The organism is Pseudomonas sp. GW821-FHT07E12, from assembly GCF_058986605.1.
This window is the reverse complement of sequence record NZ_JBYSVX010000024.1, coordinates 1-57,671: the sequence shown is the minus strand read 5'-3', so window position 1 is coordinate 57,671 and position 57,671 is coordinate 1. Positions and strand designations below refer to the sequence as shown.

Genomic DNA, 57,671 nt, shown 5'->3' with positions numbered 1-57,671 from the left:
GCTTTCCACCTTCGGTCGCTGGTGTGCCTTGAGCGTGTCTTCGATCGCCAGATCGTGCAGGCCGAATTCAGCCTGCAGCAGGCGCAGCACGTCTTCACCCGGCTCGTACAGGCCGACCCAGACGAAACCGTCCTTGTCTTGTTCGAGTTCCTCGCTGATGCGATCGAGACCGACATCGCGGCGCCGGCCCTGGCTGTCGTAGTAGGCGCAGGTGACGACGCAGGCGGGATGGTCGAGGTGGGGCTTTTGCTGATCTGTCATGGCCGGCATCGTGCGTCAGCGCGCCAGCGTCGGCAAGTCGCGGCTTTCCGTAGGAGCGGCTTCAGCCGCGATGGGGCTTTACCGGGAAGTCCCCATCGCGGCTGAAGCCGCTCCTACGGAGATTTGTGCGGACGGCTTAGGGCGAAGGCCAATGCGGCATGGATCGGCAGCAGCAGCATGATCCACTGCAGGTCGAACTGCGGCGGCAACGACAGCCAATGGATGATCAGCGCGAGCACGCTGGCCACGACCATCAGCCACGCCGTCACATCGAACCAGCGGCCGGGCGGTCGCTTCCGCAACAGCCCGAACGCGCCGACGATCAGCAGCAGGCACAGTGGATTGAGCAGCAGCAGGTTGCGGTTGGCCCAGGCCGACTGGTGCGCGGTGAAACCCCACAGATAGATCAGCAGGCCGCCGGCGATCGTGCACAGCAGCCAGAACGGGATCGCCAGCGCCGCCAGCAGGCGCGGACGCCGCGCGAGCGCCATCACCCCGGCCGCAACGATCAGACCGACCAGCAGCCACGGCCACCAGCGGCGTGCCTGCTCGGGCGGTTCCGGCGCGATCCGGTGCGGCAGCAGGTGTTGCGTGGACAGTACCAATGGCCGGCCTTCGCTGTTGTGCACTTCGGCCAGGCTGTCGGCCAGCCGCATGGGCACGAACGCTTCCTCCCAGCGCGACAACGGTTTGTCGGCATACGGCCCGAGCCCGAGGTCGAAGCCGATCCACATCCACGGGGCCGGCGAAGCCAGTCGCACCGCCTCGCTGCGGTAGGTGTTGCCACGCGAGCGCCCGGCCAGCTGTGACTTCAACGCACCGCCCATCGCCTGGTCCAGGCTGTCGCGCACCATCGTGGCGCAGTTGGCGGTGAAGTAGTCGTAGCGGTAGCGCGCGTTTTCCGGTTGGGCACGCACGGCCAGCGAGTCGGCCAACGCGATCGCCTGCTGCGGTGGCAGATCCAGCCATTGGATGCTGACGCCGCGGCCGCCGTCGCGGTACTGCTGCATGTCATCGTCCAGCGGCAATGCAACCAGGTAGTACATCATCTCGCCGTCGACGAAGCGGCCGACGAAATCCGGCTCGCTGGGGTCGAAGTAGCCGAAGTTGTACGAGGTGGCCTGGCCGCTGATCGGATCGACCACGACGATGGCGTCGTGACCGAAGCGCTCGAAGAACACCTCGCCCGGCTGCATCGTCGCCACGCCGATGCGCGGCACGGCCTGCGCGAACGCCCAGGCCGGCACCAGGCAGGCCAACAGTGCGAGCAGGCGCAGCACTGCGATGGGAAACGTGCGGATCAAGCCTCGTCCTGCGGTTCGGGCGGCAGCACGGTGACGTGGAAGGCATGCACGCGGCGCGCGTCGGCCTTGGCCACGCGGAACGCGAAACGTCCCAATGTCAGTTCCTCGCCGGTCTCGGGCAGGTGGCCGATCGCGTCGGTCACCAGACCGCCGACGGTGTCGTAGTCGTCGTCCGGGAAATCCGCGCCGAAGCGTTCGTTGAAATCCTCGATCGGCGTCAGCGCATCCACCACGTACTGCCCGTCGGACTGCACCGCGATCAACGCGCTGTCGTCCTCGGCCTCGTCGTGCTCGTCGTCGATCTCGCCGACGATCTGCTCCAGCACGTCCTCGATGGTGACCAGACCGGCCACGCCGCCGTACTCATCCACCACGATCGCCATGTGGTTGCGCGAGAGGCGGAATTCCTTGAGCAGGACGTTGAGCTTCTTCGACTCCGGGATCAGCACCGCCGGGCGCAGCAGTTCGCGCACGTTGGCCGGGCCGTTGTCGGCGACCACACCGCGCAACAGGTCCTTGGCGAGCAGGATGCCGAGCACCTCGTCCTTGTTCTCGCCATGCACCGGGAAGCGCGAGTGGCCGGATTCGACCACGTCCTTCATCAGCTCGATGAAGCGTGACTCGACCGGCAGCGAGACCATCTGCGAGCGCGGCACCATCACATCGGCGACGGTCAGCTCGGAAACCGAGATCGCGCCTTCCATCATGCGTAGCGTGTCGGCAGCGATCAGGCCGTCGGCCTGGGCCGTGCGGAGCAGGGCGATCAGCTCGTCGCGGGTATGCGGCTCGCCCGAGAAGGCCGCGCTGAGGCGTTCCAGCCAGCTGCGGCGTCTTTCCAGGGGTTCGGGCGAGGAGGTACTACTGTCGTCTTCGGACATCTATGTGGGGAACGGAACCCGGCAGGCCAGGCGTTGGGCCAAGTCTAGCAGGAGCCGGGATTGGGGATTGGGGATTCGCAGGAGCCCACCTTCCGAAGGCAGTGGACCGATTTTGTGGGAGGGGCTTCAGCCCCGACAGAGAACCGGTAAAGCCCGTCGGGACTGAAGTCCCTCCCACAACAGCAGCCTCTCCGAGTCGGGCTCTTACGAATCCCCAATCCCCAATCCCGTTCTTTCAGGGCTGATCAAGGTCATAGGTACAGCCCGCCAGCGTCTTGCCCGGATGGCTGTGCACATCCGACACGCTCAGGATCACCGACTCGACCATCTTCTCGCCGGTGGCCGGGGTGACGATGTCGCGGCTGGCGACCTCGCGGCCGGCCATGAACTTCTCGGGGGTATCCACGCCGGTTTCCAGTTGCAGCTGTTTGGCCAGCGTGCGCGGATCGGGGCTGTCGAGCAGCGCCATGATCGTGCCGCCGGAGATCGTGATGTGGTTGCTGGAGGCACCGAACACGCTGATCGGTGCCGGCAGTTGGAACTCGGTCATGAACTGGTTGGTGCGCGGCAGTGTCTGCCAGCCGAGCGCCTTGACCGCGGCCGGGTCGTTCAGCAGCGGCACGATCGCATGCGCATAGGCGCCGATGTCCTGCCGGCATTCGATCAACGCGGGCAGGTCGGGCGTCGCGGGAGGCTCCGCGGCCGTTCCTTCGCCGACGATGAAGACCAGACCGAGGGTGATCGGAAGCAACAGACGGATCAAGGCAGGAATCTCTTGGGCGGATGGGCCGCGTCACGTTAGCGGTGGTGCGGACGGTGCGCCAGAGGGGGACACCACGCAGTGGGGAGTCCGCATGCTGTTGTGGGAGGGACTTTAGTCCCGACGGCCGCTACCGACAAAGCGTCGCGACTGTTGGCCCGAGGCCACCTGGAGTCCCTCCCACAGTCCAAACCGTGGCTCAACGCTCGCCGGCATAGGGATCGGAGACGCCCAGTTCGGCCAGGATCTCGCGTTCGAGCTGTTCCATCGCCTCGGCTTCCTTGTCGTCCTCGTGGTCCCAGCCGAGCAGGTGCAGGGTGCCGTGCACGGTGAGATGGGCGTAGTGCGCGGTGAGCGTCTTGCCCTGTTCGTGGGCTTCGCGCACCACCACCGGTGCGCAGATCACCAGATCGCCCAGCAGCGGGAACTTCATGCCCTTGAGCAAGCCCTCCGGAATCTCGGCCGGGAAGCTCAGCACGTTGGTGGCGTAATCCTTGCCACGGTAGTGATGGTTGAGCGCCTGGCCTTCCTTGCTGTCGACCAGGCGGATTGCCAGGTCGGCCTCACGGATGCGGCCCTTGAGCGCGGCCGCCACCCATTTGCGGAAGCTCACCGCCGCCGGCAATCCCGCGCGCGGCAGGGCGTAGCTGACGGCGACATCGAGACGTACTGGTCCGCGGGTCATGGCGAGGCTCCGGTCTGCGAATCCTGGTGATCGCGGCGGTCGTAGGCGCTGACGATGCGCGCGACCAGCGGGTGGCGTACCACGTCGCGCGATTCGAAGAAGGTGAAGCTGACGCCTTCCACATCGCGCAACACATCGACCGCATCGCGCAGGCCGGACTTGACGTGCTTGGGCAGGTCGATCTGGGTCAGGTCGCCGGTGACCGCCGCGGTCGAGCCGAAGCCCAGGCGGGTCAGGAACATCTTCATCTGCTCGATGGTGGTGTTCTGGGCTTCGTCCAGGATCACGTAGGCGTCGTTGAGCGTGCGGCCGCGCATGTAGGCCAGCGGCGCGATCTCGATGACGTTCTTCTCCAGCAGCTTGACCACCTTTTCCACGCCGAGCATTTCGTACAGCGCGTCGTAGAGCGGGCGCAGGTAGGGATCGACCTTCTGGCTCAGGTCGCCGGGCAGGAAGCCGAGCTTCTCGCCGGCTTCCACCGCCGGGCGCACCAGGATCAGCCGCTGCACCCGCGATTCGTTCAGCGCTTCGACCGCACTGGCGACGGCGAGGAAGGTCTTGCCGGTACCGGCCGGGCCGACGCCGAAGTTGATGTCGTGGGTGGCCATCTGGTGCAGGTACTTGGCCTGGTTGGCGCCGCGCCCACGGATGGTGCCGCGCTTGACCTTGATCGCCACGTCCTGCGGTGCGTATTCGCGCTGGGTCACGTGCTCGACATTGGCCTCGTTCAGGCGCAGATGGATCGCATGGCTGTCGAAGGTGGTGCCGGCAGCCTCGTCGTAGAGCGCGCGCAGCAGCTTTTCGGCGGCGACCGTTTCCACTTCCGGGCCGGTGATGCGGAACACGTTGCCGCGATTGGCGATTTCCACGCCGAGTTTGAGTTCGATCTGGCGCAGGTGCTCGTCGAACGGGCCGGCCAGGTTGGCCAGGCGCTCGGTATCGGCGGGATCGAGGGTGAAGTCGCGTTGCGCGGATGTACTCATCGGGTCGGACGCCGTCGCAAGGCGCGGCATCGAGATAAAGAAAGGAATGAAAAGGGTAGCGCGCATGCGATGCAGCGAACAGCTGGTGCGCCGGCTGCGCTTCGTCACCGGGTTTTAATTAAATGATGAGTTAAATATGGGCATGCCCAGGCGCAAGCCACCTTCCGACCCCGGTCGCCGCGAGGCTGCAGCCGGCGTTCGCCCCCGCCGTGGCCGCGGTCGTCCAGCCACGGCCACGGCGCAGGACCAGCGCGGGCGCCTGCTCGATGCCGCGCTGGCATGCTTCGTCGAGCGCGGCATCGCCGCCACATCGTTGCGCGACATCGCACAGCGGGCCGGTGTCACCCCGGCGCTGCTGCACTACTACTACGGCGACAAGGCGCAGTTGGTGGACGCGCTGGTGGAGACGTTCCTGTTGCCGGCGCTGGCTTCGCTGCGTGGGCGGCTGGATGCGGTCGGCGAAGACATCCGCGCGACCGTGCTGGCGCTGGTCGATGGCATGGTCGAGCTGGTGCGCATCCATCCGTGGTGGCCGCAGCTGTGGGTACGCGAGGTGCTCTGCGAGGGCGGTGCATTGCGCGACCTGCTGGTCAGCCGGGTGGCTCCGCAGGTCGCGCGGGTGGTGGCTGCGCGCTTCGCCGCCGCGCAGCGTCGCGGCGAACTCAACCCAAATCTGGACCCGCGCCTGCTGATGGCGTCATTGATCGGGCTGACGCTGTTTCCCGCGGCCGGTGCGCCGATCTGGCGCGCGATCTTCGAGGCCGACGAGCTGGGCATGGACGAGGTGCGGCGGCATGCGCTGGCACTGCTGGAAAGCGGTCTTTCACCTGCACGATGACGAGGAGATCCGCATGCTGACGAAGTTCCGATACCTGCTCGCCGCCATGGCATTCGGGTTAGCCATGACCGTCATGCTGACAGGTTGCAAGCGCGCGCAGCCGCAGGTGCTGGGCACGCTGGAATGGGACCGGATCACGCTGCCCGCGCCGGCGGCCGAGCGCATCGTCGCGATCGACGTGCTGGAGGGGCAGCAGGTGGCGGCGGGTACGCGCGTGCTGCAGCTTGAGGTGGATCGCACCCGCTCCCAACTGCAGGCATTGCAGGCGCAGGCCACCCAGAGCGCTCAAGCGTTGCGTGAGCTGGAAGTCGGCCCACGCCAGGAGCAGATCGCCCAGGCGCGGGCACAACTGGATGCCGCCAACGCCCAGGCGCGCGATGCCAGTGCGTACTACGCGCGGCTCGCACCGTTGGGTCAGCGCAAACTGGTCGCGGCAGCCGACGTGGATCGGGCCCGCGCCTCCGCGGAGGATGCGCAGGCACAGGTGCGCAATGCGCAGCAGGCGTTGCTGGAACTGCAGAATGGCAGCCGCATCGAGGACATCGCGCAGGGGCAGGCCGCATTGGAAGCCGCACGCGCCCAGGCACAGGTACAGGCGGTGAACCTGGACAAGCTCGATCTGATGACGCCGCGTGCCGGCCGCATCGACAGCCTGCCGTACAAGCTGGGCGATCAGGCGCCGGTCGGCAGCGCGCTGGCGATCATCCTGGTCGGGGATGCGCCGTATGCGCGGCTGTACGTGCCGGAGACGCTGCGCGCGGATGTGCATGTCGGCGACCGGGTCGAGGTGCGTGTGGACGGACGCGACATCACGCTGACCGGGCAGGTGCGCAAGGTGCGCAGCGAACCGGTATTCACGCCGTACTACGCGTTGGTCGGTGCCGATGCGGCGCGACTGAGCTACATCGCCGAAGTCACGCTCGGGCACGACGCCGCCGATCTGCCGGCCGGCATGCCGGTGCAGGCAACCTTCCACGGGGCCGTGCGGCCATGAGCGAGACGGGCGAGGGCGATGCGATCGTCGCGCAGGGTCTGACCAAGCGTTTCGATGCGCTGGTGGCGGTGGACCACGTCGAGCTGCGCGTGCCGCGGCGCGCGGTGTACGGCTTCCTCGGGCCGAACGGCTCGGGCAAGTCCACCACGATCCGCATGCTGTGCGGGCTGCTGACGCCGAGCGAAGGCCAGATCGATGTGCTCGGTCTGCGCATCCCCGAGCAGGCCGAACAACTGCTTTCCCGCATTGGCTACATGACCCAGAAGTTCTCGCTGTTCGACGACCTGACGGTGCGCGAGAACCTGGAGTTCATGGCCGCGGTGCAGAGCCTGCCGCGCCCGCGTGCCCGTAGCCGCATCGACACGTTGATCGAGCAATACCATTTCGGCGATCGCCAGAAGCAGCTTGCCGGCACGCTCAGCGGTGGCCAGAAGCAGCGCCTGGCATTGGCCGCCGCGGTGATCCACGAGCCGGAACTGCTGTTCCTCGACGAGCCGACCAGTGCGGTCGATCCCGAATCGCGGCGCGACTTCTGGGAAAAACTCTTTGACCTCGCCGATGCCGGCGCCACCTTGCTGGTGTCCACGCACTACATGGACGAGGCCGAGCGCTGCCATCGCCTGGCGATCCTGGATCGCGGTGTGCTGGTGGCCGATGGTGCGCCGGGCGAGCTGGCGGCGGCGCTGCGTGGTCGCAGCTACGTGGTCGAAGCTGCCGAGCCACGGCATGTGCAGCAGGTGTTGCATGGCGCCGCAGGCATCGTCAGCGTTGCGCAGATCGGCAACATGCTGCGTGTGCTGCTGGAGCCGGAGCATGCGCAGGATGCCATCGCACGATTGCTGGAACAGGCCGGGCTCCAGGCCAAGGTCGAAGCGGTCGAGCCCAATCTCGAGGATGTGTTCGTCTCGGCCACGCATGCACGTCCGCCGCGCGCGGAGGCGGCATGAAGCTGCGCCGGCTGCTGGCGGTGATGCAGAAGGAGATACGGCAGCTGCGCCGCGACCGGGTCACGCTGGCGATGATCCTCGGCATTCCGGTGATGCAACTGCTGCTGTTCGGTTACGCGATCAATACCAACCTGCGCGACCTGCGCGCCGGTATCGCCGATCAGGCCAACAGCACCGGCTCGCGCGAGCTGGTGATGGACGCGATCGCCAGCACCGTGGTGCGGCCTGCATTGGTCGCCGATACGCCGCAGCAACTGATGGAGGCGATGCGCCGCGGCGAGATCAGCCTCGGGCTGGTGGTGCCGCCGGACTTCGAACGGCGCCGCCAGGAGGGCCGGGCGGTGATGCAGGTGCTGGTGGATGGCAGCGACAACGCGGTGCAGAGCGCGGCGATACAGCTGGCGCAGATGCCGGTCGCCGGTTACGCCGGAACCGCCACCAGCGAGGAATCGCCGATCAGCGTGGTGGCGTTCTACAACCCGCAGCGGCGCTCGCAGGTCAACATAGTGCCGGGCCTGATCGGCGTGATCCTGACCATGACGATGGTGCTGTTCACCGCGGTCTCGCTGGTGCGCGAACGCGAGCGCGGCAACATGGAGCTGTTGATCGCCACGCCGCTGAGCAGCGGTGAGCTGATGGTGGGCAAGATCCTGCCGTACATGGTGATCGGCCTGTTCCAGGCCAGTGTGATCCTGGCGTTGGGCATGTGGCTGTTCCGCGTGCCGTTGGCCGGTTCGCTGCTGCAGATCTATGTCGCGTCGGTTCTGCTGATCGTCGCCAACCTGGCGTTGGGCCTGCTGATCTCCAGTCGCGCCAACTCTCAGTTCCAGGCGATGCAGATGGCTTTTTTCGTGTTCCTGCCTTCGATCCTGCTGTCGGGTTTCATGTTCCCGTTCTCGGGCATGCCGCAGCCGGCGCAGTGGCTGGCCGAGGTGCTGCCGCTGACCCATTTCCTGCGCCTGATCCGCGGTGTGATGCTGCGCGGGGCTTCGCTCTGGGAGCTGTGGCCGGACGTGCTGGCGCTGCTGGCCTTCATAGCGGTGATGATGACGCTGGCGATCGCACGCTTCCGCAAACGGTTGGATTGAGCGATTTCTCCACAGGTGCTGTGGAGTCGTGTTTCAGCAACCTGTGGATAACGATGGGCAGCCCTTGTCACGCAAGGTGCGTGGCCGGAATGGTGAAAAAATCACCGCTGTATGCAGCGACTGTCCACAGAGGATGTGGATCGAATACCGAAAAGCCTGTGGGTAACCGTGCGCAGCGCCCATGGCACAAGGCGTTGCGATGGCCTGGCGAAATAATCACCAGGCCATCGGATGGCTCAGGCTGTGTCGGCGTCTTCGCCCAGGTGCACGCGCCCGCGCAGCGAGTTGCTCAGTGCTTCGGTGATCAGCACGTCGACGAACTGCCCGACCAGACGCGGATGGCCGGGGAAGTTCACCGATCGCATGTTCTCGGTCTTGCCGGTCAGCTCGTTCGGGTTCTTCTTCGACGGCCCCTCGACCAGCACCATCTGCACCGTGCCGAGCATCCGTTGCGAGATCCCGGCCGAATGCGCGTTGATGTGCTTCTGCAGGCGCTCCAGGCGCGCGTGCTTGATCGCCTCGGGCGTGTCGTCCTCAAGATCGGCGGCCGGTGTGCCGGGGCGACGCGAATAGATGAAGGAGAAGCTCTGGTCGAAGCCGACATCCTCGATCAGCTTCATGGTCTTGTCGAAGTCGGCGTCGCTTTCGCCGGGGAAGCCGACGATGAAGTCCGAACTGATCGAGATGTCCGGCCGCACCGCGCGCAGCTTGCGGATCTTCGACTTGAACTCCAGCGCGGTGTAGCCGCGCTTCATCGCGCTGAGGATGCGGTCGCTGCCGGCCTGCACCGGCAGGTGCAGGTAGTTGGCCAGCTGTGGCACGTCGCGGTAAGCGTCCACGAGAGAGTCGGAGAACTCCAGCGGGTGCGAGGTGGTGAAGCGGATCCGGCCGATGCCCTCGATCTGCGCGATGGTGCGGATCAGCAGGCCCAGGTCGGCGATTTCGCCATCGCCCATCGGCCCGCGATAGGCGTTGACGTTCTGCCCGAGCAGGTTGATCTCGCGCACGCCCTGCGCGGCCAGTTGCGCGACCTCGACCAGCACGTCCTCGAACGGCCGGCTGACCTCGGTACCACGGGTGTAGGGCACCACGCAGAACGAGCAGTACTTCGAACAGCCTTCCATGATCGAGACGAACGCGCTCGGGCCATCGGCGCGAGGCTCGGGCAGACGGTCGAACTTCTCGATCTCCGGGAAGCTGATGTCCACCTGCGGCTTGTTCTGCTCGCGGCGGGCACGGATCAGCTCGGGCAGGCGGTGCAGCGTCTGCGGGCCGAACACCAGGTCCACGTACGGCGCACGCTTGACGATGGCTTCGCCTTCCTGCGAAGCGACGCAGCCGCCGACACCGATGATCACCTCGCGGCCGTTCTTCTTGAGTGCCTTCCAGCGGCCGAGCTGGCTGAACACCTTCTCCTGTGCCTTCTCGCGGATCGAGCAGGTGTTGACCAGCACGACGTCGGCTTCTTCCGGGTTGTCGGTCAGCTCCAGGCCCTCGGCCTGGGCGAGCACGTCGGCCATCTTGGCCGAGTCGTACTCGTTCATCTGGCACCCGTGGGTCTTGATGTAGAGCTTGCCGCGCACACCGCCAGCGATGGTCGGGCGCTGCCCCGGCAGGGGCACGAGTACGGGCGAATCCACGGCGACGGCCGTGGCGGAGATTTCAGGGGCGGGCGTCCCGGGCATGGCGCTTATTCCAGACGGGTGGCGGGCAGGGCGACCACCAGGGCGGCCGCGGCGAACCCGCTATTGTAGCGACAACAAATCCTTTGCGCGCCAAATGCTTGGCAATGCCCGGGGAAGCTGGGACACTCCGCGCCATGAAGGGGATGTTGGGGATACTGGGGCTGTTCATCGCCACGCTGTCGGCTGCGCCGGCCAGCGCCGGCACCCTGTACAAGTGCATCGGCAATGACGGTGTTCCCAGCTACGGCAGCAAGCGCGTCGACGGCGCTGCCTGCAGCGTGGTCGGCAACTTCACGCCGGACCGTCGCGCACCCGCCCGACAGGCGGTCGCCAAGCCCAAGCCTGCCTCAACCCAGGCCGTTGCCGAGCCGCCAGTCGCTTCAGTGAAGCCGATGGCGGCGCCGGTCGCCGCTTCGGTAGCTTCCACGTCGGTGGCGCCGACCCCGGCACCGGCAACGTCGCACGGATTGCCGCGCAAGCGGGTCAGCGGCCAGCTCTATTCCTACATGAAGGACGGGGTGCGCCACTACACCAGCGCCAGGCCGGCCCAGACCGCGAGCATCGAGGGGCTGCGCACGATCCACTACAGCTTCATCGAGACCTGCTACGCCTGCGCGGTCAATCCGGGCGTGAACTTCGGCAGCGTCCGGCTCAACACTGCCGCCTATCAGGGCGAGATCGCTGCGGCGGCGCGCGAGTTCGGGGTCGAAGAGGCGATCGTGCGGGCGATCATCCATGCCGAATCGGCCTACAACCCGCTGGCGCTGAGCCGGGCCGGCGCGCAGGGGCTGATGCAGCTGATGCCGGGCACGGCGCGACGTTTCGGCGTGGCCGATTCCTACGATGCCAGCCAGAACATCCGCGGCGGCGTGCAGTACCTGTCGTGGCTGCTCAAGCGCTTCAACGGCAACCTGACCCTGGCTGCGGCCGGATACAACGCCGGCGAGGGCGCGGTGGACAAGTACGGTGGCGTGCCGCCCTATGCCGAGACCCAGCGCTATGTGCAGCGCGTCGGCGTGCTGGCCGATCGCTACCGCGGCACGCTCGCGTCGGTCCAGTAGGGCGGAACTCGCTCCACTGGAGCTTTCCTCCGCAGGCCCCAGCGGAGCGAGCTCCGCTCCACGGTCTTATCGTGCAGTGCAACGCAGCCGGCGCGCCACGGCTCCGGTGGGGACGTGGTTGCGGTCCGGCCGGATTCTTTCGCGATCGTCCTCTGCCGCATTGTTTGTCTATTAAGGCTTCCGCTACACTCGGCGAGGATTCATTGCGGCGCGACCCCCCGCGAGCCGCTGGCAGCCTCAAGCTACCTAATACAAATCGGAGAGCCGGATGGCCAACGATGGGGTTCACGAGCCCGCTAACACGGGACGTCGTCGGTTTTTGACCGCGACAACCGCAGTGGTCGGCGCGGTGGGTGCAGGATTTCTGGCAGTACCTTTCATCAAGTCGTGGAATCCGAGTGCGCGTGCCAAGTTGGCCGGCGTGCCGGTGACCGCCGACATCAGTGCCTTGCAGGAAGGCCAGCGCATGATCCTCGAATGGCGCGGTCAGCCCATCTGGATCGTCAAGCGCTCCAAGGCCATGCTCGATGCGCTGCCGTCGCTGGACGGACGGTTGAAGGACCCCGAGTCCAAGGACAAGGACCAGCAGCCTGATTACGTGTTGAAGAACCCCGAGTACCGCTCGATCAAGCCGGAGGTCTCGGTGCTGGTCGGGTTGTGCACGCACCTGGGCTGTTCGCCGGACATGGTCGCCGAGATCCGCCCGGAGCCCTACGACCCGCAGTGGAAGGGCGGCTACTTCTGCCCCTGCCACAAGTCGCGCTTTGACATGTCCGGTCGCGTCTTCGATGGCGTACCGGCGCCGATCAACCTGAAGGTGCCCCCACACCACTACCAGGACGACAACACGATCGTGATCGGTGTGGATCCGTCCGGAAACAGCACGGGGGCTGCCTGAGCATGGCCAACATCCTTGTCCGCACCGCCAACGGCGTCTTCGACTGGGTCAATGCGCGCGCGCCGGGGCTGATGCCGGTCTACCGCAAGCACGTCAGCGAGTACTACGCGCCGAAGAACTTCAACTTCTGGTACTACTTCGGTTCGCTGGCGCTGGTGGTATTGGTCAACCAGATCGTCACCGGCATCTTCCTGACGATGCACTACAAGACCGACGCCACCGAGGCATTCGCGTCGATCGAGTACATCATGCGGGACGTGGAGTGGGGCTGGCTGATCCGCTACATGCACTCCACCGGCGCCTCGCTGTTCTTCATCGTGGTCTACCTGCACATGTTCCGCGGGTTGATCTACGGCAGCTACCAGAAGCCGCGCGAGCTGGTGTGGATCCTCGGCATGCTGATCTACCTGGTGCTGATGGCCGAAGCCTTCATGGGCTACGTGCTGCCCTGGGGGCAGATGTCGTTCTGGGGCGCCAAGGTGATCATCTCGCTGTTCGGCGCGATCCCGGTCATAGGCACCGGCCTGACCGAGTGGATCATGGGCGACTACCTGCCCTCGGATGCCACCCTCAACCGCTTCTTCGCCCTGCACGTGATCGCGCTGCCGCTGGTGCTGTTGCTGCTGGTGGTGCTGCATCTGGGCGCGCTGCATGAGGTCGGTTCCAACAACCCGGACGGCGTGGAGATCAAGAAAGGGCCGAAGGGCAATCGCTGGGACCCGAACAAGCCGGCCGATGGCATCCCGTTCCACCCGTACTACACGGTCAAGGATCTGGTCGGCGTCGGGTTCCTGCTGATCATCGCCGCCTTCATCATCTTCTTCGTGCCGGGTTTCGGCGGGCTGTTCCTGGAGCACGACAACTTCACCGAGGCCAACCGGCTGGTGACGCCCGAGCACATCAAACCGGTGTGGTACTACACGCCGTACTACGCGATGTTGCGGGTGGTGCCGAACAAGCTGGGCGGCGTGATGGTGATGTTCTCGGCGATCGCGATCCTGTTCCTGGTGCCTTGGCTGGACAAGGCCAAGGTCAAGTCGATCCGCTATCGCGGCTGGATTTCCAAGGTCGCGCTGGGCGTGCTGGCGGTTTGCTTCGTGTGGCTGGGCGTGATCGGTTCCGGCCCGGGCACCGACATCCATGAGACCTACGTCGGTCGCGTGCTGACTTTCCTGTATTTCGCCTTCTTCATCACCATGCCGGTGTGGACCCGGCTGGACAAGACCAAGCCGGTGCCTGAGCGGGTGACGACTCATGACTGACAAGCCGGGAATCGGGAATCGGGCATCGGGCATCGGAAACGACCGGTCCCGGCGTCTGTTGCGCCGTGCAATGGGGATCGTGGTCGGCTTGCTGATCCCGTTCGCCGCTGCGGCCGCCGAGGGCGGCGCGTTGCAGCAGGCCGGCAACGACCTGGGCGATCGTGCTTCGCTGCAGCGGGGTGCGCAGTCGTTCATGAACTACTGCTCCGGCTGCCACTCGCTGAAGTACCTGCGCTACTCGCGCTTGGCCTCGGACCTCGGGCTGAGCGAGGAAGAGGTGATGAACAGCCTCAACTTCACCGGCGGCAAGATCGGCGATCACATCGAGAACGCGATGCCGCACGATGCCTCGGCCAAGTGGTTCGGCAAGGCTCCGCCGGACCTGAGTCTGATTGCGCGGGTGCGTGGCACCGACTGGATCTACACCTACCTGAAGTCGTTCTACCTGGATTCCTCGCGGCCGCTGGGCTGGAACAACACGCTGTTCGCCAATGCTTCGATGCCCAACCCGCTGTGGGAGCTGCAGGGCCTGCAGCAGCCCGAATACGGGGCGGCCGACAAGACCACCGGCGACAAGCCGGTGGTGGCACTCAAACTGGCGCAGCCGGGGCGACAGAACCTGGTCGAGTTCGACCAGACCGTACGTGATATCAGCAATTTCCTGGAATACGCCGGCGAGCCGGCCGCGCTCAAGCGCCAGAGCATGGGCGTGTGGGTGATCCTGTTCCTGGCGCTGTTGACCTTCCTGGCCTATCTGGTCAAGAAGGAATACTGGAAGGATGTGCATTGAGCCGGCCATTGATTGGCCGGTTGCGGTGTGTGCAAGGGGAAGTCAGCCGTGCTATTGGCTTTTCCGGAGCGTAATTGCACACTCGGGTTCACCGTGGTGGACCGTTGGCAAGGGGCCGGCGGCGCCGATGCGGCCGGCGGATTCCGGTCGTTGGAGAGCCTTGAATGGCGACGAGTGTGCGTATGCGAAATACCCTGACCTTGTTTTCCTCCACCGATGACGTGCTGTGCCATCGGGTCCGGCTGGTGCTGGCGGCCAAGGGCGTCACCTACGATCTGGTGCCGGTCGACGCGCAGAATCCGCCGGAGGACCTGATTGACCTGAATCCCTACCACTCGGTGCCGACCCTGGTCGAGCGCGAGCTGGTGCTGTACGCCGCGTCGGTGGTCAGCGAGTACCTGGACGAGCGCTATCCGCATCCGCCGCTGATGCCGGTCGATCCGCTCTCGCGCGCACGGCTGCGGTTGGCGATGTTGCGCATCGAGCACGACTGGGTGCCGCAGGTGCAGGCGATCCAGCTTGGCAACAAGACCCAGGCCGAAGCCGGCCGCAAGCGCCTCAAGGAACTGCTCACCGCCTCGGTGCCGCTGTTCAAGGCCAGCAAGTTCTTCCTCAATCCCGAGATGAGCCTGGCTGACTGCGCGATGGCGCCGATCATCTGGCGCCTGCAGGCGCTGGACGTGCCGCTGCCGAAGGACGGCAAGGCGATCGAGGACTACGGCAACCGGATCTTCCGCAACCCGGGTTTCATCCGCAGCCTTACCGAGCAGGAAAAGAAGCTGCGCAATCTGCCGGCATGATCCATGCGCGCCTGTACCGGTGCGCACCGGTACCGGGCGCGGGCGAATCGTGTGAAGAGCCTCGCGCGTTAAACTGTCACGCATGAGCCAAGAAATTTCCCGCATGACCAGCCATCGCCCCTACCTGTTACGGGCGCTGGTGGAGTGGATCAACGACAACGGCATGACGCCGCACATCCTCGTCGACGCCGGCCTGCCGGGCGTGCAGGTCCCGCCGAGTTCGGTGCAGGACGGGCGCGTGGTGCTGAACATCGCCGAGCGCGCCGTCGTGCATCTGCACATGGACAACGATGGCGTGAGCTTCACCGCCCGCTTCGGTGGCGTGAGCCACGCGGTGCACGTGCCGATGGCCGCGGTGCTGGCGGTGTACGCGCGCGAGACCGGGCAGGGCATGGCGTTGCCGGACGATATCCCGGGCACGTCGAGCGAGCCGCCAGACGATGGTGCGCCGCCGCCCACCTCGCAGGGTTCTGGTCCCGAGGACGCACCGCCCCCAGGCAAGCGCCCGCATCTGCGGGTAGTGAAGTAACGGCACTCATGGCGCCGAGCCTGCTCGGCCGAGGCGTTACCGGTGAAGCCCAGCCGAGCAAGCTCGGCGCTACGAATTCTCGATATCGCGTCGCAATGGCGTCACCGTCGCCATCGACGGACCGGTGAACGCCACCAGTTCATCGCCGCGCAGCACCAACCGGCCGCTCTGGCGGTCGATGCCGTCGTGCGAGTAGTCGAAGCGGAAGGTCCGCTCGAATCCAAGCCAGCCGTTCGGCAGGCGACACACGCGCAGGCGCACCGCGTGCACGCTCTGGTCGAGCAACTGCACGTCGGCGGCGCGGCAGGCGTTGCGGCCGAGTATCTCGGCACGTTCGGCGGCGGCGCGTGAGGCGTTCCAGAACGCGAACACGGCGGCGCCGGCAATCATCAACAGAATCAGGTCGGGCATGCGTTCACTGTGCCAGTGGCCGCCGATGCCGGCAATCGCCCGAAATGACCAGGCTCAAGCATCGTGCACGGCAGCAGATGGGGCGCGCAGCTATGCGTAGTGGTTTCCCGCTGGTCCTTTTGGGGGCAGGGGGCTCACTTGCCGACGCTCGAAGGAATCTGCTCTCAGCCCTGTGGTGACCCCAGCGGCATCCTCACAAGTCGTTTCCGGTGATGAACGGTTAATCGATCCGGCTCCGCTGCGGCTTGTCGGGGTCGACGCCGGACCCCATCCGAAGGATGTCCCCGCATCCGGCGCCGGTCGGCGCTAACGTGATGCAGACGCCTTCTGGCCCATTCCTTGATGCCATGACTTCCCCGCTGCATCGCTTCCATCCTGCCGTCGCGCGTTGGTTCCGCCGGCGTTTCGCTGCGCCGACCTCGGCGCAGGCCGCTGCGTGGCCCGCGATCGCCGCGGGTCGGCATACGCTGGTGGCTGCACCGACCGGTTCGGGCAAGACCCTGGCCGCGTTCATGAGCGCGATCGACGGCCTGCTGCGTGAGGGCCTGGCCGGCGGTGGCGCGCTGCCGGACCGCACCCGGGTGGTCTATGTTTCGCCACTGAAGGCGCTGTCCAACGACATCCACGCCAACCTGGAGGCACCGCTGAGCGGTATCCGCGCCGAGTTGCAGGTGCTCGGGCTGCCGGACGTGGATATCCGCAGCGCGGTGCGCACCGGCGACACGCCGCAACGCGAGCGCGACCAGGCGCGCCGTCGCCCACCGCATATTCTCGCGACCACGCCGGAGTCACTGTATGTGCTGTTGGGCTCGGCGTCCGGGCGCGAGTCGCTGCGCGAGGTGCGCACGATCATCGTTGACGAAATCCACGCGGTCGCCGCCGACAAGCGCGGCAGCCATCTCGCGCTGAGCCTGGAGCGGTTGCAGGCGCTGGTCGGCGAGCCGCTGGTGCGGATCGGGCTGTCGGCCACGCAGAAGCCGATCGAGGAAGTAGCGCGCTTCCTGGTCGGTGCCGGGTACGTGCATGACGGGCGGCCGGAGTGCGAGATCGTCGACGCCGGCTACGCACGTGAGCGCGACCTCGCGCTGGCATTGCCGCCAACGCCGTTGGGTGCGGTGATGTCCAACGATCAGTGGCTGCAGGTCTACGGGGCCGTGGCCGAGCTGGCACGCGAACACCGCACCACGCTGGTGTTCGTCAACACCCGGCGCATGGCCGAGCGTGCGACCCGGCACCTGGGCGAGTTGCTCGGCAAGGATCGGGTGGCGGCCCACCACGGCAGCCTCGCGCGCGAGACCCGGCTGGCCGCCGAGCAGCGCCTGAAGGCGGGTGAGCTGACCGTGCTGGTCGCCACCGCCTCGCTCGAACTCGGCCTGGATATCGGTGAGGTGGAACTGGTCTGCCAGCTCGGTTCGCCGCGCTCGATCGCGAACTTCCTGCAGCGCGCCGGTCGTTCCGGTCACGCTGTCGATGGCACGCCCAAGGCGCGGCTGTTCCCGACTTCGCGCGATGAACTGGTGGAGTGTGCCGCGCTGCTGGATGCGGTGCGCCGCGGTGAGCTGGACGCGTTGCGAGTGCCGATCGCGCCCATCGACGTGCTGGCGCAGCAGATCATCGCGGAGGTGGCCTGCGGCGATTGCGAGGAGGACGCGTTGTATGCGCTGGTGCGCCGCGCCTGGCCGTACGCGGCGCTGTCGCGCGAGCGTTTCGACGCGGTGGTGCGGATGCTGGCCGAAGGCTTCAGCACGCGTCTGGGTCGGCGTGCCAGCCATCTGCACCGGGACGCGGTGCATCGCGTGCTGCGAGCGCGTCGTGGTGCACGCATCACCGCGCTCACCTCCGGCGGCACGATTCCGGAGACCGGCGATTACACCGTGTTGCTGGAACCGCAGGCCGAGAACATCGGCACCGTCAACGAGGACTTCGCGGTGGAGAGCCTGGCGGGCGACGTGTTCCAGCTCGGCAATGCCAGCTACCGCATCCTGCGCATCGAGCCCGGGAAAGTACGGGTGGAGGATGCCAGGGGCGCGCCGCCCAATATTCCGTTCTGGCTTGGTGAGGCGCCCGGTCGCAGTGATGAGCTGTCGCAGGCGGTCTCGCGTTTGCGCGCAGACGTGGCCGTGCGGCTGCGCGAGGACGGGCGCGAGGTTGCGCAGGCGTGGCTGACCGGGACGCTGGCGCTGCCGCCGGAAGCCGCGCAGCAACTGCTCGATTACCTGGCGCGCGCGCTGGCCGAACTGGGCGAACTGCCCACGCAGCAATGCGTGGTGATGGAGCGCTTTTTCGATGCTTCCGATGGCACCCAACTGGTGATCCACGCCCCCTTCGGCAGTCGCATCAATCGTGCCTGGGGATTGGCACTGCGCAAGCGCTTCTGCCGCACCTTCGATTTCGAACTGCAGGCTGCGGCGACCGAGGACGCGATCGTGTTGTCGCTGTCCACGCGCCACAGCTTCCCGCTGGAAGACGTGGCGCGCTACCTGCATTCGGCCTCGGCCATGCACGTGCTGGTGCAGGCACTGCTGGATGCGCCGCTGTTCGGCGTGCGCTGGCGCTGGAACGCGACCAACGCGCTGGCGTTGCCGCGTTTCAGCGCGGGTCGCAAGGTCGCGCCGCAGTTGCAGCGGATGCGCTCGGAAGATCTGTTGGCCACGGTGTTCCCCGATCAGGTTGCGTGCCTGGAGAACATCGTCGGCGAGCGCGAGATCCCCGATCATCCGCTGGTCGCGCAGACGCTCGACGACTGCCTGCACGCGGCGATGGACAGCGAAGGCTGGCTTGAGGTGTTGCGCGGTATCGAATCCGGTGCGATCGGCGTGCTCGCGCTCGACCTGCCGGCGCCATCGCCGATGGCGGCGGAGGTACTGCAGGCACGGCCTTACGCTTTTCTCGACGATGCCCCTTTGGAGGAACGCCGCACCCAGGCGGTGCAGGCACGTCGTTTCGGCGATGCCGATGACGCCAGCACGATGGGGCGGCTCGATGCCGATGCAATCGCCGCGGTCCGTGTCGAGGCCTGGCCGCAGCCGCGTGATGTCGAGGAGATGCATGAGGCCCTGGATACGCTTGGGCTGCTGACGGCCGAGGAGGTCGAACGCGAGTCGGGCTGGCCGGCATGGCTGCAACAGCTCGCCGCCGATGGACGCGCCACCTGCCTGTTCGTCGAAGCAACACCGGCGCTCTGGACCAGTGTGGAGCGGCTGGAGGCATTACGGCAGGTGTACGCGGATGTCGAGGCGCGGCCCGCGCTGCGCGTGCCGGCGGAGTGCGTCAGCGTCGAGCTGGAGCGCGTCGAAGCTGTGCGTGAGTTGGTACGGGCGCGATTGGCCGGACTGGGGCCGGTCACGCTGATGCAGCTGGCAACGCCACTGCGACTGCCGCAGGACGAGGTGCGCGATGCGCTGCTCGCGTTGCGCCAGGAAGGATTCGTGATGGCCGGGCGTTTCTCCCTGGCAGCGGATGCCACCGATGAGGGGTGGTGCGAGCGGCATCTGCTGGCGCGCATCCATCGCTATACGCTCGGGCGCTTGCGGCGCGAGATCGAACCGGTTTCGCAACGCGATTTCACCCGTTTTCTGTTCGAGTGGCAGCATCTGGCGGGGGCGGCGTGCTTGTCGGGTTCCGAAGCATTCGCCGGGGTGCTGGCGCAACTGGAAGGCTTCGAGGCGCCGGCGGCGTGTTGGGAAGGCGAGTTGCTCGCCGCCCGCCTGCGCGATTACCAGCCGGCCTGGCTGGACGAGCAGTGTGCGGCAGGGCGTGCGTTGTGGACGCGGTTGCGTCCGGCGCCGGCCGCGCGCGGCAGCAGTGGCGCTTCGCTGCGCAGCGTGCCGATCCTGTTGCTGCCGCGGCGCGAAGCGGCGCACTGGCGGCGTCTGGCTACGGCGGACGAAGTCGGCGAGCCACTGCATTCCCGTGCGCAGAAAGTGGCCGATTTCCTGGATGCGCACGGCGCCTCGTTCTTCGACGAGATCGCCGATGCCACCCGTCTGCTCGGTACCGAGCTGGAGGACGCACTGGCCGAACTGGTGATCCGCGGCCGCGCGCATTGCGACAGCTATGCCGGACTGCGTGCGCTGCTGGTGCCGGCGTCGAAGCGTCCGTCGGCGTTGTCGCGACAACGCAGGCGTGCCGCGCTGTCCGGGATCCGCGATGCCGGCCGCTGGTCGCTGTTGCGGATGCCGACCGCGGACACGAACGACGCTGAAGCACGTCGTAGCGCGGTCGAACATGCCGCGCGGACGCTGCTGCGCCGCTATGGCGTGGTGTGCTGGCGGCTGCTCGAACGCGAAGCGTCCTGGCTGCCACCGTGGCGCGAGCTGTTGCGCGTCTACCAGCGGCTGGAAGCGCGCGGCGAGATCCGCGGCGGGCGTTTCATCGCCGGTCTGTCCGGCGAGCAGTTCGCACTGCCGGAAGCGATCGGCCTGTTGCGCCGGCTGCGTCGCGAACCGCCGAGCGAGCAGTGGGTATGCCTGTCGGCCAGCGATCCGGCCAATCTGCTGGGCAGCGTCCTGCCCGGCGAACGCGTGCCGCGCGTGCCCGGCAACCGCGTGCTGTACCGCGATGGTCTGCCGGTGGCGACCTGGGAGGGCGACCGCTTGCAGCCGCTGCAGGCACTCGACGGCGCCGGCCTGGCCGAAGCGCGGCAACGTCTTTCCGGCGTAATGCCGCGCATGCCGTGGGACATGGCGGGTGCGGACCGCTCGGATCTTTCCGGGACCTGAAAACACAACGCCCCGGCATCGAACGATGCCAGGGCGTTGCCGTGGAGCGGAAAACACCGTGTGGCAGAGCCGATCGGCTCCGTCACACCCCGGGCGATGCCGGTTGCAACGATCGGATCAGCCCGGGAATGCCGGGAACTTCTCGTTGGGGTGCTTGCTCTTCCATTCGTTGTAGGCAGCGGTGCCTTCCCAGGCAGCGAATGCCTTCGGGGTGCGGCCGCGGCCGGTCCAGGTCTCGTGGCTGTGCGGCAGCCAGTACTTCGGTGCGACTTCGCGACGGGCATCGGTGCTCGCAGCCTTCTTGGCCTTGGGCTTTTCCTCGCCGATCAGCGCGGAGATCTCGGCCTTCTGCTTGCTGCTGAAGTGCGGGGCGAAGTCGTGCAGCAGGGCGATCACCTGCGCAAAGCCATCGGTCGCGTGCTGCTGGCGCAGCTGTACTTCCTGTTCTTCGAGCTTGCGCAGCTCTGCGGCCAGCTTGGCCTTGGCCTCGGCAATGGCATCCAGGTTCAAAGCGTTCTTGTCGGTCATGGAGTTCTGTCTGGAAAGGGGGTATTGCGGGGTGAGGCAGGACATGCATTGTTGGCGGATTGCCGCTTGCAGGCAATGCCCGAACGGTATTTTGCCGTCCAACGTGCTTGAGTGAGTAATGAATACAGTAAAGCCCTGGCACTGCTGCCAGGGCTTTGGTGCTGAATGGTGTTGGTGGAGCGGAGGAGGATCGAACTCCCGACCTTCGCATTGCGAACGCGACGCTCTCCCAGCTGAGCTACCGCCCCACACGAGGCGGGGATTCTAGCCTGATGGCGGGGTGGAAGCCAATAGCGCCCTGGGCAAGCCGCGTGTGCCAAGCGCGTGCCGGGACGCCGGCCGAGTCACGTGGAGCGGTTGCTCCGGGGGCGCTTCTTGGAATTGACGGGGCGGGGGGCTTCCCTGGCCGGCAAGGCGCCGCCGTCGGTCATCTGTTCCATCCATGACAGGGTGTCGACATACGACAGGAACTGCCGGAGATAACCGGGCGACAACTCGCGCATCAGTGTGAGTGAGCGGTGCACGAGCCTGCCGGAGTTGAGCGGGCCGGCGTCGGTGGGATCCTGCTCCAGCGATTGCCGGATCTGGTTTTCGGTCTGCAGCCTGGACCAGAGGCTCCTGAAGTCGTCGAGTGCGGCCAGCTCGGGGTAGGTGTCGCGTGGGGTGGTGTCGTCGGTATCGAGATCGCCAGCCTGGGCCGTCGCCTGGCGGGTGGCGTAGTCGAGCAGATCGCCGAGCGTTCCCTTGCGGGCGTTGGCTGTCGCGTCGTCATCGCGATCACCGGCGGCGAATGCGCTTGTTTCGAGATCACCGGCATGGGCCTTGATCAGTTGGGACAGTCGATCATCCAGGATGCGTCGCGCTTCACCGCGATGCTCCGCCGCACGTCGTTGCAGCGCTTCGATGAAATAGAAGCGGGTCGGGTCGATGCGATCGGCACCCTGTTCGCGACAGGTATCGATCAGCTGCGTCTGGGCGGGGGTGTCGCTACTGCTCATGAGCCGTCGTGGCCGTCTGCTTTGGCTTCGGAATCGGCGCTATCTCCACGCGTCGGTTGCGCGCGCGGCCGTCTTCGTCGGTGTTCGCGGCCACCGGCTGCTCGGAGCCGAACGCGGCCGCGAACACCGAAGTGGCGGGAACACCTTCGGCGATCAATGCGCGGGTCACGGTCAACGCACGTTCGGCCGACAGCTCCCAGTTGTCGGCGAACTGGCGGTTGCTGTCGCGCACCTGCCGGTCGTCGGTGAAGCCGCTGACCATCAGGATTTCATCGCGCGCCTTGAGATAGCCGGTCAACGGGCCGGCCAGACTCTTGAGCACGTCGCGGCCTTCCGGCTGCAACTGGTCGGAGTTCAGCGCGAACAGCACGCTGCCGCGGATGCCGATGCGGCCATCGACGAGTGTCACCCGTCCGGCGGCCAGCGGCCCGGCCAGCGCCTGCTCCAGGGTCTGGCGGCGCTGCGCCTCGATCCGGCGCTGCTTGATCTCCTCATCGAGCTTGCTGGAAAGCTGCATCTGCATGCCGATGACGCCGACCAGGATCAGCACGAAAGCGCCCAGCAGCACCGACATCAGATCGCCGAAGGCGGCCCAGACCGGCGTCGTCGATTCGGCGTCGCCGTCGATGTCCATGCTCATTCGGCTTCGGCTCCGGCGGCCGTGCGCTGGCCGGCCAGCTGCTGCAGTTCCTCGATGATCTGCCGCTGCGCCAGCACGCTCAGGTCGATCACTTCCCTGGCCTGTGCCACGTAGTAGGCGAGTTGTTCGTCGCTGCGCGTGAGCGACTTGTCCAGCACGCTCTCGACGCGTTGCAGGCGCGCCACCAGCTTGTCGTTGGACTTGCCGAACTGCTGGACGATGCTGCCGAACGCCTCGCCCAGGCTCGCAACCTCGACGGCGCCGGCGGTGACCTGGGCGGTGGCGGTGTCGAGCTTGCCGGCCTCGGTCTCGATGCGATCGCTGAAGCGGGTGCCGACGCGATCCAGCAGGTCTGCCGAGGTCGCGACCAGCGCGTCGATGGCGGTGCGCTGCTCGGTGGCGGCGTGGCTGACGGTGCCGAGCAGGGTTTCCAGCGTGGCCATCAGGCGGTTGCGTTCCTCCAGCAACGCGGTGTCGCGGGCCATGCTGTCGGAGAGCTTCTGGCGCAGTTCGGCGACGACATCGGCGGCGGCCTTGGGCGCTTCGGAAGCGGCCTGCACCAACTGGGAAATCTCGGCAATGGTGTCGGCGGCGTGCGCCTGTGCTTGCGCGGTGATGTCGCGTGCGGTCTGGGCGAGGGTGTCGCAGATGTCGCGCTGACGGCTTGCGGCATGTTCGCCGGCCTGTGCCCAATCGCTGCGCAGGGCCGAGGTCATCGCGCCGAGCGTCTCGGCCCAGGTCGCCAGCCGTTGCTGATCCTGCGACGCCAGCGTCGCCTGCAGCTCCGCGTGCGATTGGTCCACGCTGCGAACCAGCGCAGTCGAATGCTGCTCGATGGTGGCTGCAGCCGAAGTCAGCGTCTGCTGGTGGTGGGCGGTCAGCTTGCCGTTGAGGTCTTGCTGCTGCGACAGCGCCTGGCGCCAGGCCTCGGCGATGCCGTCGGCAGTGGTGTCCAGGCGAGTGGAAACGCCTTCCAGCAGGCCGGCCGAGCGGTGTTCGAAGGTTTCGGTGAAACGATCCAGTGCGGCGTGCAGATGCTGGGCGAGGGTCTCGTTGGCACGCGTGTGGCCGGCCAGCGCCTGCTGCCAGATGTCCGCAACGGTCGTGGTGGAGGTCTCGAAGCCGCTCGACAGGCCGTCCAGTTGCCGCTGCACGGCGTGGGTGACGTTCTCGTGCAGCGTGGCGGTCTCGCGGGTGATGGCGGCCATCGTGGCCTCGGCGACCGGTTGCAGTGCGGCGCTGGCGGCGCGGGCGCTCTCGGCGACGCTGTGCTGCAACGACTGCTCCATCGAAGACGCCAGCTTGGCGTAGGCGGCCTCGGTCCTGGCGTGGAAGGCTTCCTGGCTGGCGAGTTGACGCTCGTTGGCGGCCTGGCCCTGTTGTTCGAGCGTGCTTGCCATCGCTTGCAGGCGATCGACCAGCGTCGGCATCAGTTCGGCCTGCTGCTGCAGCAGCTTGAAGGTTTCCTCGCGCTGGTGGACCTGCGAGTGGACGCGCAGGGTGGTGGCGATGTTCAGGTCCAGCCGTTGCGCCGCCTGCAGCCGCTCGCGCCGGCACAGCGCGGACAGCAGCCCGAGCATGGCGGAGCTGGCGACGCCGGCGATCGAGGTGCCGAACGCGAAGCCCAGGCCCTTGACCGGTGCGGCCAGGGATTCGCGGATTGCCTGCAGGTCGGTGGCGCTTTCCAGTGCGATGCCGGTGCCCCTGAGCGTGGCCATCATGCCCAGCAGCGTGCCCAGCATGCCGAGCAGCACCAGCAAGCCGACCAGGTACGGCGTCAGCGCCGGCCCCGGCAGCGCGACGCGCTCGCCCTCGATGCGCAGGCGCACCGCGTTGCGCAGGCTGGGATGCAGGCGATCGAGCCAGGCGCCCAGGCTGGATGGCGGTGCGGACAGCTCGTCGAGCGCCCGTTCCAGCGTGGAGGTGGCCTGTCGATAGCGATACAGCTCAAGCCCGCCTGCGAGGTAGCAGGCGCCGATCAGCAATGCGACCGACAGGGCCAGGGGATTGGTGGCGGCATAGCCGGCGCCGATCCAGCCGACGACGGCCAGTCCGACGAGAAATACGGCGTGATTAAGCAGTTTCCTGAACATGGAGCGGGTTGTGGCCTTTGAAGTGAGTGCGAAGGGCGGCAAGCAGGCCTTCGATCGGTTGTAGGCGGACATCCAGTTCGGCGAGCAATGCGCCCTGCATGTCCTTGCGGAAGGTGTCCAGCCACGCGCTGGGCGCGGGCGTTGCGGTGTCGGTGGAGGCCGGCGTGTCTTGCTGCGCGTCGTCCGGCGTTTCCTGCGCCGCCTCGCGCAGGCGTTCGAAATGTCGGCCGAGCAGGGCCGGTACCCGCGACAGCAGCGTCCACTCGCGTCGGCTCAGCGCCCGCTCCATGGCCGCATCCACCGCCGCGAGCCGGGCCATGTCGGCGGTTCCGAGCGCCAGCATGTCGCGCAGGCGGCCACGCAGCTGGCCGATGCTGGTATCCATCGTCTGTTGCAGGGCCAGGTGGCGCTGGCGGAAGAACGCGTAATCGACGATGTCGCTGCTGCCAGCGGCATCGAAGGCGCGATCGCCGGCGATGGCCTCGACCAGCGCGGTACGCACGCGGGCGCACTCGACCTCGCCGGCACCGCCCGCAGGCGGCCCGTCGGAAGTCGTCACCGAGGGCCTCCCTTCCAGTGCCGTGGACAGCGCGATGGCGTGATTGAGGTCGAGCCACTCGCTCAGCCGGTGCGAGAGCAGCGGCTTGGGAGGATGAACGTCGACGTCCGTCAGGCGCGCGAGCAGGCGGATGAAGGTCGGGCCACGGATCGTACGGCGGGGAAGTTGCACCATGCTGCTGGCGGAAAATTAACCAGTTTACACGCCGGCAGCAGGCCATCTGTCAATTTAATGACAGGCGCCTGCCGGGGCGGCATCCGATCCCGAGGCGATCAGCCGGCGGTCGGATCGGATGCCAGCAGCGGCAGCAGCCGCGATTCCAGCTGCTGCTTGCGCCAGCCACCGAGCGGGACCGGCCAGTGGCCGCTCTCGATCAGCGATTCGAGATGGCGGCGCGAGGCCAGGACGCCGTCGGGCAGGGCCAGCTCGCGGCTGTGTGTGGCGACCGCGTCCTGCAGGCGCTTGAGCGTGGCCTTGTGACTGTCGTTGGCGGCGATGGCCTGTGGTGCGTCCTGTTCATCGTCCAGCGGTGTGGACAGGGCCTGCCACAACGCGCCGTTGAGCTTGCGGGGCGCCTTGGGCAGCTTGTCGAGCTGGCGCTGCAGGGCGGCCTCGTCGGCGGGCGGCGTGCGCGCCAGGGCGACGGCCAGTTCGTTGTCGAGGATCCAACTGCGCGGCTTGTCGCTCTGGCGGGCCTGGCGGTCGCGCCAGCGCAGCAGCCGCAGCAATCGCAACTGCGCGTCGCGCTCCAGGAACTGCGCGCTGCGCATCGATACGTGCGGCCAGCGTTCGAGTTCGTCGTGCTCGACCGTGGCCAGCAGGCGCTCGCAGTCTTCGGCCAGCCAGCCGGTACGGCCCTGTTCCTGCAATCGCGCCGACAGCGTGTCGTGCAGCGCGAACAGGTGGTGCACGTCGTCGGCGGCGTATTCCAACTGCGCGGGCGAGAGCGGGCGGCGCAGCCAGTCCGAGCGGGTCTCGCCCTTGGCCAGCAGGGTGCCGGTGAGTTCGTGGACCAGTTTCTGATAGCCCATGCCGGCACCGATACCGGCCAGCGCGGCGGCGATCTGGGTGTCGAACAGCGGCCTGGGCACCACGCCGCAGGTCCACTTGAACGCCACCAGATCCTCGCTGGCGCTGTGCATCACCTTGACGATGTCGGGCGAGGTCAGCCAGGGCTTGAGGGCTTCGGCGATGCCCGGTGCCAGCGGATCGACCAGCAGGATGTCGTCCTCGATCGCGATCTGCACCAGCGCCAGCTGCGGCCAGTAGGTGCGCTCGCGGATGAATTCGGTATCCAGTCCGATGCGGGTGGGGCGGCGCTGCAGATAGGCGTCGAGGTCGGCAGGCTGTGTGATCCAGTGGGGCACGTGAGGTCCGTGAGTGCGAAGGTGGGGCTCGGCGGGTAAGAATAGCCCAGCCCTGCCGACGGCCTGCGGGCGCAACGTCGGTGAAGAGGAGGAAGGTTGCCAAAACGCGTCGCGTATTCCGTGCTGATCGCCTTGCTGTTGCTGGCTGCGGCGTGTTCGCCTTCGTCCTCCGCACCGGAGCCGCCACCTGCCGCGGCGACCACGCCGGACGCGCCGGGCAGCGCGCCGCAGGTGACGATCGGCGGCGAAGGCGCCGCCGAATCGGTGGCGAGCTGGCAGCCGCCGGCGGTGACGCTGGACCGGGCCGGTCTGCCCGAAGCACGCCGCCACGCCGCGCAGGCGCTGAAGGAAGGGCGGTTGTTCGAGACGGCCGATGATGCGATCCCGCTGTACCTGGCGATCCGCGCGCTGGCCCCGGACGATGCCGCAGCGCGTTCGGGCCTGCGCACGGCGCTGCAGCGGCTGCTGGAGCAGGGCGCGGACCTGCTCGCTCGCCCCGAATACACCAGCGAGGCGCTGGAGCGGGCCCGATTGACGGCAATGGTCGCGCTGACGCTGCAGCCGGAGGAGGCGCGGGTACGCGCGCTGTTCGGGCGTGTGGAGACCGCGCAGCGCGTGCTGGCGTTCGATCGGGCCGGCGAGGACGACGTGCGCGCCGGCCGTCTCGGTGAAGACGGCAATGGTGCCCTCGACAATTTCCGTGAGGCGCTGAAGCTCGATGCGGACGATGCACGGGCGCGGCAAGGGTTGGCGGCGGTGGAGAGCGGCTTGATCCGGCGCGCCGAGCAGGCTGCGGAAGTGTCCGATTTCGACGCCGCACAGCGTTGGCTGCGCGTGGCCGCTACGGTGCGCACGTCGTCGCCGACGATGACCGATGCCCGCCTGCGTGTAGCCGGCATCCGCAAGGCCCAGATCAGTGCATTGCACGATGGTGGGCTACGCGATCTGACTACGCCGGCGGGCCTGAAAGCGGCGCGCGAGAAGCTCGGTGAAGCCCTGCGCATCGCCGAACCGGGCGACCCGCAGGTGGCAGATCTGCGCCGGCGGGTCGAGCTGGCGATCCACTACGGCAGCTTCCGTCCCGGCCAGGTGTTCACCGATGGCATGCAGAACGGCGGCCGTGGCCCGCAGATGATCGTGGTGCCGCACGGAGCATTCACGATGGGAGCCAGCGACATCGACCCGGCCGCCACCGATGCCGAGCGCCCGGCGCACTACGTCCGCTTCGAGCGTGGCTTTGCGATGTCGATCACCGAGGTGACGGTGGCCGAGTTCCGCGTCTTCGTCGAGCAGGCCAAGGCCCGGCCACGCGCGACCCGCCGTGGACACTCGGTGGTCTACGACGAACGTTCCGGCAACTTCATCCGCCGCAGCGGCGTGGACTGGCAGTCCGGCTACAACGGTGCGGCCGCCGCTCCCAACAGCCCGGTGATGCACGTCAGCGTGCGCGATGCGGAGGCCTATGCCGCGTGGTTGTCGGAGCAGACCGGCCGTCATTACCGACTGCCGACCGAGGCCGAATTCGAGTACGCGCTGCGCGCCGGCAGCAGCGGGCGCTATCCGTGGGGCAATGCCGGCACGCCGCCGGAGAACGCCGGCAACTTCACTGGCGGCAATGACATCTCGCCGGGGGGGCGGCACTGGAACAACGCCTTCACCGGCTACGGCGACGGCTTCTGGGGGCCGGCACCGGTCGCCAGTTACCGCGCCAACGCCTGGGGCCTGCACGACATGGCCGGCAACCTGAGCGAGTGGGTGGCCGACTGCTGGCATTCCAATTACCGGCGCGCACCCACCGATGGCGCGGCGTGGTTCAACCCCGGTTGCCGGCAACGCCTGGTGCGCGGCGGCAGCTGGGCGAATTCGCCGCAGCAGACGCGCGCCTCGTGGCGGCTCTCGCAGGACTCGGACACGACCAACGCCCGGATCGGCTTCCGGCTGGTGCGTGGCATCTGACGGGTCGTTGAAGCTTGTTCCAATTGCGTTAACAGCCCATAACCGTTGCGAAGGCTCCATGGGCCACGCGGGGAACCGGCTGGGGCATCGTGGGTCGAATCGGCTGCATGGGCAGGGTGGGTTCCGATGAAGTGGCAGATCACGGTGTTCAGGTGGGTCGTCGCGTTGCTGCTGATCGTCGGCAGCGGCTTCGCGGTCGCGCGCCACGTGCACGACACCGTCGGCGGTCGCTACGGCCAGCCTGAGATCCTGCATCCGACGGGTACGCCGAAGGCGCTGGTGCTGGTGTTTCCCGATCCTGCCTCGCCCGATCGGGCCCGTGCCGCCGCGCACCGGCTGGTCAAGGCGGGTGCCCTGGTCGCGGTGATCGACACGGGTCGTTACCTGGATGGCCTGAGTGAGGCGGCCAAGCTGGATTGCACCGGTCTTGGCGACGACGCCGAGCACCTCGGCAAGCACCTGCTGCGCGACGGGCATGTCGATATCTTCCTGCCGCCCCTGTTGGTCGGTGACGGCGAGGGCGCGTTGCTGGTCCGGCAGACGATGGCCGCTGCCGCCTCCGACGTTCTGGCAGGCGCGGTCGTCATCGACGACATCACCGCGAAGTCACGCATCAGCTGTGGCACGCAGGCACCTTCGGCGGCGCAGGGGACGCTTGCGGTGGTCGCGGCAGCGATGTCGGCCGACCAGCTTGCGCAGACCGCCGAGGCACGTTTCCCGGCCGCCGACGGCAATGCGCTGGACGGCTTGCCGCTGGTGGAAATGCATGTGCCGGGCAGCAGCCGGCTGGCGATCATCTTGTCCGGCGACGGTGGCTGGCGCGAGCTGGACAAGGGCGTCGCCGCCGAACTCAATCGGCAGGGTGTGTCGGTGGTGGGCTGGAATAGCCTTCGTTACTTCTGGAGCGAGAAGACCCCGCAGCAGATCGCCGACGATCTGGGCCGGGTGATGACCGAGTACCAGCGACGCTGGCAAGTCAATGACGTGGCGTTGGTGGGCTATTCGTTTGGCGCCGACGTGATGCCGTTCGCCTACCAGCGCCTGCCGGAGGCGCAACGCCAGCAAGTGAACTTCGTCTCGCTGCTCGGTCTGGCGCATGGCGCCAGTTTCAGGGTGCGTGTCGGCGGCTGGCTGGGGCTGTACAAGGCCGAGCAGACCCCGATCCTGCCGGAACTGGCGAAGATGCCGCCAGCGCTGCTGCAGTGCATCCACGGTGAAGAAGAGAAGGGCTCGTTGTGCCCTGAACTCGAACCGCGCGGTATCGAGGTGGTAGCGCGGCCTGGCGGTCACCACTTCGATCACGACCCGACCAAGCTGGCGACGATCATCCTGCAGGGTTGGCAGCGCAGATTGCCGACGACTGCGATGCATGCCTGAGTGGGTTTGATGCTTCGTCAGCAAGAGCTCCAGCGATGGTTGCAGCGTTTCCGGATCAAGTGATGACGAACGCCATGAACCGTAGGAGCGGCCCTAGGCCACCCAGAGCCGCTCCTACGGGGAACGGGATATAAGCGAGTTGCCCTAGGTATCTTCAGGCTCCACGCGCAGCTTGAGCGTGCCGTCGCCGAGCCGCGCGTGCAGGCGCTCCCCGGGGTGCACCTGCTGCCGTGAACGCACCAGTTCGCCATCGTCGGCACGGGTGAGGATGGAATAGCCACGCGCCACCGTCGCCAACGGGCTGATCGCCTCCAGCGAGCGTGCCAGTCCACGCAGGCGCAATGATTCCTGCTGCAGTCGTCGCTGCATCGATGGCTGCGGGTTCGCCGCCAGCAGGCGCTGGCGCAGGCGTGGCAGTTCCCGTACCGGATCGTGCAGTCGCAGTACTGCACCAGCACGTTGCAGACGGCTGTGCAGGCGCTCGAACAACTGCACTCGCTGGGCCTGCAGGCGGCGCAGTGCTTCTTCCTGGCGACGATGCAGCAGTTGCAGGCGGGCCTGCGGGCTCTGCGCATTGAGGCGCAGCGCGGCGCGATCGCTGCGCTGCATCGCCTGGTCGAGCCGGTGCCGCTGCAACTGCAGCAGACGGGTATGCGCGCGCTGCACACGCACCGCCAGTTCACGCTGGTCGGGCACCAGCAGCTCGGCGGCGACCGAGGGGGTCGGTGCGCGCAGGTCGGCGGCGAAATCGGCCAGGGTGAAGTCGGTCTCGTGGCCGACTGCCGATACCACCGGCGTGGCGGAAGCCGCGATCGCGCGGGTCAGCTGCTCATCGTTGAACGCCCACAGGTCTTCCAGCGAACCGCCGCCGCGGGTGAGCAGGATCACGTCGTAGCGACCGCTGGCATCGGCACGCCGCAGCAGGTCTGTGATCTGCGCCGCGGCGGTTTCGCCCTGCACCAGCGACGGCAGCAGCTCCACCTCGAGCATCGGAAAGCGCCGCGCCAGCACGCTGAGCACGTCGCGCACCGCTGCGCCGGTCAGCGAGGTGATCACCGCCAATCGGCGTACGTGCGCGGGCAGTTCGCGCTTGCGCGCCGGATCGAACAGGCCTTCGGCTTCCAGGCGCGCGCGCAGTTGTTCGAAGGCGCGGCGCAGGGCGCCTTCGCCGGCTTCTTCCAGGTGATCGAGCACCATCTGGTAGTCGCCGCGCGCTTCGTACAGCGTGAGCCGGCCGCGCGCCAGCACGCGCAAGCCTTCGCGCGGCTGGAACTTCAGCCACTGGCTCTTGGGCTTGAACATCGCGCAGCGCACCTGGGCGCGTGCGTCCTTCAGGGTGAAGTACAGGTGTCCCGACGAGGGGCGGGTGACGTTGCCGAGCTCACCCTCCACCCACACCAGCGGGAACGCGCCTTCGAGCAGGTCGCGGGCGAGCGTATTGAGCTGGCTCGGGGTGAGGATCTGATCGTCGCGGGCAGGCATCGCCGGATTATCGCCGACCTTGCGTCGTAGGAGCGGCTCCGGGTGGTCTAGGGCCATCAGCCGCGATGGGGCTTTCGAGCAGATCCCTCTGCAACAGCCCGCGCCTCCATGTGTGGGGATTCAAATGAGTCCCGTAGAGCCGAGCAAGCTCGGCTTACAAACCTGGCGCATGCTGCGCCAGTGCCCACTGCACATGTTCGCGTACCAGCGCCGAGGGATATTCGCGGCGCGCGGCCAGTGCCTCCAATACCGCCGGTGTCGACGGCGCATTGCCCAGCGCCACTGCGATATTGCGCAGCCAGCGCTCGTGGCCGCTGCGGCGGATCGGGCTGCCTTCGGTGCGGCTCAGGAACTCGTCTTCGTCCCAGGCGAACAGCTCCGGCAACGTCGCCTCGTCGAGCCGGTTGCGGGCGCGGAAATCGGGTTCGTCGGTGCGCTGTGCGAACTTGTTCCACGGGCATACCAGTTGGCAGTCATCGCAGCCGAAGATGCGGTTGCCGATCGGCTTGCGCATGTCTTCCGGGATCGCGCCGTCGTGCTCGATGGTCAGGTAGGCGATGCAGCGGCGTGCATCGAGCCGCTGCGGGGCGACGATCGCCTGGGTCGGGCAGATGTCGATGCAGCGCGTGCAGGTGCCACAGTGTGCGGTGGCGGGCGTATCGATCGGCAGTGGCAGGTCGAGGTAGATCTCACCGAGGAAGAACCATGAGCCGCCATGCCGATCGATCAGACAGGTGTGCTTGCCTATCCAGCCGAGGCCGGCGTTGCGGGCCAGCGCGCGTTCCAGCACCGGTGCCGAATCGACGAACACGCGATGGCCGAACGGGCCGATCTCGGCCTGCACCTTCTCGGCGAGTTTCTGCAGGCGGTTGCGCATCAGCTTGTGATAGTCGCGACCGAGCGCGTAGCGGGCCACGTAAGCGCGCTCGCCGTCGGCCAGGGTGTTCCAGGCCTGCGTATCGTCCTTGCGGCCGTAGTCGAGCCCGACCGAGAGCACCCGCAACGTGCCCGGCACCAGTTCGTGCGGACGCGCGCGCTTGTCGCCGTGCTGGGCCATCCAGTGCATGGTTCCGTACAGGCCCTCGGCCAGCCAGGTGCGCAGGTGCGCCTCGTCCTCGCCCAGCTCGATGCCGGTGATCCCGCAACGCTGGAAGCCGGCCTCGCGCGCAAGCGCACGGATGCGCGCGGCGGCGCGGTACGGATCGGCGTTGGCAAGTGCGGCGGACATGCGCGCAGCTTACTGATCCTCGCACGGGGATGTGCAGGCTTCTTGCGAAGGATCCGCTTGAGAATATGGCTTTGTCCGCGTTCGGTATGGGCGACTTCCATGAAGTCGTCCCACCGTTCGATGTGATGGGTCTTTTGTGGGAGGGACTTCAGTCCCGATGGGCAGTACCGGTAAAGCATCGGGACTGAAGTCCCTCCCACAAGATCACTGCTCAACGCAACTCGCCGTAGAATCCCGCCATGTTCGAGCCGCTAGACCTTCACGACACCGCCGCCGCGCGCATGATCGACGCGCAGGCCACTGTGCTGCTCGGTGGCGATCCCTACGTACTGATGCAACGAGCCGGCGCGGCGGCGTTCGAGCTGCTGCTGGCGCGCTGGCCACATGCACGGCGGATCGTGATCGCCTGCGGCACCGGCAACAACGGCGGCGATGGCTATGTGCTGGCGCGGCTGCTGCATCGGGCCGGCCGCCGCGTGCGCGTGGTGCACCTGCCGGAGCGCGGGCCGGGGTCCGACACCGCCCAACGTGCCTGCACCGACTATCTCGCCGTCGGTGGTCAGGTCGAGCTGTTCCCATGTGAACTCGGCGATGCCGAGGTGCTGGTGGATGCGCTGTTCGGCATCGGCCTCAATCGTGCGCCGGACGAGGCCAGCGCGGCCTTCATCGAAGCGATCAACCAGGCTGGCGTGCCGGTGCTGGCGCTGGATGTGCCGAGCGGCATCGACGCTGAGCACGGCGTGGCGCCGGGAGTGGCGATCCACGCGCAACTGACCCTGCAGTTCATCGTGCCGCACCTGGGGCTGTACACCGGCGATGCGCTCGAATACGTCGGCGAACGGGTTCTGCATCGGCTCGATGTGCCGGTGTCGGCGATCGAAGCGATGACGCCGCGTGCACAGTCATGGGATGCGGCCGCACTGGCCGATCTGCCGCCGCGCCGGCTCAATACCCACAAGGGCGAATCCGGGCGCGTGTTGTGCATCGGCGGCAATGAGGGCACCGGCGGCGCGGTGATGCTCACTGCCGAGGCGGCGCTGCGTAGCGGGGCCGGACTGGTCGCTGTCGCTACCCGTGCGTGCCACGTCGCACCGCTGCTGGCGCGCTGTCCGGAAGTGATGGCACGTGCGATCGAGGATGGCGCAGACCTCCCCCCATTGCTGGCTGTCGCCGATACGGTGGCGATCGGGCCGGGGTTGGGGCAGGACGACTGGGCGCATGGGCTGTGGCAACTGGCGCTGGCTTCAGGCAAACCGCAAGTGATCGATGCCGATGCCCTCAACCTGCTGGCCGCTTCGCCGCGGCCGGTCCCCAGCGCGGTGCTGACCCCGCATCCGGGCGAGGCGGGGCGCCTGCTGGGTATTTCGACCGCGGAGGTCCAGTGTGATCGCGTGGCGGCAGCGCAATCGCTGGCCGGGCACTTCGACGCCGTGGTGGTGCTGAAGGGGGCCGGCACGATCATCGCCGCTCCGCATCGCACGCCGCGGATCATCGCTGCTGGCAATCCGGGCATGGCGGTGGGCGGCATGGGCGACCTGTTGACCGGCGTGATCGCCGCGTTGATCGCACAGGGGCATGCGTCGCCGGGTGGCCTGGAGCCATTCGAGGCCGCCACCCTCGGCGCGCTGCTGCACGCCTGCGCGGGCGACGCGGCAGCCGTGCAGGGCGAACGCGGCCTGCTTCCCACCGACCTGCTGCCCGAGTTGCGGCGGCTCGCCAATGCTGGAGTGCGTGGATGATCGAAGGTTTCCTCTCCTCGTCCGAGGCCACCGAGCAACTGGGCGCGCTGCTGGCCGCCACCCGGCCGGCGCAGGCGGTGGTGCAACTGCAGGGTGACCTCGGTGCCGGCAAGTCCACGCTGGCGCGCGCCCTGCTGCGCGCGCTGGGGGTTCAGGGCACGATCCGCAGCCCGACCTACACGCTGGTCGAACGCTATCCATTGGCCGAGGGCGGCGAAGCCTGGCACCTGGATCTGTACCGGCTCGGGGCCGCTGGCGAGCTGGATTTCCTGGGATTGGACGAAGGCGTGGCCAATCTCTGGCTGGTCGAATGGCCCGAACGCGGTGCCGGCGCGCTGCCGCCGGTGGACCTGACCGTGCGGCTGGCGGTGGCGGGCGAGGGCCGGCAACTGGGGCTGCTCGCGGAGAGCGAAATCGGGCGGCAATGGGTCGAGCGCCTGCTCGCCGCCCCCCAGTTGCAGGCCATTGCTGCCGGCTGACACTAGGAAAGTTGGGCAGGTTACGGATTATTAAGGGAAAACATTTGCAATTAACGCGATCCGGTGATTGAATCCGGCCTTATGAGCCAGGGGAATCGCCAATTCATCGTTTTTGCGCTTGTCGCTGCCCTTGGCGCGACGGCTTTGAGCGCAGATGCGGGCGAAATCCGCGATGTGTCGCTCAGCAACGGTGCTACCGGCACCCGCGCCGAAATCCAGCTGGCCGGCGCCGGCGGCTACAAGACCATTTCCCTGGCCGGCCCGAACCGGCTGGTGGTGGATTTCCCCGATTCCTCGGCGGCGCGTGGTCTCAGGATGCCTGCGGCCGGTGGTGTGGTCACCGCCGTGCGCACCGGCCAACCGGTGCCGGGTACGTTCCGCGTGGTGTTCGACCTCGCCGGCAGCGTGGTCGCGTTCAAGCCGCAGATGCTGCGCACCGGTGACGGCTCGACCTTGGTGATCGAGTGGCCGGGCGAGGCCGGGTCCGCCGCGACCAACGTCGTCCGTAACGAATCGCAACCGGCAGCCGCTCCGCCTGTCGCCACGCCCGACGCCCGCGCCGAGGCGGCACGCGCGACGTCGGCGCTGACCGCGGCCGTGACGCGTGCAGCGACCGTGCCGACGGTTACGGTGCCGCCGCCTGCGGCATCCAGTCAGAATCCTTCTTCTGCGCCGATTGCGCCGGCTGTCGTGACCACGACGCTCGGGCCGTCGCCGACGGTCGCAGCCACGACCAGCACATCCGCGGCCGCGATCCTCAACGGCAGCAGCATGGCCATGAACACCCCGGCCAAGCCGGTAGTGGCCGAGGCCGGTGGCGACGAAGCGAGCGATACCGAACTCGCACCGCGCCCGGTGATGCCGAGCGCGGCGGCGCGGGTGAAGATGAAAGCCGGGATGCGGCCGTTGGTGGTCGCGATCGACCCGGGTCATGGCGGCCAGGATCCGGGCGCGATCGGCCCGACCGGCAAGCGCGAGAAGGACGTCACCCTGGCGGTGGCGCGCGAGCTGGCGCGTCAGGTCAACGCCACGCCCGGCCTGAAGGCCTATCTGACCCGCGACAGCGACGTGTTCATTCCGCTGCCACTGCGGGCCCGGAAGGCACGTGCCGCCGGTGCCGACATCTTCATCTCGATCCACGCCGATGCCGCCGAGAACCGCAGCGCCAGCGGCTCGTCGGTGTACGTGCTCTCGACCAAGGGCGCCTCCTCGCAGCGCGCGCGCTGGCTGGCCGACAAGGAGAACGCTGCCGATCTGGTCGGTGGCGTGCGCCTGCAGCAGACCGAGGACACCCTCGCCAACGTGCTGATCGACCTGGCCCAGAGCGGCCACATGAAGGCCTCCGAGGATGCGGCCGGGCATGTGCTGACCGGGCTCAAGGACATCGGCAACAACCACAAGCCGCACCTGGAGCGCGCCAACTTCGCGGTGCTGCGCACCTCCGACATGCCGGCGATGCTGGTCGAAACCGCCTTCATCTCCAATCCGGACGAAGAGCGCCGCCTGATCGACCCGACCTACCAGCGCAAGCTGGCCAGCGCGGTGCTGGACGGCGTCAATACCTTCTTCACCCGCCAGCCGCCGCCGGGCACGCTGTACGCCGCGCGCGCGCAGGCCGAGGCGGATGCGGCGGCCGGTACGGTCGCTGGCGGCAGCCGCTAACGTCGCTTTGAGGTCTGGTTTGTTCCCTTCACCCCGCAAGCGGGAGAAGGGAAAGGCGGCATGGCGCGCTATCATCCCCAGTCGATTCCCGTATGACGGCGCCACGCGCCGAGTGCCGTGCCGATGCCTGTTTTTCCCTCAGCCTTGCTCCCGCCCATCGCGCTGTTTCGTGACGAGGACAGCGTGCAATGAGCATTCGCCAACTGCCCGAAATCCTGATCAACCAGATCGCCGCCGGCGAAGTGGTCGAACGACCCGCCTCGGTGGTCAAGGAACTGGTCGAGAACGCGCTCGATGCCGGTGCCAGCCGCGTCGATATCGAGCTGGAGGAGGGCGGGGTACGCCTGATCCGCATCCGCGACAACGGCGGCGGCATCGCGCCGGAGGAGCTGCCGCTGGCGGTGTCGCGGCATGCCACCAGCAAGATTGCCTCGCTGGACGACCTGGAGTCGGTGGCGACGCTCGGTTTCCGCGGCGAAGCGCTGCCGTCGATCGCCTCGGTCAGCCGTTTCACCCTGGCCTCGCGCCGCTCGGATGACGAGCACGGCGCGGCCTTGCAGGTCGAGGGCGGCAAGCTGGGCGAGGTTGCGCCGCGCGCGCATGCGCAGGGCACCACGGTCGAAGTGCGTGAGCTGTTCTACAACGTGCCGGCGCGGCGCAAGTTCCTGCGCGCCGAGCGCACCGAGCTGGGCCACATCGAGGAATGGCTGCGTTCGCTGGCGCTGGCGCGGCCGGATGTCGAACTGCGCGTCTCGCACAACGGCAAGCCGTCGCGCCGCTACAAGCCGGGCGATCTGTATTCGGACACGCGCCTGGGCGAGACGCTGGGCGAGGACTTCGCCAGCCAGGCATTGCGCGTGGACCACAGCGGCGCCGGGTTGCGCCTGCATGGCTGGATCGCGCAGCCGCATTACTCGCGCGCCAGCGCCGACCAGCAGTACCTGTACGTCAACGGCCGCTCGGTGCGCGATCGCAGCGTCGCCCATGCGGTCAAAATGGCCTATGGCGATGTGCTCTATCACGGCCGCCAGCCGGCCTACGTGCTGTTCCTGGAACTGGATCCGACCCGGGTCGATGTCAACGTGCATCCGGCCAAGCACGAGGTGCGTTTCCGCGACGCGCGGCTGATCCACGATTTCGTCTATCGCACTCTGCAGAACGCGTTGGCGCAGACGCGTGCCGGTACCACGCCGGTCGTGGCCAACGCAGCAAATACGGTGGACTCGACGTTCGCGGCGCCATCGGCATACCCGGCGATCGGATCGTCTTCGTCGGCATTGCCGGAGTGGCGGACGCAATCGCCGCTCGGCCTGCGCGTGGCCGAGGCCCCGGCCGCATATGCGGCGCTGTATGCGCCGTCAGGAAGCCCGTCTTCCGACGACGCGATGGCCGCCGCGCTGCCCGGCATCGGTGTCGGCCAGGTCGGCCTGCCGCCCACCAGCGAGAGCAGTGGCGTGCCACCGCTGGGTTACGCGATCGCGCAGTTGCACGGCATCTACATCCTGGCCGAGAACGCCGAGGGATTGATCGTCGTCGACATGCACGCCGCGCACGAACGCATCGGCTATGAGCGGCTCAAGAGCGCGCATGACGGCATCGGCCTGCGTGCGCAGCCATTGCTGGTGCCGATCACGCTGGCGGTCGGTGAGCGCGAGGCCGACGTCGCCGAGCGCGAGGCGGAAACGTTGTCGCTGCTTGGCTTCGAGGTGACCCGCAGTGGCCCTGGCTCGCTGCATGTGCGCAGCATTCCGGCGCTGCTCGCCAACGCCGAGCCGGAGGCGCTGCTGCGCGACGTGCTCGGCGACCTGCGCGAGCACGGCCAGAGCCGGCGCGTGGCGAGTGCGCGCGACGAACTGCTTTCGACAATGGCTTGCCACGGCGCGGTGCGCGCCAATCGGCGGTTGACGGTGCCGGAAATGAACGCGCTGCTGCGCGACATGGAAGCGACCGAACGCTCCGGCCAGTGCAATCACGGGCGCCCGACCTGGGCGCGTTTCACGCTGGCGGAAATCGACCGCTGGTTCCTCAGGGGGCGGTGATGATGCAGGTGGCATCGATGAAGCGATGGATCAGGGGATGCAGCGTGGGCCTGCTCGCAGCGCTGGCGCTGGCCGGCTGTGGCCGTGATGGCGCGCAGCAAGCAGCGAAGCCGGCGGTAGCGATGGACAAGCCGTTCCTCGCCGACAACCTGGCCTGGCGAGAGCAGCGTCTGGAGGAGCTGCGCAAGCCGGACGGCTGGACCAGCCTGGTCGGCCTGCACTGGCTGGAATTGAAGGCGCACTACATCGGCAGCAGCCCCGACAGCGGTATCCGCCTGGCGGTCGGACCGGCCAAGATGGGCATGGTCTCGGTGGACGGCGACCAGGTCTGGTTCACGCCCGAGAAGAATGTCGCGCTGACGGTGGACGGCAAGCCGCTGACCGGTCGCATCCGTTTCTACAGCGACCGCGACGAGAGCCCGACCCGGATCGATTTCGACGACGGCAAGGGCCAGCTCACGCTGATCCAGCGTGGCGATCGACGCGCGCTGCGGGTGCGCCATGCCGATGCCGATGCACGCGTGCATTTCGCCGGGCTGGAATACTGGCCAACCGATCCAGATTGGCGGATCAAGGCGCGTTTCGTGCCCAACGAGGCCGACAAGACCATTCCGATCGTCGACATCGTCGGTATCACCACCGAGCAGCCGAACGCCGGCGCGGTCGAGTTCGAGAAGGACGGCAAGACCTACCGGCTGGAAGCGATCGGCGAGCCGGGGCGCGAACTGTTCATCGTGTTCGCGGACCGCACCAGCGGTCACGGCAGCTATCCGGCCGGGCGCTTCATCGATGCCGGCGCTCCGGATGCGCAAGGCAACGTGGTGCTCGACTTCAATCGTGCCTATAACCCGCCGTGCGCGTTCACACCGTTCGCGACCTGTCCGCTGCCGCCGCCGGAAAATCGTCTCGACCTGTTGGTGACCGCAGGCGAGAAGAACTACCACCACCCGAGCAGCGACGGAACCGGCACGCCATGACGCATGCCGTACCGCGTGAGGAGGTGTTGATGTCGATGGCGGCGGTGTTTCGTCGGGAGCGCTTCGGCAAACATCGCCGCGGGCTGCCTTTCGTGTGGCTGAGCCTGCTGCTGTGGCTGGTAGCTGGACTGTTGCCGGCTGTTGCGCAGGCAGAAGCCGCTCCGCGCCAGGCGCCGGTGCCGTTGTTGTGGAAGGTCAGCAAGGGCGATGCGCACCTGTACCTGCTCGGCTCGTTCCATCTGCTCAAGCCCGACGACTATCCGCTGTCGCCCGACGTCGATCGCGCCTTCGCCGATGTGCGCAGGCTGGTATTCGAACTGGCGCCGGATGAGGTCAACTCGCCCGACCTCGGGCGCAAGATGATGCAGGCCGGGCGGCGCCAGGACGGCTCATCGTTGCAACAGGAACTGGATGCGCCGACCTGGCGCAAGCTGCAGGGTTTCGCCGCGAGCCACGGCATGCAAGTGGAGGCGTTGAAGGTCTATCAGCCGTGGTTCGTCGGGCTGACCGTCAGCATCGCGGCGATGGCGGATCAGGGCATGGATCCGGCGCTCGGACTGGACCGGCACTTCATGGAGCTGGCGCTCAAGGCGGGCAAGCCGGCGACCGGGCTGGAACGCGCCGAGGAACAGATCACGATGCTTGCCGGCATGACCCCGGAGGAGCAGCGGCAGATGCTGGCCGAGGCCCTCGACGATGCCGGTGGGGAAGACGGCCAGATCCAGCGCCTGCACGACGCCTGGCGACGCGGCGACGCCGAACGGCTGTGGAAGGACATGGCGCAGGACATGCGTCGGCACTACCCGGCGCTGTATCGCAGCATCAACGTCGAACGCAACGACCGCTGGGTGCCGAAACTCGAACAGATGCTGCAGTCGGCACCCACGCACGGCAACGTACTGGTCGTGGTCGGCGCGCTGCACCTGCTCGGCGACGATGGCGTGGTCGAGAAGCTGCGCGCGCGGGGCTATACCGTGGAGCGTATCTGCTCGGTATGTGCAGCAGAAAAATCCAAGGCGGCCGCGATGATCGGGGCGTCACCGCGTCAGCGACGGTGAGGCAAAGTTTGGCAACCCGTCATCCCCGCATGCGCGAGGGTGACGAGCCGTAAGGGCGTACGAATCGGATCCTGGCGAGTGAGGGGAGATTCCCCTGAAAAGTCGCGAGTCCAAGCGGGGCGCCGACGGATCGCTGACCGTCGTCCGAACGCCCCGGAGGCGGGGTGTCTCAGCGGCCGCTGCCGCTGCGGGTCTTGCCGGCGGCGGGACCGGTCGTGGTGCCCGGCGGCGGTGGGGTGGGCTTGCCGCTGGTGCCGGTCGGACGGCCGAAGCCGCCGGTGCTGAAGCTGCGCTGGAACTCCTGCCACAGCTCCAGGTTGCGCTCGGTGAGCTGGTTCATCATCGCCCACGGCGTCTGGCCGAGCAGGCTGCCCATCTGCTGGCGGAACTGCTGCTGCTGTTCCAGGAACACCTGCATGCTGCGCTCCAGGTAGTTGCCCATGAAGCCCTGCAGCGAGTCGCCATAGAAACGGATGATCTGGCTCAGCAACTGGGTCGACAGCATCGGTTCGCCGTCCGCTTCCTGGCCGGCGATGATCTGCAGCAATACCGAACGGGTCAGGTCCTCGCCGCTCTTGGCGTCGCGCACCTCGAATTCCTCGCCGTCGACGATCAGCTGCCGCACGTCCTCGATCGTGATGTAACTGGAGATCTCCGTGTCGTACAGCCGGCGATTCGGGTACTTCTTGATGATGCGCAGTCCAGCCATGGAGCGGTTACTCGTGACGGTCAGGTGCTCAGGATGGCGCAGCGCAACACCGCTTGCAACAGACATATGCCAGGGAGTGATGGCGGATTCCGTTGCTGGAATGCTGCGCAGCACGGAATCCACCACGATTTCAGCGTGTTGCAGCGAATCCCGCCCCCATGTTCACCACCCCATGTGGTGGCCGCCGTTGATGTCGAGGTTGGAGCCGGTGATCCAGCTGGCCTCTTCGGCGACCAGGAATGCCACTGCGTAGGCGATTTCCTCCGGTTTGCCGAGGCGGCCGGTGGGGATGTCGGCGATGATCTTGGCGCGCACTTCCTCGGGCACCGCCATCACCATGTCGGTGGCGACGTAGCCGGGCGAAACGGTGTTGACGGTGATGCCGAACGCGGCGTTCTCGCGTGCCAGCGAGATGGTGAAACCGTGCATGCCGGCCTTGGCGGCGGCGTAGTTGGCCTGGCCGTACTGGCCCTTCAGGCCATTGATCGAACTGATCTGGATGATCCGGCCCCAGCCGCGCTTGCGCATGCCTTCGATGACCGGACGGGTGACGTTGAACACCGAGTTGAGGTTGGTGTTGATGACCTCATGCCATTGCTCCGGGCTCATCCGGTGGAACGTGGTGTCGCGGGTGATGCCGGCGTTGTTGACCAGCACCTCGATCGGGCCGAGGCTGGCCTCCACGCTTTCGATCAGCAGCCGTGCATGCTCCGGCGAGGCGACGTCGCCGCGGAACAGCGCGATCTCATAACCGTCCGCCTGCATCCGGCGCTGCCATTGCTGCGCATTTTCCTCGCTGCGGTAGTTGGTGGCGACCTTGTGTCCCTGGTCGGCCAGGCGCTTGCAGATGGCGGTGCCAATGCCGCCGGTACCGCCGGTGACCAGTACGACGCGGGATGTCATGCAGGGATGCTCCGGGCAAAGCGAGGTGGGGCCGACAATTCTAGGCTGGATCGATGATTCGTAGGAGCGGCTTCAGCCGCGACGAGGCTTTCATGCAGATCCCTCTGCAAGAGCCCGCACATCCAGGTGCGGGGATTCAAGTGGGAAAGTCTCATCGCGGCTGACGCCGCTCCTACGGATGCTGCGGTTCGCGCGGAATCCGTTCGGGCCGGAAATGCTGCGACATCTGTCGCAGCATTTCCTCGACGGGGCCATGGCGGGGGAGGACCTCGACCGGTTGGCCCAGGCAAGCCCAGGCGCGACGCAGCGCGGGCAGGGGATCGGTGTCATCCAGCGGCAACGCCGCCTCCGACTTGGACAGCTTGTGGCCGGTGGCGTCCAGCACCAGCGGCAGGTGCAGGTAGCGCGGTTGCGGCAGGTCGAGCGCATGTTGCAGCAGGATCTGGCGCGGCGTGGAATCCAGCAGGTCGGCACCGCGCACCACGTCGGTGATGCCTTGTTCGGCATCGTCCACGACCACTGCCAACTGGTAGGCCCAGTGGCCGTCGCTGCGGCGCAGCACGAAATCGCCGACCTCGGCATGCACGTCCTGCTCGATCGGCCCCTGCAGGCCGTCGACGAAGCGGATCCGGGATGCCGGCGGGACATGCAGGCGCAGCGCCTGTTGCTCGCGTGGCGGATGTTCGAGGCAGTCATGGTGGATGCCGCCGGCCGCCGCCAGATCGCTGCGACTGCAACCGCAGCGGAAGGCCAGCCCGCGTTGCAGCAGCGTATCGAGCGCGTCCCGATACAGCGCATGGCGGTCGCTCTGCCGCAGCACCGGACCGTCCGGGTGCAGCCCGAATGCATGCAGGGTGCGCAACTGCGCCTCGGCGGCCCCGCTGACCGCGCGCGGCGGGTCGATGTCTTCGATCCGCACCCACCATTCACCGCCGGCCTGGCGGGCCAGCAGCCAACTGCCGAGTGCCGCCAGCAGCGAGCCGAGATGGAGCGGGCCGGTCGGCGAAGGCGCGAACCGGCCGCGATATGAAGAAGAAGTCATGATCTGCTGAATCGTCAGTCAGGTTTCGGCTTGATTTCAAGCCTGACACACCGCAGATTCGACGAACCTTCCTTCATTCAGTGCGGAGCCAGCGCTTCCATGTTCACCCGTATCGCCCTTTTCCTTGCCACCAACTTCGCGGTGCTGATTCTCGCCAGCGTGGTGATGTCGCTGCTGGGTGTGAACTCAGGCCAGATGAGCGGTCTGTTGGTGATGGCGGCCATCTTCGGCTTCGGCGGTTCGCTGATCTCGCTGCTGATGTCCAAGTTCATGGCCAAGCGCTCCACCGGCGCGCAGGTCATCACCGAGCCGCGCAACCAGACCGAGCGCTGGCTGCTGGAGACCGTGCGCCGCCAGGCCCAGGCCGCCGGCATCGGCATGCCGGAAGTGGCGGTGTACGAAGGACCGGAGATCAACGCCTTCGCCACCGGTGCCAACCGCAACAACGCGCTGGTGGCGGTATCCACCGGCCTGCTGCAGAACATGAGCGAAGACGAGGCCGAAGCGGTGCTGGGCCATGAGATCAGCCACGTCGCCAACGGCGACATGGTGACGATGGCGCTGCTGCAGGGCGTGCTCAACACCTTCGTGATCGTGCTGGCGCGTGTGGTCGGCGGCGTGGTGGACAACGCGATGTCCGGCAACCGCGAGGGTGGTGGCCGTGGTTTTGCCTACTACATCATCGTGTTCGTGCTGGAGATGGTATTCGGCCTGTTCGCGACCATGATCGCGATGTGGTTCTCGCGTCGCCGCGAGTACCGGGCCGACGCCGGTGGTGCGCAGCTGGCGGGCCGGCAGAAGATGATCTCGGCGCTGGAGCGGCTGTCGCTCAACCACGGCCAGAGCACGCTGCCGACCCAGGTGGCCGCGTTCGGTATCGCCGGCGGCATCGGTGAGGGTCTGCGCAAGCTGTTCCTGAGCCATCCGCCGCTGGCCGAGCGCATCGCCGCGCTGCGTGCCGCCAACGGCACCGTGGTCTGAATCTCGAAAGTCTGGAACCTCAAAGGGCCCGCGATCGCGGGCCCTTTGCTTATCCGGGAATGGAAGGCTTGTAGAGCCGAGCTTGCTCGGCTGGGGCTTTCCAGGTAACGCCTCAGCCGAGCTTGCTCGGCTCTGCGAGGGCATCGGCCCTGCTCAGAACTCGAAGTTCATCGCCGGTCCTGCCGGGGCAACGAAATCACCCTGCACGTAGTCCACGCCGGCACTGAACAGCACACTCATCGAGGCGGCGTCGGCGACGAATTCGGTGATCGTGATGATGCCTGCGCTGCCTGCGCGGCTGGTGATCTCGCGGATCTTGTCCTGGCTTTCCTTGCTGGTCGCCACATCGGCGCTGATGCCGCCGTCCAGGCGCAGGAAGCCGGGCCGGAAGTGTGCCAGCAGCTGGAACGAATCCAGGCCCGAGCCGAACTGCTCCAGCCCGACCTTGCAGCCCAGGGCCGAGGCGGCGGCCAGGAACTGCTGCGCGTTCTTCAGATGGGTGAACACTTTCGATTCCTGCGTCTGCAGCCACAGCCGTTCGCCCGGCACGCGCTGGGCGGCGAGTTGTTCGCGGATCAGCGTGACCATGCGTGGATCGGCGAACGATTCCGGGCCGATCCGTGCCATCACGTGGGTGGCGTGGCCGGCGCGTTGACGTTCGCCGATCGCCTTGATCGCCTGTTCCACCACCCACAGGTCGATGTCGGTGATCAGGCCGTGCTCTTCGGCAATGCCGAGGAACACCGCCGGCGGCACCTGCTCGCCGTGGCGCTCCAGTCGCAGGAAGCCCTGGTAAAGCTCCAGCGGTTCGCCCTGCAGGTTGAGTACCGGCTGGTAGTGCAGCAGGAAGCCGTTGCCACGCAGTGCATCGCGCAGCAATTCAAGCCAGCGCTGGATGCGTTCTTCCTCGGCGCGATCGACTGCGCCGGGGTCGAAGATGTTCAGACCGTTGCCGCCCAGTTCGACGCTGGAGCGCACGCATTCGGCGGCGCGGCTGAGTACCTGTCCGACGCTGGCGATCTTCTCGCCGATCTGCACGCCACCGATGCTGACGGTGACCGTGGCCGAGCGCTCGCCGATGCTGAAGACGTGCTGGGCGAAGGTTTCGCGGATCAGCTCGGCCATCGTCGTGGCGCGCAGGTAGTCGCCTTCCATCAGGATGGCGAAGCTGTTCTCGCCGAAGCGCGCGGCGGTGATGCCCGGCTCCAGCAGCGAGGACAGATGGGCCGCCATCGCCGCGACCAGCGCGTCGGCCGAGTCCAGGCCGATCTCCGGCAGGATGCGGGCGTAGTGGTCGGGCTCGATCAGCAGGAAGCCGGACTGGTGGCCGCCACGGCTGGCCTGCGCCACCGCGTTCTCCAGCGCGACCATGAAGGTGGGGCGATTGAGCAGGCCGGTGACATGGTCGCGCTGGCGCAGTTCCTCGACCTCGCGTGCCAGTTCCGGATCGAACTCCTCGCGGCGGCGGAACACCACCTGGATGCAGGCCTCGCCCTCGTAGGTGGCGGTGGCGAATTCCATCGTCGCCGGGAAGGTCTCGCCTTCCAGCGTGCGCGCGTCGAGCTTGTACTGCACCGGCGGCGGCTCGCCCTTGGACAGCGATTTGAGCAACTGCTTGAAGCCCTCGACGTGCTGCGGGGCGATCATGTCCAGCAGCGAGATGCCTTCCACGTCCTCGAACGACTCGAACCCGAACATCTCCAGGTAGGCGTCGTTGGCGCGGATGTGCATGCCTTCGTGGACGTAGGCGATCGGGTCGCGCGAGGAGGCGATCAACGCGTCGCAGCGGCGCTCGGTCTCGCGCATCTGCGCCTCGATCCGGCGCAGGTCGCGACGCGCGCGCAGGTCGGTCCATTCGGCGCGGACCACCGACAGCAGGTGTTCGGGGCGCTGGCGCAGCGCGATCGCGCGCACTCCGTGCGCGGCGGCCTCGACCCACTCGTTCTCGTCGACATGGTCGGTGAGCAGGATCAACGGGACGTCCTTGCCGCTGGCCGCGATGTGCTGCTGCAGGGCCGGCATCGGGATGGCGTGGGAACGGGCCGCGAGCACCAGATCGATCTGCGCGCCGAGCATCGTCGCCATTTCCTCCGGGTTCTGCGGTCGTGCGGGACGCACCGCGATGCCGCTGTTGCGCAGCTGAGTGACGATGCCCTCGGCGCTCTCGCCGCTGTCATCGACGATCATCAGGCGGAGGGTGAGGTCTTTGCCGTTCTGCATTCAGGACTCCCGGAGAGGGGGTTTAATACATGATCGGGTGCGGTGGCGTCCATGTGGGGCGGGGATTGGGGATTCGGGATTGGGGATGTAGGAGCAATGTCGCCTTTGCGAATCCCCAATCCCGAATCCCCAATCCCCGCCTCTAAGCCACCGCGCCAGCCGCGTGGCCCGAAGCCCAGGCCCACTGGAAGTTGTAGCCGCCCAGCCAGCCGGTGACGTCCAGGACTTCGCCGACGAAGTACAGGCCCGGCACCCGGCGTGATTCCATCGTCGAGGACGACACGTGATCGGTGGAGACGCCGCCGAGGGTGACTTCGGCGGTGCGGTAGCCCTCGGTGCCACTGGCTACCAGTGGCCATGCCGACAGCAGATCGGCGGCGGCGCGCAGTTCGCGCTCGTCGAGCTGGCGCACCGGCTTGTCCGGCAGCCAGAGCTCGCACAGGCGTTGCGCGAAGCGGCGCGGCAGCACTTCGCCGAGGACGGTGCGCAGCTCGGATGCACCGCGCTCCTTCTTCTGCGTGCGCAGCCACTGTTCGGCGTCGAGGCCGGGCAGCAGGTCCAGGCGCAGGTCGTCGCCGGGTTGCCAGTACGAGGATATCTGCAGGATCGACGGGCCGCTGACGCCACGGTGGGTGAGCAGCATGAAGTTGCGGAACTGCGCGCCGTTGCAGCTCGCCGTGACCGGCACCGCGACCCCGGAAAGATCCTGCAGGCGTTCCTGGTGCTTGCCCGACAGGGTCAGCGGCACCAGCCCGGCGCGGGTCGGCAGCAGTTCGTGGCCGAAGCGGCGGGCGATCTCGTAGCCGAACCCGGTCGCGCCGAGGCTGGGGATCGACAGGCCGCCGCTCGCCACCACCAGCGATTGGCAGCGGAACCGGCCTTGGGCGGTGTCGACGGTGAAGCCGTCCGCGCCCGGCTCGATGCCGGTGACGGCGCACTGGGTGCGGATCTGCACCCCGGCGGCCTGGCACTCGTCGACCAGCATCTTCACGATCAGCTTGGATGAGACATCGCAGAACAGCTGGCCGAGTTCCTTCTCGTGCCAGGCGATGCGATGGCGCTCGACCATCTCGATGAAGTCGGCCGGTGTGAAGCGCGCCAGCGCCGATTTGCAGAAATGCGGGTTGGCGGAAAGGAAGTTGGCGGGGGTGGTGCCGGTGTTGGTGAAATTGCAGCGGCCGCCGCCGGACATCAGGATCTTCTTGCCGACCTTGTTGGCGTGCTCGATCACCTGCACGCGCCGGCCGCGCTGGCCGGCGGTCAGCGCGGTCATCAGTCCGGCCGCGCCGGCCCCGATGACCAGCACGTCACAGGCTTCACTCATGCAGCGGCGGCCTTGCGCACGCTGGGGACGAAGGCCAGGGTCTCGCCGTCATCGCCGAACCACTGCACCTCGTCATCCTGGATCAGCACCTGGAAGCGCATGCCACGCTGGATCCGCAGGGCCAGCGCTTCGACGGTAACCGCATCGATGTCGATCACGCGCAGGTTGCCGAACCGGGCAAGGGCGGAGCCGTACTTCTTCCACCACATCTCGGCCGCGTTGCCGCCGTAGTTGACCACCACCACCTCGGCGGCGCGGTTGCAGGCCTTGCGTACGCGCGATTCGTCCGGCTGGCCCAGGTCGATCCACAGGGCGATCTCGCCGGTGTAGTCGCGTTCCCACAGGTCCGGCTCGTCGTCGGTGCTCAGGCCGCGGCCGAACTCCAGCCGGTCGCGGGCGAACAGGGCGAATGCCAGCAGTCGCACCATCAGGCGCTCGTCGGTCTCGGAAGGGTGCTGGGCCAGGGTCAGGTTGTGGGTGGCGTAATAGCCCCTGTCCATGTCGCTGATCTGCAGTTCCGCCTTGCGGATGGTGGCGGTAAGGGCCATGGGGGTGCCTGTGAACAAAGGCCGGCATGATACGCGCGGGGCGCCGGTTTCGTTCAGTCGCGCCGGGGTTTTCCGGCCTCCGGGACGGGGTTGAGTCCAATCCTGCCGGGCAATCCGGGTGGGTCCCGGGCGTAGATGAATGCAGGGGGGTCGCTTTTTGCTTGAAACCCTAGTAATGTGCGCGCCACTGTGTTTGCTAGGGTCACCGTGAATCGTGGCCTGGTGCTGCAGATCATCCGATCCGCTCCATCGTTCCGCTTTACCCACACCTGCAACTCAGTCTCGGCCCCGGAAAGTTCCGGAGGCTGCGATTATTTCCCAACATGTTTCAGGAGCAAGTAAAGATGTCTGATCGTCAGAACGGTACGGTTAAGTGGTTCAACGATGCCAAGGGCTTTGGCTTCATCACCCCGGAAAGCGGCCCGGACCTTTTCGTCCACTTCCGTTCGATCCAGGGCAACGGCTTCAAGTCGCTGCAGGAAGGCCAGAAGGTGAGCTTCATCGCCGTGCAGGGCCAGAAGGGCATGCAGGCTGATCAGGTGCAGGCGCTGTAATAGCGCCGGCCACCGACAGGTAGCCAGAACGCCGGGGATGCAAATCCCCGGCGTTTTCTTTTGTGTTGTCCGCATTGGGCAATGATCTGTGGGAAGGGTTGCAGTCCGACGGGCGGTATCGGTGAAGCGTCGGAACTGAAGTCCCTCCCACACGTTCACTTTCCGGCGCGCACAGTTACAGGCACGTACCTTGCCCGGCGTACCATCCTTGGCCCGTCTTCGTTTGCCTGGACCGCCATGATCACTGTGCATCACCTCAACAACTCCCGCTCCCAGCGCGTGCTCTGGTTGCTGGAGGAACTGGCGCTGCCGTATCGGGTGGTGCGCTACGCGCGCGATCCGCAGACGATGCTGGCGCCGCCGGAGCTGCGCGCGATCCACCCGCTGGGCAAGTCGCCGGTGGTGGTCGACGGCGATCACGTGCTGGCCGAGTCCGGCGCGGTCATCAGCTATCTGACCGATCGCTACGACAGCGAGCGGGTGCTTTCGCCGACGCCGCGTCCGGCCGACTCGCCCGAGCGGCTGCGCTTCCAGTACTGGCTGCACTACGCGGAAGGTTCGGCGATGCCGCCGCTGCTGATGGCCCTGGTATTCGGCCGCATTCGCAGCGCGAAGATGCCATTCTTCGCCCGCCCGGTGGCGCGTGCGATCGCCGACAAGGCGATGCAGACCTTCGTCGGGCCGCAACTGCGGTTGCATCTGGACTGGATGGAGCGGGAACTGGGCGAGAGCGGCTGGTTTGCCGGCGAGCGCTTCACTGCGGCCGATATCCAGATGAGTTTCCCGGTCCAGGCCGCGGCCGCGCGCGGTGGCGGGCTGGACGGCCATCCGCGGCTGAAGGCGTTCCTGCAACGCATCGAAGCGCGTCCGTCCTATCAGGCGGCGCTGCTGCAGGGCGGGCCATTCGAGTTGCTGGGCGCAGGTTGAGGGTGGTGGCGACGCTGGCTTTCGATAACCGGTTCGTTGCCGAGCTGCCGGGCGATCCGGAGAGCGGGCCGCGCCTGCGCCAGGTCGAGGGCGCGCTGTGGTCGTCGGTGCTGCCGACGCCGGTGGCAGCGCCGAAGCTGCTCGCGCATTCGCCGGAGATTGCCGCACTGCTGGGGTTCGACGCGGCCGATGTGGCCAGCGAGGACTTCGCGCGGGTATTCGGTGGCAATGCGCTGTATGCCGGCATGCAGCCGTTCGCGGCCAACTACGGCGGCCACCAGTTCGGGCACTGGGCCGGGCAACTGGGCGATGGTCGCGCGATTTCGCTGGGCGAGCTGCCCGGCACCGACGGGCTGCGCTACGAGCTGCAGCTGAAGGGGGCAGGGCGCACGCCGTATTCGCGCGGTGCCGATGGTCGTGCGGTGCTGCGCTCCTCGATCCGCGAGTTCCTGTGCAGCGAGGCGATGCACCACCTCGGTGTGCCGACCACGCGGGCGCTGAGCCTGGTCGGCACCGGCGAGGCGGTGGTGCGCGACATGTTCTACGACGGCCGTCCGCAGGCCGAGCCGGGAGCGGTGGTGTGCCGGGTTGCGCCGTCGTTCGTGCGCTTCGGCAGTTTCGAGCTGCCGGCCTCGCGTGGCGATACCGCGTTGCTGCGACGGCTGGTGGATTTCACGATTTCCCGTGACTTTCCTGGGCTGCAAGGCGAGGGCGAGGCGCTGTATGCGGCCTGGTTCGCGCAGGTCTGCGAGCGCACTGCGGAGATGGTGGCGCACTGGATGCGGGTCGGGTTCGTGCACGGGGTGATGAACACCGACAACATGTCGATCCTGGGGCTGACGATCGACTATGGCCCATACGGCTGGGTCGACGACTACGACCCGGACTGGACGCCCAACACCACCGATGCGCAGGGCAGGCGTTACCGCTTCGGCGCTCAGCCGCAGGTGGCGTACTGGAACCTGGGTCGGCTGGCGCAGGCGCTGTCGGCGCTGTTCGCCGGAGCAGAGCCGCTCAATGCCGGGCTGGAACGCTTCCGCGTCACCTGGCTGGCTTGCCAGCGTCGCGATGCGGCGGCCAAGCTGGGTCTGGCCGCGTGCCGCGATGGCGATCTCGAATTGCTGGCCGGGCTGCAGGTGTTGATGCAGCAGGCCGAGATGGACATGACGCTGACGTTCCGCGGGCTGATCGAGGTCACGCCGGACGTGCCTTCGCCAGAGCCGCTGATGCCGGCGTTCTATTCGACTGAAAAGCGCGAGGCGGCATTGCCGGCGTTGCAGGACTGGCTGGCGCGTTACGCCGCACGCACGGATGCCGACGGCACGACAGCAGCCGCGCGGCGCGAACGGATGCGGTTGGCCAACCCGCGCTACGTGTTGCGCAATTATCTGGCGCAGCAGGCGATCGACCGCGCCGGGCAGGGCGATGCGAGTGGTATCGACGAACTGCTGGAAGTGATGCGGCACCCATATGACGATCAGCCAGGACGGGAGGCGTTCGCCGAGCGACGGCCGGAGTGGGCGCGCGACCGGGCGGGCTGCTCGATGCTGTCGTGCAGTTCCTGAAGCGATGGTGCCTGAGTCGCTGGGTCCCCGTCCCCGCCCCCGCCTTCGCGGGGCATGCGCGGGGGCGACGGTCGGAGGCAGGTGATCGAGCGCGCGGGAGGTTGCTGGGCGATGAACGGGTAGCGGTGACTGCAGCATCGTGCAGGCCAGACCCAACCATTGGCACGTATGGGCGGGCTGGTCGCTCCCTATAATCGTCCGGAATTAGGCCTGAATTTCACTCTCCCCGCATGCGCCTGCTCCGATCACCGTTCCGGGTGGCCCCGGTCGTGTCCGTGTTGTTCCTCGTCGGGTTGTTGGGTGCCTGCCATGGCAACGATAGCGCTCCAGCTACGGCACCCAGGCAGGTCGCCGTCATCACCGTCCATGCCGAGCCGGTGACACTGACCACGGAGCTGGCCGGCCGTGCGGCGGCATCGGAGGAGTCGGAGGTGCGGCCGCAGGTGGGCGGCATCCTGCAGCGCCGGTTGTTCGAGGAAGGCAGCGAGGTCAAGGCCGGCCAGCCGCTGTTCCAGATCGAGCCGACGCTGTATCAGGCGGCGGCGCATGAGGCCCAGGCCGACCTGAGCAACACCGAGGCTGCGCTGGTGACGGCGAAGCTGAAGGCCGAGCGCTATCGCTTGCTCGGGAAGGGCCAGTTGGCCGCGCAGCAGGACATCGACGATGCCGAGGCCGTGTATCGGCAGGCCATCGCGAGCCGCGATGCGGCGGCTGCAGCGCTGCAGACCGCGCGCACCAACCTGCGTTTCGCCACGGTGGATGCGCCGATCGACGGCCGCATCGGTCGCTCGCTGGTGACGCCGGGTGCGCTGGTGACGGCCAGCCAGACCAGCGCGATCGCCAAGATCCAGAAGCTGGATCCGATGAACGTGGACCTGACCCAGTCCGGCAGCCAGTACCTGGCGCTGCGCCGCGAGATCGCCGCCGGCGGCGTGCTGCCTGCTTCGACCGAGGTCAAGCTGAAACTTTCCGACGGCACCGAGTACCCGCTGTCAGGGCGGCTCGAATTCGCCGACATCGACGTCGCCGAGGACACCGGCACGGTCACGCTGCGTGCACGGTTCCCCAACCCGGACCGGCAACTGCTGCCGGGCATGTACGTGCGCGCGATCGTCGAGCAGGGCGTGCGCGAGCAGGCGATCCTGGTGCCGCAGGCGGCGGTGGATCGCACGCCGCGCGGTCTGGCCCAGGTCTGGGTGGTCGGAAAGGACGGCAAGGCACATCGACGTGAACTGAAGACGCGGCGCGCGATCGGCGACCGCTGGCTGGTGGACGAGGGATTGGCCGCGGGCGAGCAGCTCATCGTCGAGGGCATGCAGGGTCTGGTCGAGGACGCACCGGTGAAGGTCGCCTCGCCGGCCGCAGTCGCCGGCTCCAGCGGCAAGGACTGATCGGCCATGCTGCCGCGTTTCTTCATTCGTCGCCCGATCTTCGCCTGGGTCATGGCGATCTGCATCATGGCTGCCGGGGCGATCTCGGTGGCGACGCTGCCGGTCGAGCAGTACCCGGACATCGCCCCGCCCACGGTCAGCATCACCGCGACCTACAACGGCGCCTCGGCGCAGACCGTGGAGGACAGCGTCACCCAGGTGATCGAGCAGCAGATCAAGGGCATCGACCACCTGCTGTATTTCTCTTCGACCAGCTCCTCGTCCGGGCAGTCGCGCATCACCGTCACCTTCGACCAGCGCGCCGACCCGGACATCGCCCAGGTGCAGGTGCAGAACAGCGTCAACCAGGCCTTGAACCGGTTGCCGCAGGAGGTGCAGGACCAGGGCGTGACGGTGGCCAAGTCGCAAGGCGACAGCCTGATGGTGGTGGCGCTGTACGACACCACCGACACGCTCGACAGCGTGGACCTGTCCGACTATCTGGCCAGCAACCTGCAGGACCCGGTCAGTCGCATCGATGGTGTCGGCGAGATCAACGTGTTCGGCGCGCAGTACGCGATGCGGGTGTGGCTGGATCCGCACCGGCTCAACGCGTTCAAGCTGATGCCCTCGGACGTGACCGACGCGATCGAGGCGCAGAACACCCAGGTCACCGCCGGCGAGCTGGGCGCGCTGCCGACGGGCTCGGAGCAGGCGCTCAACGCCACTGTCACCGCACAGTCGCGGCTGCAGACCCCGCAGCAGTTCGAAGACATCATCCTGAGCACGCAGCCGGATGGCTCGGCGGTGCGCCTGCGCGACGTGGCGCGGGTCGAGATCGGTGCGGAGAACTACCAGAGCTGGACCTGGCTCAATGGTCATCCGGCCGCGGGCTTCTCGCTGACGCTGTCCTCCGGCGCCAACGCGATGAAGACTTCCGATGCGGTGCGGGCGCTGGTCGCGCGCATGCAGCCGCGCTTCCCGCATGGTGTGCAGGTGGCCTATCCGCGTGACGGTACGCCGTTCGTGCGGGTCTCGATCGAGGGCGTGGTGCATACCCTGATCGAAGCGATCGTGCTGGTCGTGGTGGTGATGTTCCTGTTCCTGCAGAACTGGCGCGCGACGCTGATCCCGGCGATCACCGTGCCGGTGGTGCTGCTGGGTACGTTCGGCCTGCTGGCGGTAGCCGGGTTCACGATCAACACGCTGACCTTGTTCGCGATGGTATTGGCGATCGGTCTGCTGGTGGACGACGCGATCGTGGTGGTCGAGAACGTCGAGCGGATCATGCACGAGGAGCATCTGCCGCCGCGCGAGGCCACCGAGCGCTCGATGGGGCAGATCACCGGTGCGCTGATCGGCATCACGGTGGTGCTGGGCGCGGTGTTCGTGCCGATGGCGTTGTTCGGTGGTGCCACCGGGATCATCTATCGCCAGTTCTCGCTGACGATCGTGTCGGCGATGGTGTTGTCGGCACTGGTGGCGCTGAGCCTGACGCCGGCGCTGTGCGCCACGCTGCTGGCACCGGTCGAGCGCGAGCGGCCGCAGGGGCGTTTCTTCCGTGCCTTCAATCGTCTGGTCGAACGCAGTCAGGCGGCCTATCAGGCACGGCTTGGCGGGCTGCTGGCACGACCGCGCCGCTGGGTGGTGATGTACGTGCTGGTGGTGCTGGTGATGGCGCTGCTCTACCAGCGGTTGCCGACCGGCTTCCTGCCGGTGGAAGACCAGGCGCAGGTGCAGGTGCAGTTCACCACGCCGGAAGGCACGCCGCTGGCCAAGACCCAGGCGATCGGCAAGCGCATCAGCGATTACTTCATGCGCGAGGAAGCCAGCAACATCAACGTGGTCTTCATGATCATCGGCCGCAACCAGGCCGGTGTCGGCCAGAACGCCGGGCAGGCGTTCGTGGCGCTGAAGGACTGGAAGGAGCGCAATCGCGACGGCACCGCGCAGGCGGTCATCGATCGTGCCAATGCCTATTTCCGCCGTTTCGGCGATGCCAGGATCAATGTGTTGTCGCCACCGGCGGTGCGCGGGCTTGGTCAGTCCAGCGGTTTCGAAGTGTGGCTGCGCGACGCCGACGGGATCGGTCGGCCGGCACTGGACGGGGCGCAGAAGCAACTGGTGCGGCAGGCCGGCGATGATCCGCAACTGGCGGCGGTACGGCTCAACGGGCTGGGCGACAAGGCGCAGTTGCAGGTCGATATCGACCAGGCGCAGGCGCGTGCGCTCGGGCTGACCCAGAGCGACATCAACAGCACGTTGTCGATCGCCTGGGGCGGTCGTTACGTCAACGATTTCATCGACCGTGGCCGGGTCAAGCGCGTGTACGTGCAGGGCGACGCGCCATACCGCTCGCTGCCGGAGGACATCGAGCAGTGGTACGTGCGCGGCGGCGAAGGGCAGATGGCGCCGTTCTCCGCATTTGCCGCGACCCACTGGATGCGTGGTCCGCAGCTGCTGCAGCGCTTCAATGGCCTGGCGGCGGCGCAGATCCAGGGTGCGCCGGCGACCGGGCACAGCTCCGGCGAGGCGATGAAGCGGATCGAGGCGTTGGCGGCCGGGTACAAGGGTTTCGACCTGGCCTGGAGCGGTCTGTCCTACCAGGAGCGGATGGCCAGCAATCAGGCGATCTGGCTGTATGCGGCCTCGATCCTGTTCATCTTCCTGTGCCTGGCAGCGCTGTACGAGAGTTGGTCGATCCCGGTGGCGGTGATGCTGGTGATTCCGCTCGGCCTGGTCGGTACGGTCACTGCGACCACGCTGGTCGGCTTCGTCAACGACATCTATTTCCAGGTGGGCCTGCTGACCACGATTGGTCTGTCGGCCAAGAACGCGATCCTGATCGTGGAGTTCGCCGAGGCGCAGCATCGTGCGGGAGCTTCGCTGCTGCAGGCGGCGCTGGAAGGTGCGCGGTTGCGGTTGCGGCCGATCGTGATGACTTCGCTGGCGTTCGTCGCCGGTGTGCTGCCGTTGGCGTTGTCTACCGGTGCGGGTGCGGCCAGCCGGCGCGAGATTGGTGTCAGTGTGATCGGCGGTATGTTCTCGGGCACGTTGTTGGCGATCTTCCTGGTGCCGATGTTCTTTGTGTTGGTGCGGCGGTTGTTTGAGCGGCCTGCTGTTGGGGATGGGGTGGGGGAGTCGGCTGGTTGATGGTTGGGTGGTTTGGTTTTGTGGGTCGGGATTTTGGGGCTTGCGACCGTCTTTCTACCGTCATCCCCGCGAAGGCGGGGACCCAGTGACTTCCGCCATCTTTCCGGTACCCGGTATCTATCTATCGTCATCCCCGCGAACGCGGGGATCCAAGGACGTTGTTTGTTGGGTTTGACGTTGCAGTGACAGCAATAGCAATAGCAACTTCAACAGCCAAGGCTTTCGCTCCTTCGGAGCGAGTTACCTTTCTTTGCTCGTGCAAAGAAAGGTAACCCAAAGAAAGCACGCCCCAGTCCTCGCGCCCTTCGCTGCGCTACGGGTCCACTGCGCCAGCGGGATTTTCTGACGCGGCATCCATGCCGCGGCAGAAAACGACGCGCATCCATGCACGTCGCCCTTCGGGTTTTTCCCGCTGGCTCCGTCGCTGCGGATGGGGGCCCCGGAAAAGCGAAGAGCAACTGCAAAAGCAAAATCAAAATCACGAGCAACAGCAACAGCAACAGCAACAGCAACAGCAACGGCGCTGCTCGCTCGTGGGCGTTGCTGGGCCTAGAATGGCCGCCCCCTGCGACTGCCCTTCGGTAACTCCCATGAATGACGCCCTTCACGGCGTGACTTCCGCTGCGCCAGAGCGCTGGCCCGAGCTGATCCGCGATGTGCCCGATTTCCCGAAGCCCGGGATCGTGTTCAAGGACATTACGCCGCTGCTGGCCGATGGCCCTGGGTTTGCCGCGGCGATCGAGGCGATGGCGCAGGTGTGGCGGCAGACGCTGGTGGATGCAGTGCTGGGCATCGAGTCGCGCGGTTTCATCCTGGGGGCGCCGTTGGCGCACGCGCTTGATTGCGGTTTCGTGCCGGTGCGCAAGCCGGGCAAGCTTCCCGGGCGCACGGTCAGTCAGGAATACGCGTTGGAATACGGTACGGACCGTATCGAGATGCATGCCGATGTGCTGGCTCCGGGCTCGCGGGTGTTGATCGTCGATGACGTGCTGGCGACCGGCGGCACGTTGCTGGCCGCATTGGCGCTGGCGCGCAAGCTGGACCTGGACGTGGTTGGCGCGGCGGTGCTGGTTGAGCTGAACGGGCTCGGTGGTCGCGCGCGCTGGAGCAGCGAAGTGCCATTGCAGGCGACGCTGACGTACTGAGCTGGCGCAATCTCATGCAGCGGAGCTTGCTCCGCTGGGGTTTGGCAGGCACATCGGGAAGGCCTCGGCGGAGCATGCTCCGCTCTTATCTGCTCCGGATCTGTCAGGTTAGATGTCGAGCGCCGGCGTGGGCCACCGTCTCCGCTCTAGATC

The 57,671-nt window shown here is 67.1% G+C and carries 48 protein-coding genes and 1 tRNA gene (1 of these 49 running past the window's edge); 26 read left to right on the top strand and 23 right to left on the bottom strand.

The genetic code is table 11. The annotated features are described in order from the left end of the window. The 6 genes from AC3WJE_RS13840 to AC3WJE_RS13815 all read right to left on the bottom strand — a co-directional run. On the bottom strand, positions 1-261 hold the start of the coding sequence (locus AC3WJE_RS13840) for a magnesium and cobalt transport protein CorA (RefSeq protein WP_493731392.1). The gene continues 747 nt to the left of window position 1, outside the view; 261 of the gene's 1,008 nt are visible here — the first part of the coding sequence; its start codon is at positions 259-261; its stop codon lies off the left edge, out of view. A gap of 113 nt (positions 262-374) precedes the next feature. Further along, on the bottom strand, positions 375-1,565 hold the full coding sequence (locus tag AC3WJE_RS13835; RefSeq protein ID WP_493731391.1) for a lipoprotein N-acyltransferase Lnb domain-containing protein: 1,191 nt from the start codon (positions 1,563-1,565) through the stop codon (positions 375-377). Beyond that, entirely contained in the window at positions 1,562-2,443 is an 882-nt protein-coding gene (locus AC3WJE_RS13830; protein ID WP_493731390.1) for a CorC family transporter, read from the bottom strand. The genes AC3WJE_RS13835 and AC3WJE_RS13830 overlap by 4 nt, the downstream gene beginning before the upstream one ends. 235 nt (positions 2,444-2,678) lie before the next feature. Then, positions 2,679-3,206, bottom strand: coding sequence for a hypothetical protein (locus AC3WJE_RS13825; RefSeq protein WP_493731389.1), 528 nt, complete (start codon positions 3,204-3,206; stop codon positions 2,679-2,681). Positions 3,207-3,402: 196 nt separating this feature from the next. Then, positions 3,403-3,888: an rRNA maturation RNase YbeY gene (gene ybeY, locus AC3WJE_RS13820; RefSeq protein WP_493731388.1), complete on the bottom strand. Its 486-nt coding sequence runs from the start codon at positions 3,886-3,888 to the stop codon at positions 3,403-3,405. After that, a complete protein-coding gene (locus AC3WJE_RS13815; protein WP_493731387.1) occupies positions 3,885-4,871 on the bottom strand; it encodes a PhoH family protein in 987 nt (328 codons plus the stop codon). Before AC3WJE_RS13815 ends, ybeY begins: the two co-directional genes overlap by 4 nt. Positions 4,872-5,013: 142 nt before the next feature. Here AC3WJE_RS13815 and AC3WJE_RS13810 point away from each other — a divergent pair, with 142 nt between their 5' ends. Genes AC3WJE_RS13810 through AC3WJE_RS13795 form a run of 4 tightly spaced genes read left to right on the top strand, consistent with a single transcriptional unit; the run spans position 5,014 to position 8,738 of the window. Continuing rightward, entirely contained in the window at positions 5,014-5,709 is a 696-nt protein-coding gene (locus AC3WJE_RS13810; RefSeq protein WP_493731386.1) for a TetR/AcrR family transcriptional regulator, read from the top strand. Positions 5,710-5,722: 13 nt separating this feature from the next. Then, positions 5,723-6,703: an HlyD family secretion protein gene (locus tag AC3WJE_RS13805; RefSeq protein ID WP_493731385.1), complete on the top strand. Its 981-nt coding sequence runs from the start codon at positions 5,723-5,725 to the stop codon at positions 6,701-6,703. Next, a complete protein-coding gene (locus tag AC3WJE_RS13800) occupies positions 6,700-7,650 on the top strand; it encodes an ABC transporter ATP-binding protein (protein WP_493731384.1) in 951 nt (316 codons plus the stop codon). Before AC3WJE_RS13805 ends, AC3WJE_RS13800 begins: the two co-directional genes overlap by 4 nt. Next, positions 7,647-8,738 carry an ABC transporter permease gene (locus AC3WJE_RS13795; RefSeq protein ID WP_493731383.1) on the top strand — a complete coding sequence of 364 codons (1,092 nt, stop codon included), beginning with the start codon at positions 7,647-7,649 and terminating at the stop codon, positions 8,736-8,738. The genes AC3WJE_RS13800 and AC3WJE_RS13795 overlap by 4 nt, the downstream gene beginning before the upstream one ends. Before the next feature lie 236 nt (positions 8,739-8,974). On the opposite strand, the gene miaB is transcribed toward AC3WJE_RS13795, so the two are convergent. Next, a complete protein-coding gene (miaB, locus tag AC3WJE_RS13790; protein WP_493731403.1) occupies positions 8,975-10,321 on the bottom strand; it encodes a tRNA (N6-isopentenyl adenosine(37)-C2)-methylthiotransferase MiaB in 1,347 nt (448 codons plus the stop codon). A gap of 236 nt (positions 10,322-10,557) precedes the next feature. Here miaB and AC3WJE_RS13785 point away from each other — a divergent pair, with 236 nt between their 5' ends. From AC3WJE_RS13785 to AC3WJE_RS13760, 6 genes are all read left to right on the top strand, one after another. Then, a complete protein-coding gene (locus tag AC3WJE_RS13785; RefSeq protein WP_493731382.1) occupies positions 10,558-11,484 on the top strand; it encodes a lytic transglycosylase domain-containing protein in 927 nt (308 codons plus the stop codon). Positions 11,485-11,752: 268 nt separating this feature from the next. Further along, entirely contained in the window at positions 11,753-12,382 is a 630-nt protein-coding gene (petA, locus tag AC3WJE_RS13780; protein ID WP_493731381.1) for a ubiquinol-cytochrome c reductase iron-sulfur subunit, read from the top strand. A 2-nt stretch (positions 12,383-12,384) separates the two neighbouring features. Beyond that, the gene (locus tag AC3WJE_RS13775; RefSeq protein ID WP_493731380.1) at positions 12,385-13,644 is read left to right on the top strand and encodes a cytochrome b; all 1,260 of its coding nucleotides are present in this window, start codon (positions 12,385-12,387) and stop codon (positions 13,642-13,644) included. 58 nt (positions 13,645-13,702) lie between these two features. Beyond that, on the top strand, positions 13,703-14,434 hold the full coding sequence (locus tag AC3WJE_RS13770; RefSeq protein WP_493731379.1) for a cytochrome c1: 732 nt from the start codon (positions 13,703-13,705) through the stop codon (positions 14,432-14,434). A gap of 182 nt (positions 14,435-14,616) precedes the next feature. Continuing rightward, positions 14,617-15,234, top strand: coding sequence for a glutathione S-transferase N-terminal domain-containing protein (locus AC3WJE_RS13765; RefSeq protein WP_493731378.1), 618 nt, complete (start codon positions 14,617-14,619; stop codon positions 15,232-15,234). 103 nt (positions 15,235-15,337) lie between these two features. Then, positions 15,338-15,763 (top strand): ClpXP protease specificity-enhancing factor, encoded by a 426-nt coding sequence (locus AC3WJE_RS13760; RefSeq protein ID WP_493731377.1) that lies wholly within the window; start codon positions 15,338-15,340, stop codon positions 15,761-15,763. A 69-nt stretch (positions 15,764-15,832) separates the two neighbouring features. Here AC3WJE_RS13760 and AC3WJE_RS13755 read toward each other — a convergent pair whose 3' ends face one another. Beyond that, positions 15,833-16,174, bottom strand: coding sequence for a DUF3301 domain-containing protein (locus tag AC3WJE_RS13755; protein WP_493731376.1), 342 nt, complete (start codon positions 16,172-16,174; stop codon positions 15,833-15,835). Between the two features lie 347 nt (positions 16,175-16,521). Between AC3WJE_RS13755 and AC3WJE_RS13750 the strand changes: the two genes are divergently transcribed. Beyond that, entirely contained in the window at positions 16,522-20,895 is a 4,374-nt protein-coding gene (locus AC3WJE_RS13750; RefSeq protein WP_493731375.1) for a DEAD/DEAH box helicase, read from the top strand. Between the two features lie 117 nt (positions 20,896-21,012). Here AC3WJE_RS13750 and AC3WJE_RS13745 read toward each other — a convergent pair whose 3' ends face one another. From AC3WJE_RS13745 to rnd, 7 genes are all read right to left on the bottom strand, one after another. Next, positions 21,013-21,423 (bottom strand): H-NS family nucleoid-associated regulatory protein, encoded by a 411-nt coding sequence (locus tag AC3WJE_RS13745; RefSeq protein WP_493731374.1) that lies wholly within the window; start codon positions 21,421-21,423, stop codon positions 21,013-21,015. Between the two features lie 172 nt (positions 21,424-21,595). Further along, positions 21,596-21,671 (bottom strand) — tRNA-Ala (locus tag AC3WJE_RS13740). A gap of 96 nt (positions 21,672-21,767) precedes the next feature. Further along, the gene (locus AC3WJE_RS13735; protein WP_493731373.1) at positions 21,768-22,421 is read right to left on the bottom strand and encodes a DUF2894 domain-containing protein; all 654 of its coding nucleotides are present in this window, start codon (positions 22,419-22,421) and stop codon (positions 21,768-21,770) included. Further along, entirely contained in the window at positions 22,411-23,061 is a 651-nt protein-coding gene (locus AC3WJE_RS13730) for an OmpA family protein (protein ID WP_493731372.1), read from the bottom strand. The genes AC3WJE_RS13735 and AC3WJE_RS13730 overlap by 11 nt, the downstream gene beginning before the upstream one ends. Next, positions 23,058-25,154 carry a DUF802 domain-containing protein gene (locus AC3WJE_RS13725; protein ID WP_493731371.1) on the bottom strand — a complete coding sequence of 699 codons (2,097 nt, stop codon included), beginning with the start codon at positions 25,152-25,154 and terminating at the stop codon, positions 23,058-23,060. The genes AC3WJE_RS13730 and AC3WJE_RS13725 overlap by 4 nt, the downstream gene beginning before the upstream one ends. Beyond that, positions 25,135-25,884 carry a DUF3348 domain-containing protein gene (locus AC3WJE_RS13720; protein ID WP_493731370.1) on the bottom strand — a complete coding sequence of 250 codons (750 nt, stop codon included), beginning with the start codon at positions 25,882-25,884 and terminating at the stop codon, positions 25,135-25,137. Before AC3WJE_RS13720 ends, AC3WJE_RS13725 begins: the two co-directional genes overlap by 20 nt. Positions 25,885-25,985: 101 nt before the next feature. Further along, a complete protein-coding gene (gene rnd, locus AC3WJE_RS13715) occupies positions 25,986-27,080 on the bottom strand; it encodes a ribonuclease D (protein WP_493731369.1) in 1,095 nt (364 codons plus the stop codon). A gap of 96 nt (positions 27,081-27,176) precedes the next feature. On the opposite strand from rnd, the gene AC3WJE_RS13710 reads away from it, so the two are divergent. Together AC3WJE_RS13710 and AC3WJE_RS13705 are read left to right on the top strand one after the other, a co-directional pair. Beyond that, positions 27,177-29,036, top strand: a complete 1,860-nt coding sequence (locus AC3WJE_RS13710) for a formylglycine-generating enzyme family protein (protein WP_493731368.1) — start codon at positions 27,177-27,179, stop codon at positions 29,034-29,036. A gap of 126 nt (positions 29,037-29,162) precedes the next feature. Beyond that, positions 29,163-30,413, top strand: coding sequence for an AcvB/VirJ family lysyl-phosphatidylglycerol hydrolase (locus AC3WJE_RS13705; RefSeq protein ID WP_493731367.1), 1,251 nt, complete (start codon positions 29,163-29,165; stop codon positions 30,411-30,413). A gap of 144 nt (positions 30,414-30,557) precedes the next feature. Here AC3WJE_RS13705 and xseA read toward each other — a convergent pair whose 3' ends face one another. Next, positions 30,558-31,895, bottom strand: coding sequence for an exodeoxyribonuclease VII large subunit (gene xseA, locus AC3WJE_RS13700; protein WP_493731366.1), 1,338 nt, complete (start codon positions 31,893-31,895; stop codon positions 30,558-30,560). A 154-nt stretch (positions 31,896-32,049) separates the two neighbouring features. Continuing rightward, positions 32,050-33,123 (bottom strand): tRNA epoxyqueuosine(34) reductase QueG, encoded by a 1,074-nt coding sequence (queG, locus tag AC3WJE_RS13695; RefSeq protein WP_493731365.1) that lies wholly within the window; start codon positions 33,121-33,123, stop codon positions 32,050-32,052. A gap of 239 nt (positions 33,124-33,362) precedes the next feature. On the opposite strand from queG, the gene AC3WJE_RS13690 reads away from it, so the two are divergent. The 6 genes from AC3WJE_RS13690 (at position 33,363) to AC3WJE_RS13665 (ending at position 41,077) form a co-directional block, all read left to right on the top strand. Continuing rightward, positions 33,363-34,862 carry an NAD(P)H-hydrate dehydratase gene (locus AC3WJE_RS13690; RefSeq protein WP_493731364.1) on the top strand — a complete coding sequence of 500 codons (1,500 nt, stop codon included), beginning with the start codon at positions 33,363-33,365 and terminating at the stop codon, positions 34,860-34,862. Further along, entirely contained in the window at positions 34,859-35,341 is a 483-nt protein-coding gene (tsaE, locus tag AC3WJE_RS13685) for a tRNA (adenosine(37)-N6)-threonylcarbamoyltransferase complex ATPase subunit type 1 TsaE (protein WP_493731363.1), read from the top strand. Before AC3WJE_RS13690 ends, tsaE begins: the two co-directional genes overlap by 4 nt. 144 nt (positions 35,342-35,485) lie before the next feature. Beyond that, the gene (locus AC3WJE_RS13680; protein ID WP_493731362.1) at positions 35,486-37,003 is read left to right on the top strand and encodes an N-acetylmuramoyl-L-alanine amidase; all 1,518 of its coding nucleotides are present in this window, start codon (positions 35,486-35,488) and stop codon (positions 37,001-37,003) included. A 188-nt stretch (positions 37,004-37,191) separates the two neighbouring features. Next, positions 37,192-39,042 (top strand): DNA mismatch repair endonuclease MutL, encoded by a 1,851-nt coding sequence (mutL, locus tag AC3WJE_RS13675; protein ID WP_493731361.1) that lies wholly within the window; start codon positions 37,192-37,194, stop codon positions 39,040-39,042. Between the two features lie 44 nt (positions 39,043-39,086). Beyond that, positions 39,087-40,019, top strand: a complete 933-nt coding sequence (locus tag AC3WJE_RS13670) for a DUF1684 domain-containing protein (protein WP_493731360.1) — start codon at positions 39,087-39,089, stop codon at positions 40,017-40,019. Next, positions 40,016-41,077: a TraB/GumN family protein gene (locus AC3WJE_RS13665; protein WP_493731359.1), complete on the top strand. Its 1,062-nt coding sequence runs from the start codon at positions 40,016-40,018 to the stop codon at positions 41,075-41,077. Before AC3WJE_RS13670 ends, AC3WJE_RS13665 begins: the two co-directional genes overlap by 4 nt. Positions 41,078-41,246: 169 nt before the next feature. Here AC3WJE_RS13665 and phaR read toward each other — a convergent pair whose 3' ends face one another. From phaR to gluQRS, 3 genes are all read right to left on the bottom strand, one after another. Next, the gene (gene phaR / locus AC3WJE_RS13660) at positions 41,247-41,786 is read right to left on the bottom strand and encodes a polyhydroxyalkanoate synthesis repressor PhaR (RefSeq protein ID WP_493731358.1); all 540 of its coding nucleotides are present in this window, start codon (positions 41,784-41,786) and stop codon (positions 41,247-41,249) included. Positions 41,787-41,948: 162 nt separating this feature from the next. Continuing rightward, entirely contained in the window at positions 41,949-42,689 is a 741-nt protein-coding gene (locus AC3WJE_RS13655) for a beta-ketoacyl-ACP reductase (RefSeq protein WP_493731357.1), read from the bottom strand. Positions 42,690-42,861: 172 nt separating this feature from the next. Continuing rightward, positions 42,862-43,731 (bottom strand): tRNA glutamyl-Q(34) synthetase GluQRS, encoded by an 870-nt coding sequence (gene gluQRS / locus AC3WJE_RS13650; RefSeq protein ID WP_493731356.1) that lies wholly within the window; start codon positions 43,729-43,731, stop codon positions 42,862-42,864. 99 nt (positions 43,732-43,830) lie between these two features. Between gluQRS and htpX the strand changes: the two genes are divergently transcribed. Beyond that, complete coding sequence (htpX, locus tag AC3WJE_RS13645; protein ID WP_493731355.1) at positions 43,831-44,712, top strand: protease HtpX; 882 nt, start codon at positions 43,831-43,833, stop codon at positions 44,710-44,712. A 153-nt stretch (positions 44,713-44,865) separates the two neighbouring features. On the opposite strand, the gene AC3WJE_RS13640 is transcribed toward htpX, so the two are convergent. The 3 genes from AC3WJE_RS13640 to AC3WJE_RS13630 all read right to left on the bottom strand — a co-directional run bounded on the left by AC3WJE_RS13640 (position 44,866) and on the right by AC3WJE_RS13630 (position 48,804). Next, positions 44,866-46,932, bottom strand: a complete 2,067-nt coding sequence (locus AC3WJE_RS13640; RefSeq protein WP_493731354.1) for an EAL domain-containing response regulator — start codon at positions 46,930-46,932, stop codon at positions 44,866-44,868. 142 nt (positions 46,933-47,074) lie between these two features. Then, complete coding sequence (locus tag AC3WJE_RS13635) at positions 47,075-48,256, bottom strand: BaiN/RdsA family NAD(P)/FAD-dependent oxidoreductase (RefSeq protein ID WP_493731353.1); 1,182 nt, start codon at positions 48,254-48,256, stop codon at positions 47,075-47,077. Continuing rightward, entirely contained in the window at positions 48,253-48,804 is a 552-nt protein-coding gene (locus AC3WJE_RS13630) for a YaeQ family protein (RefSeq protein WP_493731352.1), read from the bottom strand. Before AC3WJE_RS13630 ends, AC3WJE_RS13635 begins: the two co-directional genes overlap by 4 nt. Before the next feature lie 344 nt (positions 48,805-49,148). Here AC3WJE_RS13630 and AC3WJE_RS13625 point away from each other — a divergent pair, with 344 nt between their 5' ends. The 6 genes from AC3WJE_RS13625 to AC3WJE_RS13600 all read left to right on the top strand — a co-directional run bounded on the left by AC3WJE_RS13625 (position 49,149) and on the right by AC3WJE_RS13600 (position 57,518). Then, positions 49,149-49,358 (top strand): cold-shock protein, encoded by a 210-nt coding sequence (locus tag AC3WJE_RS13625; protein ID WP_493731351.1) that lies wholly within the window; start codon positions 49,149-49,151, stop codon positions 49,356-49,358. Between the two features lie 237 nt (positions 49,359-49,595). Next, positions 49,596-50,285 carry a glutathione S-transferase gene (locus tag AC3WJE_RS13620; RefSeq protein WP_493731350.1) on the top strand — a complete coding sequence of 230 codons (690 nt, stop codon included), beginning with the start codon at positions 49,596-49,598 and terminating at the stop codon, positions 50,283-50,285. A 5-nt stretch (positions 50,286-50,290) separates the two neighbouring features. Further along, positions 50,291-51,850: a protein adenylyltransferase SelO gene (locus AC3WJE_RS13615; RefSeq protein WP_493731349.1), complete on the top strand. Its 1,560-nt coding sequence runs from the start codon at positions 50,291-50,293 to the stop codon at positions 51,848-51,850. A gap of 269 nt (positions 51,851-52,119) precedes the next feature. After that, positions 52,120-53,241 (top strand): efflux RND transporter periplasmic adaptor subunit, encoded by a 1,122-nt coding sequence (locus AC3WJE_RS13610; RefSeq protein WP_493731348.1) that lies wholly within the window; start codon positions 52,120-52,122, stop codon positions 53,239-53,241. A 9-nt stretch (positions 53,242-53,250) separates the two neighbouring features. Further along, a complete protein-coding gene (locus AC3WJE_RS13605; RefSeq protein WP_493731402.1) occupies positions 53,251-56,373 on the top strand; it encodes an efflux RND transporter permease subunit in 3,123 nt (1,040 codons plus the stop codon). Positions 56,374-56,963: 590 nt separating this feature from the next. Further along, on the top strand, positions 56,964-57,518 hold the full coding sequence (locus AC3WJE_RS13600) for an adenine phosphoribosyltransferase (RefSeq protein ID WP_493731347.1): 555 nt from the start codon (positions 56,964-56,966) through the stop codon (positions 57,516-57,518). Positions 57,519-57,671 lie beyond the last annotated feature (153 nt).

Excerpts from the sequence above, each read along its gene's own strand:
- AC3WJE_RS13830 (WP_493731390.1), bottom strand. The coding sequence starts at position 2,443 with ATGTCCGAAGACGACAGTAGTACCTCCTCGCCCGAACCCCTGGAAAGA.
- ybeY (WP_493731388.1), bottom strand. The coding sequence starts at position 3,888 with ATGACCCGCGGACCAGTACGTCTCGATGTCGCCGTCAGCTACGCCCTG.
- AC3WJE_RS13815 (WP_493731387.1), bottom strand. The coding sequence starts at position 4,871 with ATGAGTACATCCGCGCAACGCGACTTCACCCTCGATCCCGCCGATACC.
- AC3WJE_RS13810 (WP_493731386.1), top strand. The coding sequence starts at position 5,014 with ATGCCCAGGCGCAAGCCACCTTCCGACCCCGGTCGCCGCGAGGCTGCA.
- AC3WJE_RS13805 (WP_493731385.1), top strand. The coding sequence starts at position 5,723 with ATGCTGACGAAGTTCCGATACCTGCTCGCCGCCATGGCATTCGGGTTA.
- AC3WJE_RS13800 (WP_493731384.1), top strand. The coding sequence starts at position 6,700 with ATGAGCGAGACGGGCGAGGGCGATGCGATCGTCGCGCAGGGTCTGACC.
- AC3WJE_RS13795 (WP_493731383.1), top strand. The coding sequence starts at position 7,647 with ATGAAGCTGCGCCGGCTGCTGGCGGTGATGCAGAAGGAGATACGGCAG.
- AC3WJE_RS13785 (WP_493731382.1), top strand. The coding sequence starts at position 10,558 with ATGAAGGGGATGTTGGGGATACTGGGGCTGTTCATCGCCACGCTGTCG.
- petA (WP_493731381.1), top strand. The coding sequence starts at position 11,753 with ATGGCCAACGATGGGGTTCACGAGCCCGCTAACACGGGACGTCGTCGG.
- AC3WJE_RS13775 (WP_493731380.1), top strand. The coding sequence starts at position 12,385 with ATGGCCAACATCCTTGTCCGCACCGCCAACGGCGTCTTCGACTGGGTC.
- AC3WJE_RS13765 (WP_493731378.1), top strand. The coding sequence starts at position 14,617 with ATGCGAAATACCCTGACCTTGTTTTCCTCCACCGATGACGTGCTGTGC.
- AC3WJE_RS13760 (WP_493731377.1), top strand. The coding sequence starts at position 15,338 with ATGACCAGCCATCGCCCCTACCTGTTACGGGCGCTGGTGGAGTGGATC.
- AC3WJE_RS13755 (WP_493731376.1), bottom strand. The coding sequence starts at position 16,174 with ATGCCCGACCTGATTCTGTTGATGATTGCCGGCGCCGCCGTGTTCGCG.
- AC3WJE_RS13750 (WP_493731375.1), top strand. The coding sequence starts at position 16,522 with ATGACTTCCCCGCTGCATCGCTTCCATCCTGCCGTCGCGCGTTGGTTC.
- AC3WJE_RS13745 (WP_493731374.1), bottom strand. The coding sequence starts at position 21,423 with ATGACCGACAAGAACGCTTTGAACCTGGATGCCATTGCCGAGGCCAAG.
- AC3WJE_RS13735 (WP_493731373.1), bottom strand. The coding sequence starts at position 22,421 with ATGAGCAGTAGCGACACCCCCGCCCAGACGCAGCTGATCGATACCTGT.
- AC3WJE_RS13730 (WP_493731372.1), bottom strand. The coding sequence starts at position 23,061 with ATGAGCATGGACATCGACGGCGACGCCGAATCGACGACGCCGGTCTGG.
- AC3WJE_RS13725 (WP_493731371.1), bottom strand. The coding sequence starts at position 25,154 with ATGTTCAGGAAACTGCTTAATCACGCCGTATTTCTCGTCGGACTGGCC.
- AC3WJE_RS13705 (WP_493731367.1), top strand. The coding sequence starts at position 29,163 with ATGAAGTGGCAGATCACGGTGTTCAGGTGGGTCGTCGCGTTGCTGCTG.
- xseA (WP_493731366.1), bottom strand. The coding sequence starts at position 31,895 with ATGCCTGCCCGCGACGATCAGATCCTCACCCCGAGCCAGCTCAATACG.
- queG (WP_493731365.1), bottom strand. The coding sequence starts at position 33,123 with ATGTCCGCCGCACTTGCCAACGCCGATCCGTACCGCGCCGCCGCGCGC.
- AC3WJE_RS13690 (WP_493731364.1), top strand. The coding sequence starts at position 33,363 with ATGTTCGAGCCGCTAGACCTTCACGACACCGCCGCCGCGCGCATGATC.
- tsaE (WP_493731363.1), top strand. The coding sequence starts at position 34,859 with ATGATCGAAGGTTTCCTCTCCTCGTCCGAGGCCACCGAGCAACTGGGC.
- mutL (WP_493731361.1), top strand. The coding sequence starts at position 37,192 with ATGAGCATTCGCCAACTGCCCGAAATCCTGATCAACCAGATCGCCGCC.
- AC3WJE_RS13665 (WP_493731359.1), top strand. The coding sequence starts at position 40,016 with ATGACGCATGCCGTACCGCGTGAGGAGGTGTTGATGTCGATGGCGGCG.
- phaR (WP_493731358.1), bottom strand. The coding sequence starts at position 41,786 with ATGGCTGGACTGCGCATCATCAAGAAGTACCCGAATCGCCGGCTGTAC.
- AC3WJE_RS13655 (WP_493731357.1), bottom strand. The coding sequence starts at position 42,689 with ATGACATCCCGCGTCGTACTGGTCACCGGCGGTACCGGCGGCATTGGC.
- gluQRS (WP_493731356.1), bottom strand. The coding sequence starts at position 43,731 with ATGACTTCTTCTTCATATCGCGGCCGGTTCGCGCCTTCGCCGACCGGC.
- htpX (WP_493731355.1), top strand. The coding sequence starts at position 43,831 with ATGTTCACCCGTATCGCCCTTTTCCTTGCCACCAACTTCGCGGTGCTG.
- AC3WJE_RS13640 (WP_493731354.1), bottom strand. The coding sequence starts at position 46,932 with ATGCAGAACGGCAAAGACCTCACCCTCCGCCTGATGATCGTCGATGAC.
- AC3WJE_RS13635 (WP_493731353.1), bottom strand. The coding sequence starts at position 48,256 with ATGAGTGAAGCCTGTGACGTGCTGGTCATCGGGGCCGGCGCGGCCGGA.
- AC3WJE_RS13630 (WP_493731352.1), bottom strand. The coding sequence starts at position 48,804 with ATGGCCCTTACCGCCACCATCCGCAAGGCGGAACTGCAGATCAGCGAC.
- AC3WJE_RS13625 (WP_493731351.1), top strand. The coding sequence starts at position 49,149 with ATGTCTGATCGTCAGAACGGTACGGTTAAGTGGTTCAACGATGCCAAG.
- AC3WJE_RS13620 (WP_493731350.1), top strand. The coding sequence starts at position 49,596 with ATGATCACTGTGCATCACCTCAACAACTCCCGCTCCCAGCGCGTGCTC.
- AC3WJE_RS13600 (WP_493731347.1), top strand. The coding sequence starts at position 56,964 with ATGAATGACGCCCTTCACGGCGTGACTTCCGCTGCGCCAGAGCGCTGG.